The sequence below is a fragment of the Synechococcus elongatus PCC 11801 genome, from assembly GCF_003846445.2.
GTDB classification, from domain to species: domain Bacteria; phylum Cyanobacteriota; class Cyanobacteriia; order Synechococcales; family Synechococcaceae; genus Synechococcus; species Synechococcus elongatus_A.
In genome coordinates this window covers 1,833,525-1,888,716 of the sequence record NZ_CP030139.2, presented here as the reverse complement: position 1 = coordinate 1,888,716, position 55,192 = coordinate 1,833,525, and the positions used below count along the sequence as shown (strand labels likewise).

Annotated in this window: 57 protein-coding genes (2 of these 57 only partly in view); 30 read left to right on the top strand and 27 right to left on the bottom strand. The window is 55.8% G+C overall.

The window, feature by feature from the left end:
* Positions 1-911, top strand: the 3' portion of a protein-coding gene (locus tag DOP62_RS09285) for a DegT/DnrJ/EryC1/StrS family aminotransferase (protein WP_208675369.1). It extends 286 nt beyond the left edge of the window; 911 of the gene's 1,197 nt are visible here — the last part of the coding sequence; the start codon falls outside the window, past its left edge; the stop codon is at positions 909-911.
* A 1-nt stretch (position 912) separates the two neighbouring features.
* A complete protein-coding gene (locus tag DOP62_RS09280) occupies positions 913-1,473 on the top strand; it encodes an Npun_F5749 family FMN-dependent PPOX-type flavoprotein (protein WP_208675371.1) in 561 nt (186 codons plus the stop codon).
* 2 nt (positions 1,474-1,475) lie between these two features.
* Here the strand turns inward: DOP62_RS09280 and DOP62_RS09275 are convergent, their stop codons facing one another.
* A complete protein-coding gene (locus DOP62_RS09275) occupies positions 1,476-1,769 on the bottom strand; it encodes a hypothetical protein (RefSeq protein WP_208675373.1) in 294 nt (97 codons plus the stop codon).
* Between the two features lie 134 nt (positions 1,770-1,903).
* Here DOP62_RS09275 and DOP62_RS09270 point away from each other — a divergent pair, with 134 nt between their 5' ends.
* The 5 genes from DOP62_RS09270 (at position 1,904) to DOP62_RS09250 (ending at position 8,679) form a co-directional block, all read left to right on the top strand.
* Positions 1,904-2,857, top strand: coding sequence for an ABC transporter ATP-binding protein (locus DOP62_RS09270; protein WP_208675375.1), 954 nt, complete (start codon positions 1,904-1,906; stop codon positions 2,855-2,857).
* 4 nt (positions 2,858-2,861) lie between these two features.
* Complete coding sequence (locus DOP62_RS09265; protein ID WP_208675377.1) at positions 2,862-3,671, top strand: ABC transporter permease; 810 nt, start codon at positions 2,862-2,864, stop codon at positions 3,669-3,671.
* A 4-nt stretch (positions 3,672-3,675) separates the two neighbouring features.
* Positions 3,676-5,190: a GldG family protein gene (locus DOP62_RS09260; RefSeq protein WP_208675379.1), complete on the top strand. Its 1,515-nt coding sequence runs from the start codon at positions 3,676-3,678 to the stop codon at positions 5,188-5,190.
* 115 nt (positions 5,191-5,305) lie between these two features.
* Positions 5,306-5,860: a translation initiation factor IF-3 gene (gene infC, locus DOP62_RS09255; RefSeq protein ID WP_208675381.1), complete on the top strand. Its 555-nt coding sequence runs from the start codon at positions 5,306-5,308 to the stop codon at positions 5,858-5,860.
* A gap of 425 nt (positions 5,861-6,285) precedes the next feature.
* Positions 6,286-8,679 (top strand): response regulator, encoded by a 2,394-nt coding sequence (locus DOP62_RS09250; RefSeq protein WP_208675383.1) that lies wholly within the window; start codon positions 6,286-6,288, stop codon positions 8,677-8,679.
* Here the strand turns inward: DOP62_RS09250 and mraY are convergent.
* Positions 8,676-9,773, bottom strand: coding sequence for a phospho-N-acetylmuramoyl-pentapeptide-transferase (gene mraY, locus DOP62_RS09245; protein ID WP_208675385.1), 1,098 nt, complete (start codon positions 9,771-9,773; stop codon positions 8,676-8,678). The genes DOP62_RS09250 and mraY overlap by 4 nt on opposite strands.
* A 14-nt stretch (positions 9,774-9,787) precedes the next feature.
* Positions 9,788-10,027, bottom strand: a complete 240-nt coding sequence (locus DOP62_RS09240) for a DUF3134 domain-containing protein (RefSeq protein ID WP_261789973.1) — start codon at positions 10,025-10,027, stop codon at positions 9,788-9,790.
* A gap of 74 nt (positions 10,028-10,101) precedes the next feature.
* On the opposite strand from DOP62_RS09240, the gene DOP62_RS09235 reads away from it, so the two are divergent.
* Both DOP62_RS09235 and DOP62_RS09230 read left to right on the top strand, forming a co-directional pair.
* Entirely contained in the window at positions 10,102-10,719 is a 618-nt protein-coding gene (locus DOP62_RS09235) for a PAP/fibrillin family protein (protein ID WP_208675389.1), read from the top strand.
* A complete protein-coding gene (locus DOP62_RS09230; protein ID WP_208675391.1) occupies positions 10,716-10,952 on the top strand; it encodes a hypothetical protein in 237 nt (78 codons plus the stop codon). The genes DOP62_RS09235 and DOP62_RS09230 overlap by 4 nt, the downstream gene beginning before the upstream one ends.
* A 35-nt stretch (positions 10,953-10,987) precedes the next feature.
* Here the strand turns inward: DOP62_RS09230 and DOP62_RS09225 are convergent, their stop codons facing one another.
* The 4 genes from DOP62_RS09225 to DOP62_RS09210 all read right to left on the bottom strand — a co-directional run bounded on the left by DOP62_RS09225 (position 10,988) and on the right by DOP62_RS09210 (position 15,472).
* Positions 10,988-12,619, bottom strand: a complete 1,632-nt coding sequence (locus DOP62_RS09225) for an alpha-D-glucose phosphate-specific phosphoglucomutase (RefSeq protein ID WP_208675393.1) — start codon at positions 12,617-12,619, stop codon at positions 10,988-10,990.
* A 224-nt stretch (positions 12,620-12,843) separates the two neighbouring features.
* Positions 12,844-13,353 carry a hypothetical protein gene (locus DOP62_RS09220; protein WP_208675395.1) on the bottom strand — a complete coding sequence of 170 codons (510 nt, stop codon included), beginning with the start codon at positions 13,351-13,353 and terminating at the stop codon, positions 12,844-12,846.
* A gap of 482 nt (positions 13,354-13,835) precedes the next feature.
* Positions 13,836-15,011, bottom strand: a complete 1,176-nt coding sequence (gene moeB / locus DOP62_RS09215; RefSeq protein ID WP_208676844.1) for a molybdopterin-synthase adenylyltransferase MoeB — start codon at positions 15,009-15,011, stop codon at positions 13,836-13,838.
* Positions 15,012-15,037: 26 nt separating this feature from the next.
* Positions 15,038-15,472, bottom strand: a complete 435-nt coding sequence (locus tag DOP62_RS09210; protein ID WP_208675397.1) for a Mov34/MPN/PAD-1 family protein — start codon at positions 15,470-15,472, stop codon at positions 15,038-15,040.
* Positions 15,473-15,564: 92 nt separating this feature from the next.
* Between DOP62_RS09210 and era the strand changes: the two genes are divergently transcribed.
* A complete protein-coding gene (era, locus tag DOP62_RS09205; RefSeq protein WP_208675399.1) occupies positions 15,565-16,500 on the top strand; it encodes a GTPase Era in 936 nt (311 codons plus the stop codon).
* A gap of 105 nt (positions 16,501-16,605) precedes the next feature.
* Here era and aroC read toward each other — a convergent pair whose 3' ends face one another.
* The 3 genes from aroC to DOP62_RS09190 all read right to left on the bottom strand — a co-directional run bounded on the left by aroC (position 16,606) and on the right by DOP62_RS09190 (position 19,662).
* The gene (gene aroC, locus DOP62_RS09200) at positions 16,606-17,694 is read right to left on the bottom strand and encodes a chorismate synthase (RefSeq protein ID WP_208675401.1); all 1,089 of its coding nucleotides are present in this window, start codon (positions 17,692-17,694) and stop codon (positions 16,606-16,608) included.
* Between the two features lie 80 nt (positions 17,695-17,774).
* Entirely contained in the window at positions 17,775-19,250 is a 1,476-nt protein-coding gene (gene cobQ, locus DOP62_RS09195; RefSeq protein WP_208675403.1) for a cobyric acid synthase CobQ, read from the bottom strand.
* A gap of 10 nt (positions 19,251-19,260) precedes the next feature.
* Positions 19,261-19,662, bottom strand: coding sequence for an Npun_F0494 family protein (locus DOP62_RS09190; RefSeq protein ID WP_208675405.1), 402 nt, complete (start codon positions 19,660-19,662; stop codon positions 19,261-19,263).
* Between the two features lie 75 nt (positions 19,663-19,737).
* Between DOP62_RS09190 and DOP62_RS09185 the strand changes: the two genes are divergently transcribed.
* A complete protein-coding gene (locus tag DOP62_RS09185; RefSeq protein ID WP_208676846.1) occupies positions 19,738-20,337 on the top strand; it encodes a nucleoside triphosphate pyrophosphatase in 600 nt (199 codons plus the stop codon).
* A gap of 12 nt (positions 20,338-20,349) precedes the next feature.
* On the opposite strand, the gene DOP62_RS09180 is transcribed toward DOP62_RS09185, so the two are convergent.
* The 4 genes from DOP62_RS09180 to DOP62_RS09165 all read right to left on the bottom strand — a co-directional run bounded on the left by DOP62_RS09180 (position 20,350) and on the right by DOP62_RS09165 (position 25,981).
* A complete protein-coding gene (locus tag DOP62_RS09180; protein ID WP_208675407.1) occupies positions 20,350-23,121 on the bottom strand; it encodes a tetratricopeptide repeat protein in 2,772 nt (923 codons plus the stop codon).
* Positions 23,122-23,193: 72 nt separating this feature from the next.
* Positions 23,194-23,364, bottom strand: a complete 171-nt coding sequence (locus DOP62_RS09175; RefSeq protein WP_208675409.1) for a hypothetical protein — start codon at positions 23,362-23,364, stop codon at positions 23,194-23,196.
* Between the two features lie 63 nt (positions 23,365-23,427).
* Positions 23,428-24,816: a nicotinate phosphoribosyltransferase gene (locus tag DOP62_RS09170; RefSeq protein WP_208675411.1), complete on the bottom strand. Its 1,389-nt coding sequence runs from the start codon at positions 24,814-24,816 to the stop codon at positions 23,428-23,430.
* Positions 24,817-24,964: 148 nt separating this feature from the next.
* The gene (locus tag DOP62_RS09165; protein ID WP_208675413.1) at positions 24,965-25,981 is read right to left on the bottom strand and encodes a bifunctional nicotinamide-nucleotide adenylyltransferase/Nudix hydroxylase; all 1,017 of its coding nucleotides are present in this window, start codon (positions 25,979-25,981) and stop codon (positions 24,965-24,967) included.
* A 151-nt stretch (positions 25,982-26,132) separates the two neighbouring features.
* On the opposite strand from DOP62_RS09165, the gene DOP62_RS09160 reads away from it, so the two are divergent.
* The 4 genes from DOP62_RS09160 (at position 26,133) to DOP62_RS09145 (ending at position 29,607) form a co-directional block, all read left to right on the top strand.
* Entirely contained in the window at positions 26,133-26,597 is a 465-nt protein-coding gene (locus tag DOP62_RS09160; RefSeq protein ID WP_208675415.1) for a DUF3122 domain-containing protein, read from the top strand.
* A complete protein-coding gene (gene ribD / locus DOP62_RS09155) occupies positions 26,590-27,672 on the top strand; it encodes a bifunctional diaminohydroxyphosphoribosylaminopyrimidine deaminase/5-amino-6-(5-phosphoribosylamino)uracil reductase RibD (RefSeq protein WP_208675417.1) in 1,083 nt (360 codons plus the stop codon). The genes DOP62_RS09160 and ribD overlap by 8 nt, the downstream gene beginning before the upstream one ends.
* A 250-nt stretch (positions 27,673-27,922) precedes the next feature.
* Positions 27,923-29,023 carry a glycosyltransferase gene (locus DOP62_RS09150; protein ID WP_261790074.1) on the top strand — a complete coding sequence of 367 codons (1,101 nt, stop codon included), beginning with the start codon at positions 27,923-27,925 and terminating at the stop codon, positions 29,021-29,023.
* Between the two features lie 14 nt (positions 29,024-29,037).
* A complete protein-coding gene (locus DOP62_RS09145; protein ID WP_208675421.1) occupies positions 29,038-29,607 on the top strand; it encodes a methylated-DNA--[protein]-cysteine S-methyltransferase in 570 nt (189 codons plus the stop codon).
* Here DOP62_RS09145 and DOP62_RS09140 read toward each other — a convergent pair.
* Positions 29,604-31,148: a bifunctional aminoglycoside phosphotransferase/ATP-binding protein gene (locus DOP62_RS09140; RefSeq protein WP_208675423.1), complete on the bottom strand. Its 1,545-nt coding sequence runs from the start codon at positions 31,146-31,148 to the stop codon at positions 29,604-29,606. The two genes, DOP62_RS09145 and DOP62_RS09140, sit on opposite strands and share 4 nt — an antisense overlap.
* Before the next feature lie 155 nt (positions 31,149-31,303).
* On the opposite strand from DOP62_RS09140, the gene DOP62_RS09135 reads away from it, so the two are divergent.
* Positions 31,304-31,636 carry a hypothetical protein gene (locus tag DOP62_RS09135; protein ID WP_208675425.1) on the top strand — a complete coding sequence of 111 codons (333 nt, stop codon included), beginning with the start codon at positions 31,304-31,306 and terminating at the stop codon, positions 31,634-31,636.
* A gap of 36 nt (positions 31,637-31,672) precedes the next feature.
* On the opposite strand, the gene DOP62_RS09130 is transcribed toward DOP62_RS09135, so the two are convergent.
* Positions 31,673-32,428, bottom strand: coding sequence for a hypothetical protein (locus tag DOP62_RS09130; RefSeq protein ID WP_370538777.1), 756 nt, complete (start codon positions 32,426-32,428; stop codon positions 31,673-31,675).
* Positions 32,429-32,486: 58 nt separating this feature from the next.
* Here DOP62_RS09130 and DOP62_RS09125 point away from each other — a divergent pair, with 58 nt between their 5' ends.
* Positions 32,487-32,819: a DUF3082 domain-containing protein gene (locus tag DOP62_RS09125; RefSeq protein ID WP_208675427.1), complete on the top strand. Its 333-nt coding sequence runs from the start codon at positions 32,487-32,489 to the stop codon at positions 32,817-32,819.
* Here the strand turns inward: DOP62_RS09125 and DOP62_RS09120 are convergent.
* A complete protein-coding gene (locus DOP62_RS09120) occupies positions 32,816-33,268 on the bottom strand; it encodes an ABA4-like family protein (protein ID WP_208675430.1) in 453 nt (150 codons plus the stop codon). The genes DOP62_RS09125 and DOP62_RS09120 overlap by 4 nt on opposite strands.
* A gap of 288 nt (positions 33,269-33,556) precedes the next feature.
* Between DOP62_RS09120 and DOP62_RS09115 the strand changes: the two genes are divergently transcribed.
* The 5 genes from DOP62_RS09115 (at position 33,557) to DOP62_RS09095 (ending at position 38,173) form a co-directional block, all read left to right on the top strand.
* Positions 33,557-34,537 (top strand): alpha-ketoacid dehydrogenase subunit beta, encoded by a 981-nt coding sequence (locus tag DOP62_RS09115; protein WP_208675432.1) that lies wholly within the window; start codon positions 33,557-33,559, stop codon positions 34,535-34,537.
* 36 nt (positions 34,538-34,573) lie between these two features.
* Positions 34,574-35,968, top strand: coding sequence for a protein translocase subunit SecD (gene secD / locus DOP62_RS09110; protein WP_208675434.1), 1,395 nt, complete (start codon positions 34,574-34,576; stop codon positions 35,966-35,968).
* An 8-nt stretch (positions 35,969-35,976) separates the two neighbouring features.
* Entirely contained in the window at positions 35,977-36,921 is a 945-nt protein-coding gene (gene secF, locus DOP62_RS09105; protein ID WP_208675436.1) for a protein translocase subunit SecF, read from the top strand.
* Entirely contained in the window at positions 36,908-37,306 is a 399-nt protein-coding gene (locus tag DOP62_RS09100; RefSeq protein WP_208675438.1) for a hypothetical protein, read from the top strand. The genes secF and DOP62_RS09100 overlap by 14 nt, the downstream gene beginning before the upstream one ends.
* A 108-nt stretch (positions 37,307-37,414) precedes the next feature.
* On the top strand, positions 37,415-38,173 hold the full coding sequence (locus tag DOP62_RS09095; protein ID WP_208675440.1) for a hypothetical protein: 759 nt from the start codon (positions 37,415-37,417) through the stop codon (positions 38,171-38,173).
* 342 nt (positions 38,174-38,515) lie between these two features.
* On the opposite strand, the gene DOP62_RS09090 is transcribed toward DOP62_RS09095, so the two are convergent.
* Positions 38,516-38,854, bottom strand: coding sequence for a hypothetical protein (locus DOP62_RS09090; protein WP_208675442.1), 339 nt, complete (start codon positions 38,852-38,854; stop codon positions 38,516-38,518).
* Between the two features lie 338 nt (positions 38,855-39,192).
* Here DOP62_RS09090 and DOP62_RS09085 point away from each other — a divergent pair, with 338 nt between their 5' ends.
* The gene (locus tag DOP62_RS09085; RefSeq protein WP_208675444.1) at positions 39,193-39,414 is read left to right on the top strand and encodes an AbrB/MazE/SpoVT family DNA-binding domain-containing protein; all 222 of its coding nucleotides are present in this window, start codon (positions 39,193-39,195) and stop codon (positions 39,412-39,414) included.
* Positions 39,411-39,824, top strand: a complete 414-nt coding sequence (locus tag DOP62_RS09080) for a type II toxin-antitoxin system death-on-curing family toxin (protein WP_208675446.1) — start codon at positions 39,411-39,413, stop codon at positions 39,822-39,824. The genes DOP62_RS09085 and DOP62_RS09080 overlap by 4 nt, the downstream gene beginning before the upstream one ends.
* Positions 39,825-39,829: 5 nt before the next feature.
* On the opposite strand, the gene bioA is transcribed toward DOP62_RS09080, so the two are convergent.
* The 5 genes from bioA to DOP62_RS09055 are packed head-to-tail and all read right to left on the bottom strand — an operon-like array spanning position 39,830 to position 44,381.
* The gene (gene bioA, locus DOP62_RS09075) at positions 39,830-41,104 is read right to left on the bottom strand and encodes an adenosylmethionine--8-amino-7-oxononanoate transaminase (RefSeq protein ID WP_208675447.1); all 1,275 of its coding nucleotides are present in this window, start codon (positions 41,102-41,104) and stop codon (positions 39,830-39,832) included.
* On the bottom strand, positions 41,097-41,729 hold the full coding sequence (gene bioD, locus DOP62_RS09070) for a dethiobiotin synthase (protein ID WP_208675449.1): 633 nt from the start codon (positions 41,727-41,729) through the stop codon (positions 41,097-41,099). The genes bioA and bioD overlap by 8 nt, the downstream gene beginning before the upstream one ends.
* A gap of 5 nt (positions 41,730-41,734) precedes the next feature.
* On the bottom strand, positions 41,735-42,556 hold the full coding sequence (locus DOP62_RS09065; RefSeq protein WP_208675451.1) for a methyltransferase domain-containing protein: 822 nt from the start codon (positions 42,554-42,556) through the stop codon (positions 41,735-41,737).
* Positions 42,553-43,221 carry an alpha/beta hydrolase family protein gene (locus tag DOP62_RS09060; RefSeq protein ID WP_370538776.1) on the bottom strand — a complete coding sequence of 223 codons (669 nt, stop codon included), beginning with the start codon at positions 43,219-43,221 and terminating at the stop codon, positions 42,553-42,555. The genes DOP62_RS09065 and DOP62_RS09060 overlap by 4 nt, the downstream gene beginning before the upstream one ends.
* Positions 43,218-44,381 carry an aminotransferase class I/II-fold pyridoxal phosphate-dependent enzyme gene (locus DOP62_RS09055; RefSeq protein WP_208675453.1) on the bottom strand — a complete coding sequence of 388 codons (1,164 nt, stop codon included), beginning with the start codon at positions 44,379-44,381 and terminating at the stop codon, positions 43,218-43,220. The genes DOP62_RS09060 and DOP62_RS09055 overlap by 4 nt, the downstream gene beginning before the upstream one ends.
* A 127-nt stretch (positions 44,382-44,508) precedes the next feature.
* Here DOP62_RS09055 and DOP62_RS09050 point away from each other — a divergent pair, with 127 nt between their 5' ends.
* Positions 44,509-45,489: an aldo/keto reductase gene (locus tag DOP62_RS09050; protein ID WP_208675455.1), complete on the top strand. Its 981-nt coding sequence runs from the start codon at positions 44,509-44,511 to the stop codon at positions 45,487-45,489.
* Here DOP62_RS09050 and DOP62_RS09045 read toward each other — a convergent pair.
* Positions 45,446-47,092, bottom strand: a complete 1,647-nt coding sequence (locus tag DOP62_RS09045) for an alpha/beta hydrolase (protein ID WP_370538775.1) — start codon at positions 47,090-47,092, stop codon at positions 45,446-45,448. The genes DOP62_RS09050 and DOP62_RS09045 overlap by 44 nt on opposite strands.
* Before the next feature lie 108 nt (positions 47,093-47,200).
* Here DOP62_RS09045 and DOP62_RS09040 point away from each other — a divergent pair, with 108 nt between their 5' ends.
* The 4 genes from DOP62_RS09040 to DOP62_RS09025 are packed head-to-tail and all read left to right on the top strand — an operon-like array spanning position 47,201 to position 51,441.
* A complete protein-coding gene (locus DOP62_RS09040) occupies positions 47,201-48,391 on the top strand; it encodes a DUF4336 domain-containing protein (protein ID WP_208676848.1) in 1,191 nt (396 codons plus the stop codon).
* 59 nt (positions 48,392-48,450) lie between these two features.
* Positions 48,451-49,518 (top strand): calcium/proton exchanger, encoded by a 1,068-nt coding sequence (cax, locus tag DOP62_RS09035; protein ID WP_208675457.1) that lies wholly within the window; start codon positions 48,451-48,453, stop codon positions 49,516-49,518.
* 7 nt (positions 49,519-49,525) lie between these two features.
* On the top strand, positions 49,526-50,695 hold the full coding sequence (locus tag DOP62_RS09030) for a pentapeptide repeat-containing protein (protein ID WP_208675459.1): 1,170 nt from the start codon (positions 49,526-49,528) through the stop codon (positions 50,693-50,695).
* Between the two features lie 5 nt (positions 50,696-50,700).
* Positions 50,701-51,441 carry a cobalt-precorrin-6A reductase gene (locus DOP62_RS09025; protein WP_208675461.1) on the top strand — a complete coding sequence of 247 codons (741 nt, stop codon included), beginning with the start codon at positions 50,701-50,703 and terminating at the stop codon, positions 51,439-51,441.
* Between the two features lie 16 nt (positions 51,442-51,457).
* Here the strand turns inward: DOP62_RS09025 and DOP62_RS09020 are convergent, their stop codons facing one another.
* The 3 genes from DOP62_RS09020 to sir form a co-directional block, all read right to left on the bottom strand.
* A complete protein-coding gene (locus DOP62_RS09020; protein WP_208675464.1) occupies positions 51,458-52,039 on the bottom strand; it encodes a hypothetical protein in 582 nt (193 codons plus the stop codon).
* Between the two features lie 159 nt (positions 52,040-52,198).
* The gene (locus DOP62_RS09015; protein WP_208675466.1) at positions 52,199-52,801 is read right to left on the bottom strand and encodes a hypothetical protein; all 603 of its coding nucleotides are present in this window, start codon (positions 52,799-52,801) and stop codon (positions 52,199-52,201) included.
* Positions 52,802-54,676 (bottom strand): sulfite reductase, ferredoxin dependent, encoded by a 1,875-nt coding sequence (sir, locus tag DOP62_RS09010; RefSeq protein WP_208675468.1) that lies wholly within the window; start codon positions 54,674-54,676, stop codon positions 52,802-52,804. It lies immediately after the preceding gene.
* Between the two features lie 221 nt (positions 54,677-54,897).
* Here sir and glyS point away from each other — a divergent pair, with 221 nt between their 5' ends.
* Positions 54,898-55,192 carry the 5' portion of a glycine--tRNA ligase subunit beta gene (glyS, locus tag DOP62_RS09005; RefSeq protein ID WP_208675470.1) on the top strand. The gene runs 1,892 nt beyond the window's last position, so the window shows 295 of its 2,187 coding nt (coding positions 1-295); the start codon lies at positions 54,898-54,900; the stop codon falls past the right edge of the window.

The window sequence follows — 55,192 nt, the reverse complement described above, 5'->3', positions numbered from 1 at the left end:
TTGCCTCAGCCGAAGCAATCAGTTTGGTCGGGGCAACACCTATCCTCGTTGATATTGAGCCGGAGTTTTTCAACCTCGACTGTCGCCAGCTTGAAGCAGCAATTACTCCGCGCACGAAGGCAATCATTCCTGTGCATCTGTTTGGGCATCCGGCCGAGATGTCGGAAATCATGGCGATCGCCCAAGCCCACAATCTGCGGGTGATCGAAGACTGTGCTCAAGCAACAGGAGCGACGTGGCAGGGTCAGCCGGTCGGCAGCTTTGGTGACTGTGGCTGCTTTAGCTTCTATCCGACCAAAAATTTGGGTGCCTGTGGTGACGGTGGTCTCGTAACAACCAACAACCCGGAAGTGGCCGAGCGCCTGCGATCGCTGCGGCAACACGGCATGCGAGTGCGCTACTACCACGATGAAATTGGCCTGAATAGCCGCTTGGATGCGCTGCAGGCGGTGATTCTCTCGATTAAGCTGCGCTACTTAGACGAATGGAATCAACAGCGCCAAGCGATCGCACATCGCTATAGCGAGGCGATCGCCGCGATTCCCGGTCTGGTCGCCCCCAGCGTTCATCCTGATGCTGATCATGTTTGGCACCAATACACGGTGCGGGTGCGGTCCTGTGGCGATCGCCGCCGCTGTGTCAGCAATCCCTGCGATCGCCAGGGACTGTGCCGCGACTGGCTGCAGCAACAACTGCAAGCCCAAGGCGTTGGCTCAATGATTTACTACCCCGTGCCCGTGCATCTGCAGCAGGCCTACAGCCAGTTGGGCTACAAGGCTGGTGACTTCCCTGAAGCCGAGCGGGCCGCCCAAGAAGTCCTGTCGCTGCCGATGTTCCCTGAACTGACTGAAGACGATCAGGCGCAGGTCATCACGGCTCTGAAGGATCTCGCGATCGCTGTCAGTCAGTAGCATGCTGGCTCCTTGGCGATCGCCCTTAGCGCGGGCCCTGCACCGCAATCGGGCTCAGCCCCAAAGTCGCTACTTTCAGCTAGCCACCGTAACGACCGACGGCAAAGCCGCCAATCGCACCGTGGTCTTTCGAGGCTTTCTGGAGCCTAATCGCTTGCAGATGTTCACCGATGCACGATCGGCGAAGCTGACGCAATTAACAGCAGGTTGCGAAATCTGCTGGTACTTCGCCAAGACCCGCGAGCAATTCCGGATTCAGGGCGCGATCGCCACTGTGACCGCAGCAGATCTCAGCGACTTGCAAGATGCGAGGCAACAGCTTTGGCAGCGCCTTAGTCCAGCCGCCCGACAACAGCTCTATTGGCCGCAACCCGGAGCAGTCTGGGAAGAGCCAACGATCGCATCTACAGTTGACAACCAGGATCACCCCCCTGAAAACTTTGTGTTGCTGGTGATCAGCCCGATCGCCGTCGATCATCTGCAGCTAGCGCCTGACCCTCAAGAGCGCTGGTCCTATTGGCTCACTGAGACAGACTGGCAGCGGCAGCGCATCAATCCCTAGGGTTAGAGAATCTGGCGATGCTGAGCAATCAAAGTCTCGTAAGCAGCAATGCCTAAATCGGCGGGCATCCCGCAAGAGAGCGCGACTTCCCCGAGGCAATCAAGGGGCGATCGCTGCTGACTGCTGGCAAATTGTTGCAGGCGATCGCAAAACTGGTAGCCCATCTGAACGAGCCGCTGCACCTCACCACGATGCAGGATCTGCTCGACTTCTGCCCTGCTGATCTGCTGTCCCACTTGTCGCAGGCGGGCATTGAGTACCCGTTCCACGAAGCGGCATTCTTGTTCCTGAGACATGTCAACCTGCCCCCGCCAGCAATTGGCGGCGATCGGTGCGTGTTCAGCTGCCTGAGAGGGGACTTCACAGCGCTACACTGGCCAGCGTCAGGGGCTCAGTGCTGACTGGCAGACCGATCCCCAGCATCCTAGGCATGATTGAAGTCGAACAACTGACTCAGCAGTATGGTGCCCGCACTGCTATCCAAGACCTTACTTTTCGGGTCGAAGCGGGTGAAATCCTTGGTTTTTTAGGACCAAATGGCGCGGGCAAGACGACTACCCTGCGCATTTTGGCGGCAGCACAACCCGCCAGCCGAGGCACTGCACGCATTGCTGGCTGGGATGTGCATCAGCAGGCTCAGGCTGTGCGGAAACAGATTGGCTACCTGCCAGAAATTCCGCCGCTCTACCCCGAGATGACGGTGCAGGCTTACCTCAGCTTTGTGGCAAGACTCAAGGGTGTAGTGGCTGGCGATCGACCCCAGCGGTTGATAACGACGCTTCAGCGCTGCGGCCTGAGCGATCGCGCCCGAACGCCGATTCGCAAGCTCTCCAAGGGCTACCGGCAACGGGTTGGATTGGCTCAGGCGATCGTCCATGATCCGCCAGTGATTTTGCTGGATGAGCCTACGGTTGGCCTCGATCCCCGCCAGTTGCAAGAGGTGCGATCGCTGATTCGCAGCTTGGCCGGCGAAAAAACCGTGATTTTCTCTAGCCACATCCTGTCCGAGGTCAGCCAAGTCAGCGATCGCGTTGTCATCCTCGATCAGGGGCGACTGGTGACTACCATGGCAACCCAAGATTTGCTCGATCCGGGCGGCTGGCACTATCGCCTCGAAGTCAGTAGCGATCGCGATCCTCTGGCAGTTTTGCAACACCTAGCGGGGGTGCAGTCCGTACAGGTTCAAGCGCAGATCGGCGATCGCTGGGTCCTCAGTCTTGCGAGCCAGCCCGACCAAGAATTGGGCGCTAGTTTGGCACAAACCCTCCAGCAGCAAGGCTTTCAGCTCTGGGAACTGCGTCGCGATCGCCCAAGTTTGGAAGACATCTTCCTGCGCCTGACCGCCCCAGCCCAGCGGAATCAACCCGAGGAACCGGCAGAATAACAGCATGCAACGCCTTCATTTGCTGCGCGATCGCGCGGGGGTCGTTCTCTACGAACGAGAGCTGTACAGCTACTTTGGATCACCGTTTTTCTATGGCATTGCTGGTGCTTTTTGGCTGCTGGCGGGCTTTTTCTTCAATGTTCAACTGCAGAGTCTGCTTAGCCAGCTTGCTGCATTTGATCAACAGGGCGGCGCCACTATCACCCAGCCGATTGATGCCCCCTATCTGCTGATCCAGAACTTTATGGGGGTGCTGGGCTTTCTGCTGCTGTTGCTGCTGCCGATGCTGTCGATGGGGCTCTACACCGAAGAACGCAAGCGCACCACCTTGGAATTGCTGCTGACCGCGCCTGTACGGAATTGGACGGTGGCGATCGCCAAGCTTTTGGCAGTACTCACTGCCGTTGTGGGACTGTTGCTCCCGATCGCTGTCTATGAGGCGATCGCTCTTGGGTCTGCCAGCCCGCCGCTCTCACCTTGGATCTTCTTTTCCGGCTACGTCGGACTCTTGCTCCTGGCTGCTGCCGTCTTGTCCTTGGGCATGTTCCTGTCCTCGTTGACCGACAGTACGGTGCTGGCCGCCATTCTCAGCTTTCTGTTGGTGCTGGCGCTTTGGGCCTTGGATAGCTTGGGCGGCAGCGTGAGTGGCGCGATCGGGGATATCAGCCGTCATCTGTCGCTGTTGCAGCAATACAGCCAGTGGGTAGAAGGACAGGTCAGTAGCGCCAGCGTCGTACTGTTTGCTAGCGCGATTGGGTTGGGCTTGTTCCTAACAGCTCAATCCGTGGAACTGTTGCGCGTACGTCGAGGTTAACTCCATGCAACTTTGGGTTCGCCGCCTGCGGCGCTGGGGTCCGGGGTTGGGAATTGGACTGGCCTTGGCAGCTCTCGGCTTCGCTTTCATCCGCGGCGTGCAGCCCGGTGCGATCGCTCTTTTTCTGGTTGGCAGCGCGATTGCCTTGATCAGCTGGCTTCTAGGACTGAATTGGCAGCAACGCAGTCTGCGATCGGGAGCAACCGCAGCAGGCACCACGGCCTTGATCCTGCTGCTGCTCATCCTGCTCAATTGGGGGGCCGTACGTTGGGATCGTCGCCTTGATTTGACCGAAGCTCAGCTCAACAGCTTGGCGCCAGAATCCCAGCAAGTTGTCTCTAAATTGCAGCAGCCAGTAACGCTCTGGTTCTTCTCAGCACAACCCGATCCGGGTCTTCAAAAGCTGGTCCAGCTCTATCAACGACAAAGCCCACAGCTGCGTTTCGAGCGGGTGGATTTACAGCAACGGCCCGATTTAGCAGAGCGTTTGGGCGTTAAAGATGAAGGCGATTTGATTCTGGAGCAGGGCGATCGCCGTCAGTTTCTCGTCAATCAAGCCGTTACCCCCTTGAGTGAGGCTCGGCTGACCACCGCGATCGCCAACCTCCAGCAGACAGCAGCCACACCGCTCTACTGGCTGCAAGGCCACGGGGAACCCGCACCAGAAGCCTTAGCTGCGGCCAATCAAGCCCTGAGCGATCGCGGCTACACAGTGCGTCCTCTCAATCTGGCGAGTCAACTGGCGACTGGTAACGCTGACATTCCCAACGATGCGGCAGTAGTCGCAATCGCCGCTCCCGAACGACCGCTTTTGGCTGCGGAAGTCGCCAGTCTCCAGCGCTATCTCGATCGTGGTGGACGACTGCTGGTCTTGGCGCCACCCACCACTGAGACGGGCTTAGAGCCGCTGCTGCAGCCTTGGGGGTTGAATTTAGATCGGCGGTCAGTGATCGACAGTAGCTCTGGCGCGATCGCCGGGTTTGGGCCCGAAGCACCCTTAGTCGATCGCTATGGCAATCACCCAATCACCCAAGCCTTTGGCAATGGCCTCTCTTTCTTTCCCAAAGCAGGCGCGATTTTGATTGAAGAAAAACCCGAGATCCAAGTCGATCCCCTGCTAATTAGCAACGATCGCAGTTGGGCTGAGGCGGATTTGGGCGACACGGTCGGCTTTGATCCTGCCCGCGATCTACGCGGACCGCTGGCCCTCGCGGCGGCGGCTAGTCGCAAGACGGGTGAACAAGAAGCGCGGATCGTGGTCTTTGGGAGCAGCCAGTTCCTGCAAGATGGTCTGTTCAATCAGCAGTTGAATGGCGATGTCTTCTTGAACAGTGTTGGCTGGCTGAGCGATCGCCAAGCGGACGCTTTGAGCATTCGTCCCCGCCAAAGTCGCGATCGCCGCCTGCTGCTAACCGGCTGGCGAGCCACTGTCGTCACCTGGCTGTCCCTGGTGATCATTCCCCTCGCCGGTTTTAGTGGCGCTGCTTGGTTGACCTGGCAACGCCGCAAAGCGATATGAATTCTTCCGCAATGTTCTGACGTTCCTTCCGCTCCTCGGTAGAATTGGAGAGCGTTTCTTTGCCTAACCGCAGAATCGCTCGTCGCTTTCAACAGTTCTCCTCTCTCGGTCCTGAATGGCTCTACCTCCCCAACCGAACAGCGCTCGCAACCTTCGCAATCTCCCCCAGATCAACGAACGCATTCGCTTTCCAAAGATTCGTGTCGTCGATACTGATGGGGCCCAACTGGGAATCTTGACCCCTGCAGAAGCGCTACGGATTGCCGAGGAGAAAGAACTCGATCTCGTGCTGGTCAGCGATAAGGCCGACCCACCGGTTTGCCGGATCATGGATTACGGCAAATACAAGTTTGAGCAGGAAAAACGGGCTCGCGAAGCGCGCAAGAAGCAGCACAACGTCGAAGTTAAAGAAGTGAAGATGCGCTACAAGATCGACGAGCACGACTACCAAGTGCGCGTCAGTCAGGCGCTACGCTTCCTCAAAGCGGGCGATAAGGTCAAAGCCACGATTACCTTCCGCGGTCGCGAGATTCAGCACACCGACTTGGCGCAGCAACTGCTGATGCGCTTGGCCAGCGACCTTAAGGAGATTGGCGAAGTCCAACAGGCTCCCAAGAAAGAAGGTCGCAACATGATGATGATGCTTGGGCCGAAGAAAGCAGGCAGTTAAACCTATCTTCCAGTCTGGCAATTGAGCCAAATTCTGCACGAGCAGCTAAAATAGCTGCTCATTTTTTGTGCTCGTCAACACATCCATAAAGAAGTTGGTTTCAGGAGTGAACGAGCCAGTGTTGGCTACAACTCTGCCTTAAACCATAGTTGGACGGATGTCTCGGCCATCAGAGCATTTTCACAGTATTGCCGTCATCTCAATAACCCTGATGGCAGACAGGTTATTTATTTCTTCAGAAGAATTACTTTTTTGACAAACTGATTACCACCTGTTTCGAGGCTGATAGGGTGAATGTACGCGAATAAAAGGTAGACAGGCCGTGACATAGGGAGCAATAGTTCAAAACCATTAGGTTTAGACATAGTTTTTCCAATTCAAACAGCGACTCTAAAGGCGAGTCATCTTAAGCGGAGTTTATTGATATGGTTTGTGCTTTATTAATTGAAAATAACAACCCATTGCCCGCTAATTGGCGCAAGACACTGACGACTGAAGGAATTTCACTTAAGGTTGTTTCCTCACCCGCAACTGCTATCAAAAGCCTCCAAGCTACAAGCACTGATTTCATTGTGATCAGCGGCCTGCCAGAACTTGTTGATATCCATCAATTCTGTCAACAAGTGCGCCAAGCTGAAGCCGGTCTCAAAGTGCGCAATGATCTACCGATTTTATTGGTGGCCGCACCTGAGGATTACGATGCCGCGATCGCGCTCTTAGATGCGGGAGTCGATGATGTCTGGCTACAATCCATTTCCTCGACAGAGTTTCTCAGCCGTCTGCGAGCGGTGATTCGGCGTTTACGCAGCTTGCAAGCTGATCAGTTTCGCCGCGGGGATTTCATTCTGCAGCCGCGATCGCGCCAAGCGTGGTTTGGTGGCATCAATCTCAACTTACGGGCCGAGGAATATGAGCTGCTCGAACTTTTGATCAGTTCACCCGATCGCGTATTCAGTGAGTCCATCTTGCTGCGGCTGATTTGGCCCCAGGCCGTTGCACCGAATCCGCTGCAGCTGTCTGAAATTGTGACTGAACTGAACTACAAATTGGCGGTCGCGGGCTCGCCTGAAAGTTTAGAACTGCTCTATGGGTTGGGTTGGCACTGGCGATCGCAACCTTCCGGCCCCGAGAGTAATTCTTCCAGTAGCAACGGCGACGCATCGCTGATGCCCAACCACCAATCGATTTGGGAACGCTATCGCCATGAGTACTGGCAACGCCTTGATGAGATCGCCCTGACATTAACCGGCTGGGACCAAATGCCCGCACTCAAACGCACTGAAGCCTACCGCCATGCTCAAACACTTGCGGGGGCACTCGGCAGCTTTGGGTTTGAGCAGGGATCCCAGAGCGCCCGCATCTTAGCAGTCGGATTGCACGCCCTCGAACTGGAGCCACAGGTCAACCCTGCAACCCTCACAACCATCCTCGAACAGGTGCAGCAATTGCGGGTTCTGCTCGGGGCGGCGGAGGCAATCTCTCCAGTGCAATTACCCAGTGCAATGGCTCCGGCGGTACCCCGTAAGGCTCAGCAACGCCCCTATCAAATCGAAGTCTGGAGCCGCGATCGCCGCTGGGTTGAAACCGTCGCCACCCAAGCCAATTTGCGAGGACTACGCGTCACAACCCGTATCGATCTCGACAGTGCGATCGCCGTTTTCGAGCCTCAGGGCGTCGATCTACTGATTCTGGATGTCGAGCCTCAGCAACTCACAGATTTGCAACTGGTTAACTGGCTGCAAATTCAGCCAAGTCTCTCCATCTTGCTCATCTCGGATGACAGCCTCAATAATCGCGTGCAAGCGGCTCGGATGGGCAGTCAGCGCTTTTTCCCAAAACCGATCAGCGCCGAAGTGCTCATCGATCAGGCAGTTACCGTGCTCGAGGCTCAAGCTACGCCTGCAACAGTGCTGATTGCGGATGACGATCCGGCCGTGCTGGCCTACCTGCAACAGCTGTTTCATCCTTGGGGCTGGCAGTTGACGGTCTGTCAGCGGGGCGAACAATTTTGGGAGGCTCTGACCAGCAGCCAGCCCGATCTCATTCTTCTGGATGCCACCCTGCCCGACTACAACGGCTTAGATCTCTGTCGCGTTCTGCGCAGCGATCGCTACTGGCTGAATCAACCCATTCTGATTTTGGCTGAGCGCCATGATGCTGACCTCGTTCAGCAGGCTTTTCGCTATGGTGCTGATGATGTCATTACGAAACCGATCGTCGGCGCTGAGCTGGTCGCTCGAATTCATAATCGCCTCGACAAATACCGTCAACTGCAGCGTTTGACAGCCACCGATCATTTGACAGGTCTCGTCAATCAACGGCGGGGCCGCGAGGTGCTATCGCTGTTAGCGGGGCTAGCCCAGCGCTATCGCCAACCCTTGACACTGATCTTGCTGCAAATCACCCCCACTACAGAGCCTGAAGCGCTCGCCTCAGCCGTCCAAATGGAACAGATGATTGAACTGGCAAATCGGCTACAACGCTGCTGCCGTCGCGAAGACGTCGTGGCTCGCTGGACTGATCAACAGTTTGTCTTGGGGTTTTATGGCATGGATTGCGACTTCGCGATCCAACGCCTAGAACAGGTGCGATCGCTATTACAGGAAGGGGATGCCTCAGCCAAGCGATCTCGACCCTTACCGATTCAGATCAGCGTCGGCATTGCTGAATTTCCGCTGCATGGCACCGATTTATCAAGCTTGATCGAAGCAGCCAGCCACTCGCTCAGACAGGCGATCGCACTGGGGGGCGATCGCATTAGGGTGGCTGAATCCCGAACCGCGTTGCGCAACACCCCAAGCTTCGATCCCTTGGCCTAGCTCAGCAGCCAGCAGAGAGCAATCAACAATAGGGTCAGACCATAAAAACTGGCGACCACTTGGGTCTCACTCCAGCCACCTAGCTCCAAGTGATGATGCCAAGGCGCCATGCGGAAGAGACGCTTGCCTTTACCGTCCGGCCCTTTGGTGGCTTTGTAGTAGCTGACTTGCAGGATGACCGAGAGGGATTCCAGCACAAATAGGCCACCCATCACCAAGAGCACCCAGAGACAGTTGCCCACGATCGCGATCGCCGCGATCGCACCACCCAACGCCAGCGAGCCGGTGTCCCCCATAAAGACTCGGGCCGGGTTGTGATTGTGAAGCAGGAAGCCCAGGAAGCCACCAGCCAGACTACAGCAAACAGTCGCGAGAGCGGGATCTTGGGGAGCTAGCCACAGGCCCAGCCCCGTCAGGACGGCAGCCCCAGTTCCGCCCGCCAAACCATCCAAACCATCCGTAAGGTTGGTGGCATTACTCTCGGAGACTAAGGTGAAGACCGCTAAAGGCCAAAACAGCACACTGAGCGCTAAACCCCAGCCAAACGGCAGGGCAATCGTCGTCACGGCTCCTTGCCACCCCTGCTGACTGATCAGCCAGAGACAGAAGAGCAGGGCGACGCCAAACTGCAAGGTCAGCTTGAGCTTGGGTGAAATGCCTTTGTTGTTGCGGTGACGCAAAATTTGCCAGTCATCCAGCCAGCCAATGGCTGCATAGGCCACCGTCACGAGAGTGACGGCCCAAACACTGGGCGATCGCCCCGCCAAAATTAGAGCGGGCAACAGACCGGCAGGGATGGCAAAAATGCCCCCCATGGTCGGTGTTCCGGCTTTTTGTAAGTGCGACTGCGGACCATCTTCCCGGATGAACTGACCCGCTTTAATCCGTCGCAGCAGCGGGACAGCCCAGTAGCCCACGATCGCGGACAGAGCAAAACCAAGCCCCAAAGCCAGCAATTGACTCTGGGGGTTGAGCAGCGCTACTTCCAACTGGCGATCGCGGCCCCAAGCAGCAATTGCCAGCAGTGTCGTCAGTCCGAGAAATAACTGACGGCCCGTGGGCTTAACCTGACGAAGCACCTGTCCCCAAGACACAGGAGCGACTCCGCCTAGTCTTCGTCGTAGGAATCGTCTTCTTCGTAGTCGTCGTAGGACGAATCTTCAACACCCATAAGTGCCGAAATTTCTTCTTCCTCAGCCGTGAGGAACTCAGGTTCCGCCGCAGTGTCTCGGGCAATGAGACGGCCACTATTTTCGAGCCAAGTCAACAAATCAGGCTCATCAGAGGCTGGCAGCAACGGCGCAGGCTGCTGACGAGGATACTGTTTGAGAGAAGGATTTTTGAGCATAGTGGCAGCAACGCAAGCTAGGGCACGATCAATGACTCGCACCGATCTTTTATCCTAACGTAGGGATTGCAGCCATGACGGCTCACGGCTCTGAGCAAAAGCAGGCTCTGTTGGCAGCGATTGCAACCTGTCAACAACCTTGGCAGCCCCAACCCCAAGAGGCAGACCGCATTTTGCAGGCGATCGCTGCCCTCGAGGCGGTCAACCCCACCCCTGCACCCACAACCGCAACCGATCTATTAGAAGGCGATTGGAAGCTGCTATTCACCACAAGCTTGGAACTGTTGGGGATCGATCGCTTACCCCTCTTGGCACTCGGTGAAATTTGGCAATGCCTGCGCACCAGCGATCGGCGCGTCGTCAACCTCGCTGAGGTACAAAGCTTGCTGGGGACGGGCTTGGTCAGTGTTGCAGCAACCTTTGAGATCGTCTCCGACCGCCGACTGGAGGTCAGCTTCCAGCGCCTCGTCTTGGGATTGGAACGGTTCCTGGGTTATCGGGATGTCGCCACTTGGGTCGATCGCTTGGGGCAGGATCAACGGATTTGGACAGGCATTGACTTTCCAATTCAGCCGGGCAATCGACGGGGCTGGATTGAGCTGACTTACCTCGATCAGGACTTGCGGATCAATCGCGGCAATGAGGGAAGCGTCTTTGTCTTGCAACGACCCACCACTGGCAGAGCGCAATGAAATCCGGACTCCTGCTACTCCAACTGTTGGGACTGTCGATCGCGATTTCCTGGGCCATTCGGAACCTCGGGCCACGCTTCCCTTTACCGGCCACTGATGCTGTGGCACTGTCGCTGGTGTTGCTCCCCCCTTTGTTGCTGGGGATAGCTTTGGCATGGCGTTGGCGATCGCTAGCGATCGCAGCAAATTCCGATAAAGCGAACCCTCAACCTGCTGATCAGGCCGAGGGCTGATGGTTCAACAATTGAAAGCCGTTGTAAAACAGTGATCAGGTAATCACTGTTGGTTTGTCGAAGCCAGTCAGGGATTTGATCTGAGCGACCTCATCGGCGATCGCAATCAAATCGGCCAAGGCAACTTGGGGATCCAGACCTTGCTTGCCGGCATCACCTTCAAACCGTTCTAGGTAGACCCGCAGCGTGGCACCCGCTGTGCCCGTGCCGGAGAGGCGGAAGACAATCCGCGAGCCATCTTCAAAGCCAATGCGAATGCCTTGTTGTTCGCTGATGCTGCCATCGACCGGATCTTCGTAACGGAAGTCATCGGCGTAGGCCACGTGGTAAGCACCGAGCTTGTGCCCCGTCAGCGTGGGCAACTGCGATCGCAGTTTCTCTACCAGCGTATTGGCGCGATCGCTCTCGACACCTTCGTAGTCGTGGCGCGAGTAGTAGTTGCGGCCATAGGTGCGCCAGTGATCTTGGACAATCTCGGCGACAGACTGCTCTTTGACGGCCAGGATGTTGAGCCAGAACAGCACCGCCCAGAGGCCGTCTTTCTCACGGACGTGGTTGGAACCGGTGCCAAAGCTTTCTTCCCCGCAGAGCGTGACGCGATCGGCATCGAGGAGATTCCCGAAAAATTTCCAACCCGTTGGGGTTTCGTAGCAGGGCAGGTTGAGGGCTTGGGCAACGCGATCGGCTGCAGCACTAGTGGGCATCGATCGCGCAATCCCCGAGAGTCCCGCGCGATAGGCCGGCACTAAGGTGGCGTTGGCGGCGAGGATCGCCAAACTATCGCTGGGCGTCACGAAAAAGTGGTTGCCCAAAATCATGTTGCGATCGCCATCGCCATCTGAAGCAGCACCAAAGTCAGGCGCGCGATCGCCAAACAGCAGTTCAACCAGATCGTGAGCGTAGACCAAGTTGGGATCGGGGTGACCACCACCAAAGTCCTCGAGCGGGATGCCGTTGAAAACGGTTCCTGCTGCTGCTCCCAGTTCCTTCTCAAAAATCGTGGTGGCGTAGGGCCCTGTGACGGCATGCATAGAGTCAATCGCGATCCGCAGCCCCCCCTTCAGGCGATCGCGAATGCGATCGAAGTCAAACAGGGATTGCATCAACCGGCTGTAATCCGCAACCGAGTCGATCACTTCAACCGTCATCTCGCCCAGTTTCTGGCTACCGAGGTGATCGAGGTCGATGTCTCCCGCTTCAAGAATGCGGTAGGCCTCGATTTTGAGAGTGCGGGCATAGATGGCATCGGTGACTTTTTCAGGAGCAGGGCCGCCGTTACCAATGTTGTATTTGATGCCAAAGTCCCCCTCGGGGCCGCCGGGATTATGGCTAGCGGAGAGGATAATGCCACCAAAGGCGCCCTGCTGGCGAATCAGATTAGAAACTGCAGGTGTTGAGAGAACGCCACCCTGCCCAACTAGCACACGCCCCCAGCCATTGGCCGCCGCCATTTTGAGGATGATTTGGATGGCAGTGCGGTTGTAGTAGCGACCGTCGCCCCCCAGCACCAAGGTTTGACCTTGATAGCCCTCAAGGCTATCGAAGATCGACTGCACAAAATTCTCGAGGTAATGCCGTTTTTGAAAAACGGGAACTTGCTTACGTAGGCCGGAGGTACCGGGCTTTTGGTCGCTAAAGGGTTGCGTCGCGACGGTGTGGATATTCATAGGCTCGGGGTTCGCGGCAGACTTCTAGCCCAGCTTCTAGAAGCAGAGAGCTCAGAAGTTGTGGCCATCTTCGCAGAAATGAGCCCCGACTGGCAGTTTCTGGGGCGACTGCCCGCCAATTTTCTCTGGCTAGAACATTTTCAAGCGGCGAGCCTGATTAGACAGTCCTAACCGCAACGCTGTCAGCGTTGGCAAGCCAGCGTTCAAACCTAGTGACGCTGCAATCAGCGGAAGCGCGGTAGCTGTACAGCCGCAAGGCTCTTGCGAGGGCTGGGGGCTGCACTGGGACTTGCGATCGCAGGCTCTGGACTGGGCGACAGAAACTCCGCAGGCGCAGGCACCGGAGCGATCGAAGCCGGAGAGGCATTTGCCTCAGAGGGTGTTTGCAGGGTCGCCAAAAGATCCGATGGGACTCGGCCTTCAAGGCTCGACTCCAAGGCCCGTTTTAGCTGGCAGATGTAACGCTGCTGGCGATCCAAGCGATCGCGGAGCTCTTGGTTTTCCGTCCGGAGCCGCTGGACTTGGGCATCGGTTGCTGCAGCCGGCACCGCGATCGGTTGCAACATGGGATCAACCACCGTTGCTTCCAGTTGCGCAACCCAGTCGAGTAATGCCTCATGCTGTTGGCGCAGCGCTTCGTAGAGTTCCCACGGAATACTGTCAATGACAGGGTCACAGGTCTCAACGCGACGCCGCCGAGGCCGATGGAGCTTGGGAGATCTGCGTTTCGTCATAACCGCACTCTCACACCACCTAGATCAAGACATAGGGTATTACGCCTATTTGGATCTGGGTCTTAAGAAAAACTTACTGTTCCATTTCAGACTGTGATGGATCAGCCCAAAGCTGTCTGTATCGCAGTCCACTAAATCATGAAAATCCTGACGGGAGAAGCACTGCAGCAACTAGGTTAGTACGACTATCTTCAGTGTCAGCCGTCGCGTATGACTTCACAATTTGTGAGGCTGCGAGAGCCCGATCTCAGTCAGGTCAGCGAGCAGTCCACTGCGAGGAATAACAGCTGTTGGTGTACAAACTTTAGTGCCAGCGGACATCGGCAATCACGGCTATTCAGCAACTGATTTCTATCCGTTATTCGTGGCATCAACCAGCCGCCACGATCGCATCTGCAGCAAAAAACCCGATCGCATGACCCCGAGCTGGGATTTCAGGACACTGTGCGATCGGGCTGGGGATTATCTGGGGCTGGCAGCAACTAGTACTGCGGCACACTGGGATCGACGTCTTGACTCCAAGCGTTGATCCCACCCGCAACGTTAGTGCCGTTGATCCCCGCTTCTTTGAGAATGCCGAGGGCTTTCGCCGATCGCCCACCCATTTTGCAGTGAACAATCAGCTGGCGCTTGCCATTGAGCAGTTCGCGCACTGTCTCAACGCCAGCACCCGCTTCGATATCCGGCAGCGGCACCAAGACTGCTCCCGGAATCGTGGCGATTTCTGCCTCGTGGGGATTCCGTACGTCGATCAATAAGACATCAGGATCTTGGCGATCGAGAATGGTTTTCAGCTCAGTAACGCTGATCTCAGGAATCGAGTCCGTGGCAGCAGCTTCGGCAGCTTTTGCTTGGGGAATGCCGCAGAACTCTTGGTAATCGATCAGGCGATCGATCACGGGACGTTCTGGATTGGGCCGCAGCTTCAGCTCACGGAATTTCATATCCAGCGCGTTATAGAGCAGGAGGCGACCGCTCAGGGTTTGGCCTTGGCCAAGAATAATTTTGACGGTCTCAGTCGCTTGGATCACACCGATGATCCCGGGCAAAATGCCAAGGACACCACCCTCAGCACAGGAAGGCACCATGCCGGGTGGCGGCGGCTCTGGATAGAGATCGCGATAGTTGGGGCCATCTTCGTAATTGAAGACAGTTGCTTGACCTTCAAAGCGGAAGATTGAACCGTAGACGTTCGGTTTGCCCAGCAGCACGCAGGCATCGTTGACGAGGTATCGCGTTGGGAAGTTGTCGGTCCCGTCGACAATCACGTCGTAGGGTTCGAGAATCGACAGCGCATTTTCCGAGCTCAGCGCGGTTTCATAGAGGTCAACTTGGCAATAGGGGTTGATCTCGTGGATGCGGTTTTTCGCCGATTCAATTTTGGGCTTGCCAACCCAGGAAGTGCCGTGGATAACCTGCCGCTGCAGGTTGGAGTGATCGACGATGTCGAAATCGACAATCCCAATACGACCAATACCTGCTGCAGCCAAATAGAGCAGCAAGGGTGAGCCCAAACCACCAGTGCCAATGCAGAGCACCTTGGCCGCTTTGAGACGCTTTTGACCCTCTAAACCCACTTCCGGCAGAATCAAATGCCGAGAGTAGCGGGCGTAGTCGTCTTGGGTGAGTTGAATGGAGTCCGTGTCGAGGTTGAGCATTGATTGAATCAGGGTCCTCAGCCTGCTCAGGTCGGCTCGGCGATCGCGATCGCCTGGAACTGTTGCCGGTCGTTCAGTTGCCAGCAACGGCAGTCTTTAATCTTACCCTGCGTGACTGAGGCAATGAGGTAGACATACTCAGGCCAAGCCTGCAGGCGATCGCACTCTGAAGGCAGGGCAGGGTGATCGGGATGGGAGTGATAGATGCCGAGAATTTGCCACTGGCGATCGCGGCAATATCGTTGGGCTTGCAATAGTGTTTGAGGATCAACTTGATAGCGATCGCGGCGATCGTGGTTCTCCTCCACCGTGGAAGGCTGCCAAACATTTGCTGCCGGCCATACCTGCTCGACTCGTCTATCCTTGCCCAGCAACAGACCACAACCTTCTTGGGGATAGCACTGCTGCAGATGAGCGGCGATCGCCTGACGACAGGCGACAGGTAAGAGCAGGTCTGACATCGGAACAGCCGATCAGGAGTTCCTGCCATGCTAGGCAGGGCGGTTCGCTTACCGCTAGGGTTGAGGTCTATCGACTTGCCCTTGAGAGCCTCATGTCCGACCTCTTCACCACCATTCCTGTCGCACCAGAGGGCTTTCGCTCGGGCTTTGTGGCACTGATTGGGCGGCCCAATGTTGGCAAGTCCACTCTCATGAATCATTTGGTCGGTCAAAAAATTGCGATTACTTCGCCGGTGGCGCAGACCACGCGCAATCGGTTGCGGGGTGTGCTGACTACGGATCAAGTTCAAATCGTTTTCGTAGACACGCCCGGCATTCACAAGCCTCAGCACCAGCTCGGCAGCGTCTTGGTTCAAAACGCCAGCAGTGCCATTCGCATCGTCGATCTCGTGCTGTTTGTTGTCGATGGCAGCGTGCCTGCCGGTCGGGGGGATGCCTTTATTGCCGACCTCATCCAGCGGGCAGGTGTCCCCACAGTCTTGGGATTGAACAAGGTCGATCGCCAGTTGCCGGAGGATACCGAGGCGATCGCTGCCAGCTATGCCCAACTAGCAGGCGATCGCGACTGGCCGCTACAAACTTTCTCAGCAACGACAGGTGAAGGCACAGCAGCTCTGCTAGAATGGCTGACTAGCGCCTTGGAACCCGGCCCCTACTACTATCCACCCGACCTGATCACCGATCAGCCCGAGCGATTCATTATGGCGGAGCTGATTCGTGAGCAGATTTTGCTCCAGACCCGCGAAGAGGTGCCCCACTCAGTTGCCGTGGTAATTGAACGAGTCGAAGAAGATCCCAACATCACTCGCATTCTGGCGATGATCTGCGTCGAGCGACCCTCGCAAAAAGCCATCTTGATCGGTCGCGGCGGCTCCATGATGAAAGCGATCGGCAGCGAGGCTCGCCAGCAAATGCAAAAGCTGATCGACGGAAAGATCTACCTAGAACTGTTCGTCAAAGTGCAACCCAAATGGCGACAGTCGCGCAGTCAGCTCGAGGAGTTAGGCTATCGTCCCGAGACTGAGTGATGATGCTCAGCGCCTCAGGGTGCGATAGCCTCCGCTTGATAGCCACAAGCCAAGGGTCAACCTGAAGGCTAACTCACAGCAACTCGCAGTTTTGCAGCGCGATTGCTACCACCAGCTGCACTGGGCTTGCTGACGCAGTAGGTGATCGCAGAGCACGAGGGCAACCATCGCTTCCACCATCGGCACGGCACGGGGCAAGACGCAGGGATCGTGGCGACCGCGAGCAGCCAGAGTTGTCGCTTCGCCGGCGTTGGTAACGGTCTCTTGTTCTTTGCGAATCGTCGCGGTTGGTTTAAAAGCCACTCGAATCACAATGTTCTCGCCGTTGCTGATCCCACCTTGGGTACCGCCACTACGGTTAGTGCGGGTGCGGAGTTGGCCTTGCTCATCGGTGTAGAAAGCATCGTTGTGTTCGCTCCCCGTCATTTCCGTGCCAGCAAAGCCCGAACCGATTTCAAAGCCTTTGGTGGCGGGCAACGACATGCAAGCCTTGGCTAAGTCCGCTTCCAATTTGTCGAAAACGGGTTCACCCAAGCCCCGTGGAACTCGTCGGGCAACACATTCGACCACGCCGCCGAGGGAATCTCCTTCCCGACCGATCGCTTCAATCAGGTCAATCATCTGTGGCGCGATCGCTTCATCGGGACAGCGGACGATGTTGCTCTCAACTTGCTCCAGCGTCACGGTTTCGGGATCAACCTGTCCCTCCAAGTTTTTGATCCGTTTGACGTAGCCAACAATTTCGACGCCCGCAATTTCTCGCAGCAGCTTTTTGGCGATCGCGCCAGCCGCTACGCGACCGATTGTTTCCCGTGCAGAGGAGCGTCCCCCACCGGCAACCGCTCGAATGCCGTATTTCGCGTCGTAGGTCGCGTCGGCATGGGAAGGCCGATAGGCGACCTGCATTTCACTGTAGTCCTGCGATCGCTGGTCTTTGTTGCGCACCACGATCGCGATCGGCGTACCGAGAGTCTTGCCATCGACCACGCCCGAAAGGATTTCGCACTGATCCGCTTCTTTGCGGGGTGTCGTGATCTTGCTTTGACCCGGACGGCGACGATCGAGCTCAAATTGGATCTCAGCTTCGGAAATTTCGAGTCGAGGTGGACAGCCATCGATGACAACGCCGACCCCTCCCCCGTGGGATTCGCCGAAGGTGCTGATGCGAAAGAGATGGCCGAAGCTGCTGCCCATACTGCCGTGCTGGTTCCAGCCTTCGATCTTATCGGCAGATGGGACGGGAAAGCCCGATTCTTGGGGCAGGCTGGAATCCGCTAGTCTGCTTCCAGCAACGGCGACAGATTGAGATGGGGTTCCACCGCATCCGCCAAAGCATCGATCAGATCATCCCGTTGGACTTGATAGTGCCCGATGCTGGTTGGTAGCGCTTTCAGACCACGACGGTGGCGCAGACTATTCAGCCATGCTCGTCGCCACGCTCCGTTGTCGAACACGCCATGCAGATAGGTGCCCCAGAGGTTGCCACTGCGATCGCACAACCCCAGCTTGGGATCATCAAAAATCGGCAGGAACTCCTCACTCTCACTGCTGAGGTGCGTCTGGCCTTGGTGGATTTCATAGCCCGTGATCGGTAGACCTGCTTGGGGTGATCGCGCTGTGGTTTGCCGCTGCCGCAAGGTTTTTTCAGCGGTGAACCAAGTCTGGGTTGGGAATAGCTGCAGTCCCTCAAATTGGCCTGCTGTTCCCTCATTACCCTCTGTGTCAATAATCTGCTGGCCCATCATCTGGAAGCCGCCACAGATACCCAGCACGGTTCCGCCCGCAGCTGCATAGTCTTGGATCGCTTGGGCTAAGCCCGATCGCTGCAAGTCCAGCAGGTCACTGATCGTCGTTTTGGAGCCCGGCAGAATCACGGCATCGGGATAGCCCAGCTCATCGTGGAGCCCCACATAGCGCACCTGCACCGATGGCTCGCTTTCTAGGGGATCAAAGTCGGTGAAGTTCGCGATGCGCGGCAGCCGAATTACCGCGATCGTCACTTCCGCCTGGGTTTTGCGGCGTCGCCGTTCCATTAAATCCAGCGAGTCTTCAGACGGAAAGGCGCGATCGATCCAAGGAATTACACCAAGAACGGGAATACCTGTGCGTTCCTCTAGCCAGTCCAGCCCCGACTGCAACAGCTCACGCCGCCCCCGGAATTTATTGAAGACGAAGCCCCGAATCAGCGATCGCTCGTCAGGATCGAGCAGTTCTAAGGTGCCGATCAGGTGAGCAAAGGAGCCGCCGCGATCGATATCGACCAGCAACAGTGTTGGTGCTTGCAGATGTTTGGCCACCCGGAGGTTGGTCAGGTCGCGGTGCTTGAGGTTAATCTCAGCGGGGCTACCGGCTCCCTCACAGACAATCCAGTCGTACTCGGCTTGTAGGCTCTCCAGCGCTTCACAAATTGCCTCCCAGCCCACCTCAAAGTAGTCCTGATAGTAATGCTCGGCAGTAGTGCGACCGACAGCCCGCCCGTTGAGAACAACCTGCGAGGTCATATCCCCTTGGGGCTTGAGCAAGATCGGGTTCATTTCGATCGTTGGCTCGACCCCCGCCGCCCAGGCTTGAAAGGCTTGGGCATAGCCAATCTCACCGCCGCTGGCAGTCACGTAGGCATTGAGCGCCATGTTCTGCCCCTTGAAAGGAGCAACACGCCAGCCCTGCCGCCGCAACAAGCGGCAGATCGCTGCTGTGATCAGTGATTTGCCTGCGTGGGAGGTACAGCCCACGACCATCAGAGCCGGCATGAGTCTCCCCCTAGAACGGCAACCGCAACCAGCGGCACACCGCATTGTAAAAGCGATCGCGCAGACCCGCAGGTGGTAGGCGATCGCCCTGCTGTTGCCAAATCAGCACTAACTGCTGTCCCAAAGGCGTGAGCCGAAAGCGGTTGGTCAGCCCTTGGCCATCGACTTCGCGGCGCAGCAGTCCCACCTGCATCAGCCACATCAGCTCGTTTTCAGCAATCAGTTCATTGAGATTGCGCCGACTGTAGCCATGGGCAATGCCCGCAGTGCCTGCAATGTCTTGGAGCGGCACGGCGGTCTGTCGCAGTGCGAGGAACAGGCCCAGGCGAAAGGGTGAGCAGGCTGCTGCTCGGGTCGCCCGACGCAGTGTTTTGGCTGGGAAGTTCAATCCCCCCGACAGGGCAGCAGACATGGCCACAGCGTTAGAAGTTGACTCTTGGATCATAGGATTGGGGCAACGACTCCCGTCCTGTTGGTTTTGGTGGCTATGCCTGCTCCGCGCCTGATTTTGGCTTCGGCTTCGCCTGCACGTCGTCGTCTGCTGGCGACGGTGGGTCTATCAGTAGAGGTGCAGCCCAGTCACTTTGATGAAAGCTTGGTGCAACTGACGGATCCGCCCGCTTTGGTTCAGGAACTGGCCTTTCGTAAGGCTGCAAGTGTGGCGCGATCGCAGACAGAACCGGCGCTGGTGTTGGGCTGCGACTCAGTCCTGGCGATCAACGGCGAAATTTGTGGCAAGCCTGCCAGTCCTGCAGAGGCGATCGCCCGCTGGCAACAGATGCGGGGGCAGTGGGGTGAACTGCATACTGGCCACGCTTTGATTGATTCCGCCAGTCAGCGCCGCTGGCTAGCTTGTGGCACAACGCGGGTGCGCTTCGCAGAAGTGGAGGATGCCGAGATTGAAGCCTACGTGGCAACCGGCGAACCTTTGGCTTGTGCGGGGGCTTTTGCGCTTGAAGGTAAGGGTGGGCTGTTCATTGCTGAAATTCAGGGCTGCCACACCAATGTGATTGGCCTGAGCTTGCCCTTGCTGCGCAATTTGCTGCGAGCAGCGGACTATCCCTGGTTGCAGGCGTGGCAGGACTAAGAAACGGTTGAACTAGGTCACGAGGCAGTTACGATCGCGGCTGAGCTGCTGTAGATCCTGCTGAATCTGGGCGATCGCGCTGCTCCAATCACCGCGTTGGATCTGACGATAAAGCCGCATGCTGGGATACCACGGCGTCGTTTCGCCGCTTAGCCCCCAGCGCCAATTGGCCGGCTCTGGCAGTAGGGTCCACACGGGCAGCGCCATCATTCCCGCCAGATTTGCCACCGCCGTATCAACGGAAATCAGCAAGTCCATCTCCGCTAGCCAATCGGCCGTATCTTGAAAATCCTGAAGCTGCTCACTCAGGTCAAACAGGCGATCGCTCTGTTCCAGCCAGGGTTGCAGTTCAGTCACGTCAGCCCCAACTTGAAAGCTGTAGTAGTCAACCTCTGGAACCGCCAGCAATGCTGGCAGGAGTTCGCTGAGAGGACAGCTCTTTTCGCGGTAGAGACGAGCGGTTTCTGGGGAGGAGCGCTTGCCTGAGGCCCAAACAAAGCCGACTTGCAGCGCTTCAGCACAGCGGAGGGGCGGTGTACTGCTCTGGAAATAGGCCCACTGCCAAGGCACCGTTGCGGGTGTGGTTTGCGCGATCGCAGGCAGAGACATCAGCGCCACTTGGCGATCGCAGGCTGGGAGCGGTTCACCCAAGCAGCAGATTTGAAGGTGATCGTCTGCCAGTTGCTGCATCAGCTGCTCTAACAGCGGATCGGTGACGAAGACGAGCTGGGCTTGGGGATGCTGCTGGCGTAGTTCCAGCAACCAACGACAGAACAGCAGATGATCCCCCAGTCCTTGTTCGCCCCAAATCAATAGAGTCTGATTCCCGAGCGATTCACCCTGCCAAGCCGGAGCCAGTTGGCGGTACTGAAATGGATCGAGTTCGGGTTGATAGTCGAAGCGCACTTCTAAATCGGGCCAGCCCTGCTGCCAATTGCCCCAGTGCAGTTGTAAAAAGCCGCGATTGCAGCGCAGCAACGGACTCTCAGGCGCGATCGCAGCTGCAGCTTCGTAGTCTGCTAAGGATTCGGAGAATTGCCCGAGGCGATAGTGGAGGACGCCCCGACTGATCAGGGTGTCAGCGGTCGCTCCTTGCAACGCGATCGCCTGATTCAGGCTGGCCAGCGCAGCAGTTAGCTGATTGTCGTAGTACTCCAGACCTGATCGCTCTTGCCAGAACTCGGCTTGCGAGGGGGCTTGTTCACAGGCGATCGCGAGGGCTTGGGCTGCACCGGCATAGTCCCCTTGCTGCTTAAGGCTGCGACCCAAAGCGCGGTGCAAGGTGGGCTCCTGAGGAGCGATCGCCAACGCCTGCCGAATCAACCATTCAGCCCTAGGCCAGTTCTGCGCGGTAAAGGCGCGATCGGCAGCTTCAATCCAATCCGCTATGGATAGCTCGCCGCGATAGTTCCACGACAGAGGTGTGGGCTGGAACTCCGTCAGTGCCGTTTGCAGTGCTGCGATCGCCCCTGACCAATCGCCGGGGCTGGGCTGCCGGAATAGTCTCAGGCTGGGATACCAAGGTGTGGTGGAGCCGGAGAGTTCCCAACGCCAATCCGGCACAGCTGGCAGCAGCACCCAAGTCGGTAGCCCGATCATGCCGCCGAGATGCGCGATCGCGGTATCGACGGTGATCAGTAAGTCCAGATGGGCGAGGCGATCAACCGTGTCCTGAAAATCACTAATCTCGCTGCCCAAATCCAGTGGTGGATCTGCGATCGTCTGCCAATCTTGCCGAGCTTCATCCACTTGTAGCGAGACGACTCCCCAGCCAGATTCCGACAGAGCAGACCAGAGCAGTGACAGCGGACAGCTTTTGTTAGCAGCGAATTCCGCTGACTGAGCTGGATTGCGGCCAGCACTCCAGACTAGGCCTAGCCTGGGGCGATTGCGATCGGGCAGCAAAGCTCCCTGCCGAGGAAAGAAATAGGGGCCATGCCAGGGTAGATGGTCACGATCGCTTTGAAAAATCAGCATCAGCGACAGCAAAGGCACCTGCCAATTGCAAACTGGCAACTCAGCGCCTTCCGCGATGACGGTGAGCTGATCATCAGCCCAGGTTTGAAACAGGCGTACCAGACTCGGGCTGGTCTGCCAAACGATGCGGGCTTGGGGATAGCGCTGGCGCAGCAGGGGAACCCAACGCGCCCCCATCAGGCGATCGCCAAATCCCTGTTCTCCCCAGACCAAGAGCGTTTGTTGACCCAAGTCTCGCCCTTGCCAACGCAGCAGTTTCAGCGAGGCTTCGATTTCGGGAAAGTGTTGAAGTTGTTGGCAGCGAGCTTCGTAGGCGGGTAGACCAAAGTCCCAGTCCCCGATCGCGAGGGCTGCGTGGGCACTGTTGTAGCGAATTTCAGTATTGTCTGGATCCGTCTCCAAAAGCTGTTGATAATCCCGCAGCGCAGTCGTTGGATCTCCCAGTTTTTGCAGCGTGATGGCGCGATTGAAACGAGCTGCTGCATGGGTTGGGGCGATCGCTAGCGACTGATTTAGATGCTCCAACGCCTCCGTGAGCTGCCCCATTTGCTGGAGCAGGTTCCCGAGATTGTTGAGGTGGTGTGGCTCGGTGGGATCAAGGGCGATCGCTTGGCGCAGCAGTGCAATTCCAGTCTCTTTCTGGTCGCAGCGGTAGTAGCACAAGCCTTGCAAGCCGATCGCATCTGCCCAGTCGGGAAACTCGCTGAGCAGCCGATCGAGCTGGGCGATCGCCGACTCAAACTCGCCTGCTTCATAGGCCGCGATCGCCTGTTGGTAGTCGTGCTGCGCTGCTGCCGTAATCTGCACGATCCGAGATTCCGATGCTTCGGGGCTATCATCCCCGATCTGTTGCCGCTCTGTTTTGAAGTTGCCAGGAACCTAACGATCGCGAGGCGGCGTGTTGGGTTCAGTCGGATAAGGACGAAAGTCTAAACAGCGATCGCCGACCGGAGCTGTTCGTCGTGCCAAGCAAGGCTGCATCGGATGGTCGCTGGCAAATAAGCAGCGATTGCAATCTTCAATGCGACGAAAAGCGCGGGGCTTGATCATGGCCTTACTGTAGCGAGTCTTTCACTCCAGATCAGGCGATCGCGATTTGATTCACGTCAGTGTCTAGGTGGTCTCAGACCTCGCCCGATCGCGAATCTCCTGCAAGCTTTGCCGCTGAGTAATCGCACCATTTTCAAACACCGTTTGCAGACAGGATTGCGGATCGAGTGCCGAGGTCAGGAGTGACACTGTTCGGTATTCGCCCTTGTGATCGCGGATTAAATCCAATCGTCCTGCTTTGCTGGCTTTGCTGAGATCTGTTGCTGGCTGCTTACGAATCGGGATGACTTGCCCCGATCGCTCGATCCAGCTGCACTTGTAGGCAAAGCGCTGGGTATCACGGTTGACCTGCTGCAACAGCCCACCCCCCATGCCGAAGGCTACATTGCTGGCACTAAAGCCTGCTGCCATAACTGCTTGCAGAATTTTGGGCAGACTTTCCGCTGTGACGCCATCACCTTGAATCACTCGCACCGATCGCAGGACTTGATAGCCTTTCTGATTGCGATCGCAGCCGAACTTAGCGGCCAAACGACGCAGTAACTCTGGCACAATCTGCTCTGGATTGCCTGAGTCAGGCCGAATCACCACTGTTGCGCCCGATTGCAGAATGCGATCGCGTAAATCCTCACTCCAAAGATGATCGACGGCGTTCCAGAGATCATAGGAATCCGAAACAACAGCAACCACAGATCCCGGCTTTGCAAAGCGATCGAGCATATTACGGTAAGCATCTAACTCACCTGCTTGCCCCCAAGCTGTAATCGTCGAGTGCTCCGCTGCCGGAATCGAAAAGCCTGCGATCGCGCAATCGTAATAGCGCTGTCCTGCCAGTAAAGCAGCGATCGTATCGGTGCCCTGAAAGTTGACTAAATGGGCTAGCCCTCCGATTGCAGCACTCTCTTGGCTTGAGACCCCCCGCGAACCAAAGTCATGCAACTTGAAGTCAATTTCAGCGGCTGGATTGTCGGCTGACTGCTCCAGCGCTTGCTGAATGATTTGCCGAAGCTGCCAACTGCGCGTTGCCACAGTCGTCGGATACCAAACCCGCAACAGTAGCGTCTCAACCCAAGTCACCAACCAAGCCAATTCAGGATCGGTCGATTCCACTGTCAGCAAGACATGGCCGGTGGGAACCAGGCTGCCTTCGGGTACGGCACGAATTCGCAACGGTAAATAACCGCCATGGCGATCGCAAACTTGTTGCCAGCCTGCTTGATTGAAGGGCAAGCCATGTGCTCGAAATAGCGCGGCAGCTTCTTGAATGTCGGTGCTAGTGATTGGCTTTGAGAAATAACGCAACAGTAGATATTGCAGGCCAAAAAAGAGCGTGTGCGAGCAATCTCCACCCCGGCTCTCTAAATAAGCTCCGATCGCAGTGGTATCAGCTGGATATTGCAGCCAGTGACTCACTTTGTATGAGTCGGTATCGAACAGAAGATTGAGGTCCATAATCAGTTGCGCTCCGCAACGATGAGGTCAAGGACAACTCACCCGGTCTCTCCAGACTGAGCTGTCAGAACAAAATGACTACCAAAACAAGAGGCTAAAACTCTTGATTTCCAGCTATGCGATTACCTAATGACTGATCGATTCAGCACTAAGTTCGACTGACAAAATGCTGAATAATTTGGAAGTGATCTTCGAAGAATTGCTCTTCGTGAGCATAGAGATCCGCGAGGGACATCCACCAAGCTTTTTCGGCATCATCGCCGCCGCGCACGGATGGTAAAGGCCCAGGTTTAAGGTGAATGCAAAAGGCGTGGGTAATGATGCGTCCCCGTTGCGATCGCTGCGGTGCATCAAAGACGCGATTTTCGACAATCGATCCTTGTAGAACTGGCTTCGGAACTTTCAATCCTGTTTCTTCGCGCAGTTCCCGCAGCATTCCTTCCAGCACGGTTTCATCTTGCTGGATATAGCCTCCTGGCAGTGCAATCAAGCCTTTGCCTGGACGTGCCTTGCGACGAACGACCAGCACATGCCCCGACTGAATCACGATCGCATCGGTGGTCACAAACGTCGGTGCGTAGGGCGCGACAGCCCAAGCTCGCCGATAGCCTTTGATGTAATCGGCCTCATCGCGCAGCCATTGATAGCGACCCGTTTGCTGATACGCCGTCAGATAGTCTGCAACACCTGCAGGTAAAGCAGCGGCATAGTTTGACTCTTCAGAACCGCTGAAATAGGCATCGCGAACAGCAGTGGAGTGAACTGCTTCCAGTCGCGGCACTTCCAAAAAATCCCACTGGGGAAAGAGATCGAGGTAATAGCTACTGCGATCCTTGCGGTGACCGACTAAAACAATGCGGGCTTCCTCGCCAGCTTCTTCGAGGACTTTTTGCTGAATTTCCGTCAGCCAAAGATTGTCGCTGTAGAGGTGATCCCGAATGGGGATAAAGCTGACTCGTTTTTGCCAATTGGCAGGCAACGCTGCCCGAATCATTTCCTCGCGTTCTTCAGAACTCCAAGGATTGCGCGTATCGGGTGACGCGAGATGGCTACCAGTCAGAATCAGGAGATGTTGCGCGACCTCAAGCGATCGCTGCACCACTGACAGATGACCATTGTGAAAAGGTTGAAAACGGCCGATATAAACGGCAACGTCGTATTTCATTGATTGACCTCAGAATCCCTGAAGTGAAAGCCTGCTTCGATTAGCGTGGCTTGCTTTGAAGGTAGCACTGAATTTTGAAAGCTGACAAGGCGATCGCAGCGTCAGCCTATGCACACAATGAAACAGTGAACGGCACAGCTGGATTAGAGCGATGCGTTGGCTGATATGGGGATGGTGCTTGCTTCTCCTGTTGGGAAGTCCGAGCCTGCCTGCGATCGCGGCAATTCATCACTATCCCGAAGGGGGCGATCGCGAAATGATTCGCTCCTTGCAAAGTCTGCGCGATGCAAGGGATCAATCTTGGCAGGTGATTTTCTATGAACGTCGCCAAGGCAGCGATCGCATTGCTTCCCGACTGCGCTTGGTAGGTTTTCCAGCCGTGCGCCTCTCGCGGCAGACGCCCTTGATCGTGGAGCAAACGGGTCGGCAACTGTCCTTGCCCAACGTGACGGATCAAGATACTCAGCTCAGCGCCAATGTGGCAGAGTTCGACAGCGAGACGCTGTTGCCACTCCTCGATCGCATCACCCCTCTGCGGCTACAGCTAGACAATGAAGTGATGTTGACGGTACCGCCGTTTATGGTCAAAGAATGGGCTGCGATCGGGCATGAGTGATCGCGATCGTCAGTACATGCAGCGCTGTTTAGAGTTAGCTGCACAAGCGGCTGGGCAAACAGCACCGAATCCCATGGTCGGCTGCGTCATTGCCCAAGGCGAAGAAGTCGTGGGTGAAGGCTTCCATCCGGCCGCTGGGCAGCCCCATGCGGAAGTGTTTGCTCTGCGGCAAGCCGGCGATCGCGCCCGTGGAGCCACCCTTTACGTCAACCTTGAGCCCTGTAATCACTATGGCCGGACGCCGCCCTGTAGCGAAGCGGTGGTGGCGGCTGGTCTAAAGCGGGTCGTAGTCGGCATGGTCGACCCTGATCCCCGAGTCGCTGGGGGTGGCATTGCCCGACTTCAACAAGCGGGAATCGACGTGACGGTTGGTGTTGAACAAGCCGCCTGTGAGCAACTGAACGAAGCGTTTGTTTGGCGGGTGACTCAGCGTCGTCCCTTTGGCATTCTCAAGTACGCCATGACCCTCGACGGTCGAATTGCGGCTAGCAGCGGCCATAGCGCTTGGGTCAGCAGTCCTGAATCGCGTCGCCAAGTGCATCAACTGCGATCGCAAGTGGATGCGGTCATTGTGGGTGGCAACACAGTGCGGCTGGACAACCCTCGTCTGACTTGTCATGACGTCAGCGATCGCCATCCCCTGCGAGTAGTGATGAGTCGCCACTTAGATTTGCCGCTGGAGGCCAATCTTTGGCAGACCGATATTGCGCCCACGCTTGTTTTTACCGAAGAGACGGCCGATCGCGATCGCCGGAAGAAACTCGAAACTCAAGGGGTAGAAGTCATTGCACGATCGCCGTTAACTCCTACGGCTGTGAGTGCTGAATTATTCGATCGCGGCCTTTCGACTCTGCTCTGGGAATGTGGCGGCACTTTAGCTGCGGCTGCTCTCCGCGAAGGTCAAATTCAGAAGCTTCTAGCGTTCATTGCTCCCAAGTTGATTGGTGGCCCACCCGGTTACAGCCCAGTCGGTGATTTGGGTTTATTGCGGATGGATCAAGCCCTCAAAGTTGAGCGATCGCAGTGGCAAGCGATCGGCCCCGATCTTTGCTGGACGGCTTATATCCAGTCGTAAATTCATGCCTCTGGTTCCAATCAAGAATGGTAACTTTCCGGACTTTTAGTTGAGAATTCGCACGATCACGGGAGTTCAATCGCGCTGGCCATCATGAGCTTCAATCGACAACCGTTTCAGGACTGAGATTCAACTTCCCGAGGACTGTAGGGACGAGACAAGAGAGCAGTCACCCAAGGTTGATTTGTCTGGAAGGGCGATCGCCTCGTATGCTGAGCAGCAGTTTGCGTCGGAGCCCAAGTGATTGGCAGTGCTTTCTCTCTCCTTGGTCATCCCGACCTTCAATGAAGCTGAGAATATCCAGCCGCTGCTGCTACAGCTGAGTTCATTGCTCGACCACGCCCTGCCCGATCGCTACGAGCTGATTGTGGTCGATGATGATAGCCCCGATCACACTTGGGCGTTAGCGGCAGAACTCCAACCGAAGCTGCCAATGTTGACGGTATTGCGGCGGCAGAGCGATCGCGGCCTAGCAACAGCCGTCGTCTATGGCTGGCAACAGGCTCAAGGCGAAATTTTGGGCGTGATTGACGGTGACCTGCAGCATCCACCGGAAACACTCTTGGCTTTGCTCGAGACGATGCAAGCAGGAACTGACTTAGCAGTCGCCAGCCGTAATGTGACCGGCGGCGGCGTCAGTGACTGGAGTCTATGGCGTCGCTTTGGTTCACGGGGCGCTCAGTTGCTTGGTCTTTTAGTACTGCCAGAAGTCCTCGGTCGCGTCAGCGATCCGATGAGCGGTTACTTCATGGTGCGGCGATCGGCACTCGACCTCAATCGCCTCCAGCCTCGCGGCTACAAAATCCTTTTAGAAGTGATTGCCAAAGGACGCATCCGGCACATTCAGGAAGTCGGCTTTGTCTTCCGTGAGCGCAGCCAAGGCGAAAGCAAGGTGACGTCCCGAGAGTATTGGGATTACCTACGGCACTTGCTACAGTTACGACTCCAGCGCTGGGAAAGTTCGCGCTTTTTGAAATTTATCGGCGTGGGCGCAACTGGCGTTATCGTTGATAGCCTCGTACTCTATCTTCTACATGATTCCAGTCAATTAGGATTGCCGTTACTACTCAGCAAATTTATTGCAGCTGAGGTCGCTATTTTTAATAACTTTATGCTGAATGATGCTTGGACTTTTCGTGATTTAGCAAAGGGATCTCAAAAGCGCTACTGGTCTCGTCGATTCCTCAAGTTTAATTTGATTTGTTCCTTGGGAATTTTCTTAAATCTCCTGATTTTAAGCCTCTTAGTTGAAGGTCTTAAATTACACTATTTACCATCGAACTGGGTAGCGATCGCGGTTGTTACTCTCTGGAATTTCTGGCTGAATCGCAAACTTACTTGGGTTGGTTAGTGAGTGAGTTTGCAATGCAACTAACAGATTCGATGATTCACTGGAGTCCTACATCGCGATCGCTAGTTAGTTCATCTGGGGTCAGCCAACTGATCTACGGATTACACAGCACTCCTTTTGGAGATTGTTTGATTGCAAAGACGGCGATCGGCATCTGTCAGCTTGAGTTTTTTGATTCTTTAAGCCCTGCGGAAGCTGAGCCATGGTTGCAAGCGGCTTGGCCTGACGCAGCAATTCACTATCAGCCGACTGAAACGACCATGATTGCTCAGCAGCTCTTTCGTTATGAAACTGCTGACCCCAGCCTGTTCCGGCTGCACGTGCACGGCACACCCTTTCAACAGCAAGTCTGGCGATCGCTGCTTCAAATTCCTAGAGGGGTAACGACCACTTATCAAGCCTTAGCGATCGCGATCGGACGCCCCAATGCTGCCCGTGCAGTAGGCAATTCGGTTGGCAAAAATCCGATCGCATACCTCATTCCTTGCCATCGCGTTATACAACAGTCCGGCGAATTGGGTGGCTATCGTTGGGGACGCGATCGCAAACAGAAACTCTTGAATTGGGAAGCGAAAGTCTGTTAAAGACCAATCACGTCTAATTGTTCTGCTAGAGGCTCTTCAGTCGCGATCGCTTGCACAGAGGTTTGCTCTTCGGCACTAAAGTCTTGCCAAGCTGCGAGTTGCTGACTGACCAAATCCGCAGTCGCATCAGCAATATCCCCTTGACGGGCTTGCAATCGCTGCCGCAGCGTCGATTCCGAGGCTTGGCAATGCAAAATTCGGATCGGGATCTCTTGGGATTGAGCTGCAGTGATCGCAGCATTTCGATAGGCTTGACGGTCATATTTCGCATCCAGAATGACGCGGTAGCCGGCACGAGCTAAGCAAAGACCCAATTGTAAGAGGCGATTGTAGGTGCGATCGTTCATCTCAGCACTATAGAGTTCTGGGCCACCCCGTTCGAACAAGGGCACACCTGCTAGGTGTTTGCGAACCGCATCTGATCGCAAAATGATGGCCCGTTGCCGTTCCGCGATCGTGCGTCCTAGAGTTGATTTACCCGAGCCGGAAAGACCGCTGAGTAACAGCAATTCGCCCTGTTGAGCTGGTTGGGCATAGGCATGGGCCAGCCGGTAGTAAGCAGCTGCCTGATCAAAAGCCTGCTGACGGCGATCGCTATCAATGGCTGGATCGTCTAATAAAAATGAGGTGACTTTAGCGCGGACATACGCTTGTCGACTCAGATACAGCGGCAGAACTTGTAGTCCTTCCCAATCGCCACTTATCTCAGCATAGGCGTTGAGAAAAGCCGTTCCTAGATCCTGACGGCCGCGTGCATCGAGGTCCATGACCAAGAACGCAATGTCATACATCGTATCGACAAAGCGGAAGGGCTCATTGAACTCAATGCAGTCAAACAAAAAGAGTTGATCATCCCATCGGCAAAGGTTTCCGAGATGAAGATCGCCATGGCATTCACGGATTTTATCTGCAGCAGTCCGAGCTGCGAATAGATCAGACTGAGTGTCAAAGAAGCGATCGCTAAAGGCTTTGGTTTCCTCAAACTGTATTTGAGTCTGTGGGCCCCCAACATAGCTCAGCGTTTGTTGATAGTTTTCATCAAAGGCTTTACGGATTTGTGCCACTTGCCCATAGCTACGAACGTGGTCATCTACCCAAGTTCGAGCATGAAAATCCGCGACAACTCCAGCCAGTTGGCGCATGACCTCAGCATCAAGATGGCCCGCTTCAAACTGCTCAGAGAAGAGACAACCCTTGGGAAACTGCTTCATTTGCAGAGCATATTCTTCAGCGGGTTCGCCTTCAGAGAACTGATAGCGATCGCCCGTTTTTGAAATAGCAAGAACCTGTTGATAGAGGGGTGCTGCTGTCCGTTGGTTGAGGCGCAATTCTTCTTGCAGAAAATGCTGGCGTTTTTCCAATGTTGAGTAGTCTAAAAAGCCAAAGTTAACCGGCTTTTTGAGCTTGTAGGCATAGGGCCCTGTCAGCAGGACATAGGAGCAGTGCGTTTGATAGAGCTGCACAGGTGTTTCAACGGCATGCGGATAAAACTCAGGCTGCAACATCTGCTGAATGAGAAGCGGCAGGGCAGCATCCGTCATCGTTTTGGCCTAAAACACTGCTTCTACCGTGGCACGCTCGCCAAACCTTGATCAAGCTCGATCGTCTAAGTCAGCAAGATCAGAGGGATGTTCCTAGCCTCCGTTGCGGGAATCTTAAGAACCATTCCATCCCATTTTTTTGGGAGAGGTCGACCATGAAACATCCCTCATCACCCACCAGTGATCAACAGATTTATCAACTGTCGTTTCTCTGGAATGGGGCCTACTGGACAGATGCTGAAGGGATCTCCCACTTTGACCAGCTCTTGAAAGCGCTGACACCAACCGATCATCAGCCCCAAGCTGCGACAATTTGTCTTTCGGCAGAACGCCAGCCCAGCGGTGACAACCCCTTGGATTTGATTCGGGTGGACACCTACACTGATACCTACACGCTGCCTGCTTTTCCTGATCTGCCGTTAATCCCGCTGACCAGCAACCGGATTCCCAAGCTCCCAGTGTGGTGGCTGGATGTGCTGTTTGACTGACGGACTAAACGTGCTGACCGGCCGCGATCGCACTGCTTAGGCAGATGGCGGGGCCGCTGTGGGAAGTGCTGGCGTCGCAAAGCAGTAGTAAAGAGTGTTGTTATCCACAACTTCAGGATTGGCTTCCAGCAGGCTAGCTTCTGCTTCCAAAAAAGCCCGTAAGTCAGCAGTGGGCCAAGGCACAAGAGTACTGGCTTGGGTTACCCAATCGACTAAGCTAACCCGACCTTGCTGTTGCTGAATAAGGTCGTGCAATAAGCGGCGTAGTTGCTGCTGTTGATCTTGCCGTTGCGGATCGAAGGGAAAGCGATAGCGAATATTCCCCAACTCATCCGAGCTGACTTCAGCATTGAGCAGTAGCGCTTCCGTTTTCAAAAAAGACTTCAGTTCCTCGGTGGGCCAAGGTACCCGATCGCTGGCGCGGGTGACCCACTCGATCATGCCCAAGCTCCCTTGCGACTCGCGAATCAAACCATGCAGAAACCGCTGTAGGCGTTGTTTTTGCCGCTGGCGCCGCTGCTGACGAAAGTTGAGTTCTAGCAAGCTACCCGCAGCGGTTGCCACCAAACCACCGCCCCCAAACAGGATGATGCTGGCCTCCTGCTGTTCGCGGCTATAGCCCCAAGCAGTGGGGTTGGTTGAGGCTAGACCGATCCCCAAGACCATGCTAGGCACACCGCCTAGAAGGAGGGTGACAGCGAGGAGCCGCTGTAGGAACAGATCCACCATGTGCCAAGTTCGGTCTCTTACCGTTGAGTATGGCGCGGCGATCGCCCCTGCTGTAGCCTGCATCGTTGCCGCCTCTTTTCAGCGAGACTAGAGCAAGCATTGTTTGGCGATCGCCCGATCCATGAGTGACGAACAGCAGACCAAGCAGACCCAACCGACTGAAACTACCGCTGGCAATCCACCGCCAACCTTACCGAGCTGTTGGAGTGGTTCCGCTGTCTCAGGAGCGATCGCGGTAGGCGGCTACTTTCTGACGCTGTCAATCGCCAGTAGCTTTGCGGCTAAACCGCTGCCGACTGGCAACGCCTTCGCTCAAAACATTGCGGTTGCAGTGCGGACGCTGGTAGTTGGCATGGGTGCGCTTGCCACAGGCATTTTTGGCATTGTGGCCTTGGGCCTGTTTCTACTCGGGATTCAAGTGGGGCTACAAAGCTTGCGCAAAGCCCAAAGCTAGGCCGTTGTAGTTGAGGTGGCTTGTCGTTGTTGCCACCACTGCCAAATTGCTTGGGTAATCAGGTGGCTGAGCAGTCCAAGCGGGCCTGCAAATAAGCAGAGAACTAATGAGTGGCGCACGGGAAGTCCCGGTTTCTCGACGGCGGTTTGAGCTACCCAGCGCCCCACAAAGAGATCCAGCACTACGAAATGAAGCCAGCCAGCAGCCGTGACCCCAGGATCAGCAAAGGCTTTGGCAATATCCGCCAACTTGGGGCTGGCAAGCGCAGCAGCCGATTCGGGCGATACGGACGTAACCAGCAGTATCAAATAGGCGATCGCCAGTACCGCAAAAGGATAAGGCGAGCCGACAATCCGCTGTGTCCATTCCCAGCGCGGACGGCCAATCAGCAATAACCAAAAGGGCAAGACGGCCAGATTGGCACCGTTAAAAAAGAGCTCAGCCAGCATTGGGAAACCAGGTAAGGCAACGCCACAACGTCTCAAATGTAACGATTGGCAGCCAGCAGCAGTGGGGATCGCTAGTCTGAAAGCAAACGACGGAAATCCTTGCACCATGACTGCTTTGACCTATAGCGACCTCGGCTTGTTGATTCTCTTCCTATCGCCAGGGCTGCTGCTCTCAGTCTTGATTCTTGGCACCTTTGCCAAGGGCGGCTAGGGCGATCGCTATCCGAGCCCAAGGGCAAGCGGCTATTATCTGAAGATTGCGCAGTTTTTGCCGCCTTCGAGGAACCCATGGCCGAAACCTTCATGTTCAACGCCCTACGGGCTGCAATCGATGAAGAAATGGCACGTGACCCCAATGTTTTTGTCCTCGGCGAGGACGTGGGGCATTACGGCGGCTCCTACAAAGTCACCAAGGATCTCTACAAAAAATACGGTGACTTCCGGCTGCTCGACACCCCGATCGCCGAGAACGGCTTCACAGGGATGGCCGTCGGCGCCGCCATGACCGGTTTGCGGCCGATTGTCGAAGGCATGAATATGGGCTTTTTGCTCCTAGCCTTCAACCAGATCGCCAACAACGCGATGCTGCGCTACACTTCCGGCGGTAACTTCACCATTCCGATCGTCTTCCGCGGTCCTGGGGGTGTCGGTCGCCAGCTTGGGGCTGAACACTCCCAACGACTGGAAGCCTACTTCCATGCCGTGCCCGGGCTCAAAATCGTGGCTTGCTCAACGCCCTACAACGCCAAGGGTCTGCTGAAAGCAGCAATCCGCGACAACAACCCTGTCCTCTTCTTTGAGCACGTGCTGCTCTACAACCTCAAAGAAGACCTGCCCGACGAGGAGTACATCTGCCCGTTGGATAAGGCAGAACTGGTTCGTCCCGGCAAGGATGTCACAATCCTCACCTACTCGCGCATGCGCTACCACTGCTTGCAGGCAGTGAAGACGCTGGAGAAAGAAGGGTTTGATCCCGAAGTGATCGACCTGATTTCGCTCAAGCCCTTCGATTTTGAAGCGATCGAAGCCTCAATTCGCAAGACCCACCGCGTCATCATCGTTGAAGAGTGCATGAAAACGGGCGGGATTGCTGCTGAACTGTCCGCAGCGATTATGGAACGCTGCTTCGATGAACTCGATGCACCGGTCGTGCGTCTGTCTTCCCAAGATATTCCGACGCCCTACAACGGCAAGCTGGAAAATCTGACGATCGTTCAACCCGAACAAATTGCGGCCGCTGTCAAAGATCTGTTGACTGCCAAGGTCTAGGTCAGCGATCGCCGATCTGCCGTATTCAGAAACATCATGGGAAAACAGCAGAGTCCGCTGATCTTAATTCTGGCCTTGGTGGCCGCTGCCATCTTTGTCTTGGTGCAGCTCCCCATCCGCCTTGGCCTTGATCTCCAAGGGGGCTCGCAGTTGACCATCTTGGTCAAGCCCACCACCGAGATTCCCTCGGTAGGCGATCGCGAACTGGAAGCGGTGCAGCGTGTCATTGAGAACCGGGTTAATGGCTTGGGTGTCTCTGAAGCGGTGATTCAAACTGCTGGCAGCGACAAGATTTTGGTGCAGTTGCCCGGCGTCAGTGACCCCGAACAAGCCGAGCGGGTGTTAGGAGGCACAGCTCAGCTAGAGTTTCGGGAACAGAATCCTGGCACTGAAGCTGCTGTGACCCAGCTACAGCAAGTGGTTTCCCAAGCGCGGGGGGCGATAGAGATTGAGCGCCGCAATGGTGACCCTGCCAAAGTGACTGAGTTAGAGCAGACACTCGAAAAAGCTCAGACAGAACTAGGTAAGTTTTTTGGTCCCGCCCAAATTACTGGTAAATCGCTGAAGGATGCTCTTGCCCAGCCAACCCAATCAGGCAATAGCTGGGAAGTGGCCCTGCGCTTTGATACGGAAGGCGGTGACCAATTTGCAGCCCTCACCAAAAGTTTGGCGGGCACAGGGCGCAGCATTGGCATTTTCCTCGATGGCGTTCTGATCAGTGCGCCGGTGGTGGGGCCTGAGTTTGCCCAGACTGGGATCACAGGGGGCAGTGCGGTCATCACGGGCCGCTTCAGTACGGAGCAAGCCGATGACCTGGCGATTCAGCTGCGCGGTGGTGCCCTACCGCTACCGGTGGAAATTGTTGAAAACCGCACCGTGGGCGCGACACTTGGTCGAGACAGCATCCAGCGCAGCATCTATGCGGGCGTTGGCGGTTTGCTCCTCGTCCTTGTTTTCATGGTGGTTTACTACCAGCTGCCCGGCTTGATCGCTGACATTTCCCTAGCGATTTACGCCATCCTCTCGTTGGCAGCCTTTAATCTGCTGGGTGTGACCTTGACCCTGCCCGGAATTGCTGGCTTTTTGCTCAGCATCGGTATGGCCGTGGATGCCAACGTCCTAATTTTTGAGCGAACGCGAGAGGAACTACGAGCAGGCAAATCGCTCTATCGCTCCGTTGAATCCGGCTTCTATCGAGCTTTCAGCAGCATCTTGGACAGTAACGTCACGACGCTGATTGCCTGTGGTGCTCTGTTCTGGCTAAGCAGCGGTCTGGTCAAGGGCTTTGCTTTAACACTGGCGATCGGGGTGATGGTCAGCATGTTTACGGCGATCACCTGTAGCCGCACGCTGATGTTCTTGGCGATCACGAATCCAGCCCTGCGCAAGCCGCAACTGTTCGATCGCACTCTGACTGCAACCAAATCCTGAGGGTGACCATGACGTTACAACTCACGGCTCAGCGTCGGCGTTGGTGGTGGATCTCTTCCATCTTGGTCTTGCTCAGCATTGTGGGCATGGCGATTTCTTGGGTGCAGTTTGGGGGGCCGGTACGACCGGGTCTGGACTTCATTGGGGGTACTCGTCTGCAGCTCGAGCGAGACTGTACCAAAGCACAGTGCGATCGCCCGCTGGAAGCTGGTGCCATTCGTGAGGTCTTGACCTCCGAGGGCTTGGAGCGCAGCAATGTTCAAGTGGTGGGGCAGGAACAGCAGGGATTTGTAATCAGCACTGGCGATCTGAGCCCTGAAGCGCGTGTTCAGCTGCAAATCAAACTGAGTGAAGCGTTTGGTCCCTTTGATCCGCAGCAGACGCAAATCGACACGGTGGGTCCGGTACTAGGGCAGCAATTGCTCAGCTCTGGCTTGTTGGCGCTGCTGGTCTCCTTTGCTGGGATTCTGGTCTATCTCAATTTCCGATTCCAGCGGGACTATGCCTTGCTAGCCATTCTGGCTCTGCTCCACGATGTGTTTATTACGGCGGGCGTTTTTGCTTGGCTGGGGATCTTGGCGGGCTATGAGGCAGACAGCCTGTTTATTGTGGCGCTGCTAACGATCACGGGTTTCTCGGTCAATGACACGGTGGTCATCTACGATCGCATCCGAGAAACGATCGCCCTGTTCCCCGACGACGATATTGATGAAATCGTCGATCTTTCGGTCAACCAGACGCTAGGCCGTTCGATCAACACTACCCTGACAACGCTGTTACCCCTCGTAGCGATTTACATCTTCGGGGGCGCCACCCTGCAGAACTTTGCTTTGACCTTAATTGTCGGGTTTGTTTTGGGTGCTTATTCCAGCATTTTTGTCGCGAGTACCCTGCTAGGTTGGTGGCGTAAACGCACGCCGCGATCGCCGCAACCGATCAATGCTGAAACCTGATCTGACAGAAGTGACGCAGCGCGATCGCCAACTGCAGCTGCTGCAGGCTTGGCATTACCGCCGACAACAGCCCAGACTGTGGCTGGCCAGCTTGGGACTGGTTTGGAGCCTTTGGGATCTTCGGGCTGAATGGGCCTTGATGGCAGAGCAGTTCACTTGGGCAGCGCTGCGCTATGCCATGCTCTACCATCTCTTGACGTGGCTAGTGCTGATCGTCTGTTCGATGAGTTTGGCTGGAGTGTTGATCGATCGCTGCTGGCCGCAACGCCGCGATCGCCGACTACAACGCCAGCTCGATCGCATTTTAGCCACGGGAACTCGCCATCCACTCTGGAAACGCTTGCAGACTCTCAGTCCTGATAGCACCCATGCCAGCAGTCTCTAAATCGACTGTTTGTAGACTGCAGCTCAGCCCATGGCAGTCATTGTCTGTCCAGCGTCTTGATCTCTGGAGCCAAGGCTCACAGCGATTGCAAAGATCAGAATCAATGCAATGCGGCTCAATCGACTGATTGCGACAATTCCCATCCTGCTATTAGCGGCTTGTCAACCAGATAGTCGCCTCAGCGAAACGCCACCGGTAGATGAGCTGGCAACAGTGATTTCCGTGACGATGGGACCCTATCACTTGCACCTCCCTTTGGTGGCAATCACTTGGGCGGGCAGCTCTAAAGTGTCGAGTCCTTGTGCGGGAGAAGAGTCACAGCGATTGTGCTCGGTGCCAGTGGCAACCCTTGTGCAATCTGCCAACCAAGGAACTGCGATCGCAGCAAGCAGTCTTGAGATTCTGCTGGATGACTACAGCACTTTTAAGAACACAGAGCTCGATCGCTGGTTTGACATTCCGCAACTCTGTGAACAACTCACTCAGCGCTGGGCGCGTCAGCAATGCACTGGCCCTTCTTTGTTTCAGGACAACCTGCGAAGGTTCACTCTCATTGAAGCGGAGTCGCTAACAAGGGTTAACAGTCTGGGCTTAATTGGGGGACAGAAGGAACCTATTCAAGAGGTGGTGCAGCGGATGCAGTTGGTGAAGACTGAGCCGACTGCTGATTGTGCGGCGGATGGTCAGGGACTCTGCACTGTGGCGATGCACCTTGAAGGCGATGTGCTAGCTGTTTGGATTGTTGCGATCGCGGACGTGGGTTCGATTCAAAGACAAGCGATCGCGATTCAAGCTTTTTTGAAGTATGCAGCAGGGAAGGAGGAGAACTACGAGGCACTGACTGAGGCTTTGGCAACAGGGACTTGAGAGAGGTCAGCGACTGTCTGAGAGTAAAAAGGTGGTCTTGAACAATAACGAGTTCCTGTTCGAGAGTAGCGAGTTATTGTCTAAGAGGTTCTAGGTATAGTTTTTGATAGGTCAGTTATGGAAAAACAGTCGTGATTTGCAGTTAAACTATGACGATCTTATCTTTTACTATTAGTAGCTATGCTTCAAGATGAATTCGTTAGTGTCAAACTGCCACCAGTTACCGAGAGACTATACCTAGAGAGTGCGATTTAGTTGGTGCGATCACAGGTAGAGCCAAGAATCATTACAGTAATAAAGGAACTGATAATTCAGTTTAATAGAGGAATTTTAAAGTCTTATCTAAATATTTAAATCGCGATCGAGAAGCAATGCTTTTTCAATTTTTTCTTTGATCTTATTTTCATACATACTTGAGTACGGATAGATCGCTAGACAGACAACCGCGCAAGCAGCTCCTAAAACGGCTGAAAAACTCCAAATATCAGAGTTTGAAGATAGAGTATCAGATTGCAAAATAAAGAAAGGTAGTACAGCGCAGATACAGATAGTTATCCAGATTAAGACATTAGCAAGTAGCCTTAAAAGCCAGAATAAAGAAGCGAAAACAACTAGAACAAGGAGCGCAGCTCCAATGCCTAATAAATAATTACTAGATTGCCACAAATCAACTTCAGACATCCTGATTCCTAAGCCTTCTAGGGAGAACCACTAAAGAACAAAGCAGAAACATTAAAGCATGTACTGCATTTTTTGTAGATTAAAGTTTAAATAACTATTAATTTAGATTTTTTAGATCTTCTTTAGAAATCAGAAGTTTTTATGAAGTTAGCACTGAGGATCTAAGTCTGATCTAAAAGACGGCGATCGCAGTATAAATCTCTTGTGGCTCAGCAGCTTCCAGACAATAGAGTGGGAGCAGATGGAGAACAATCTCCAGAAGGGCAGTTGCACGTAGCAACATTTGTAGTAACATTCAGTTGGAGCCATCCACCAAGAGTCTACTTAGAGGATTTCTTATGAAGCTAAGCGTTAAAAAACGAGGAAATTCACTCAGTGTGATCATTCCTAAAGAAATGGCAATAAGCATGAATGTTGAAGATGGAGATATTCTGTTCGCAACAAAAACACCTTCAGGCTATGAGATTTCAGCCTGCGATCCTAATTTTGTAAAAAAAATTGAGGCGGCGCGACGAGGTATGAAAAAGTATCGAAATGCTCTCATTGAGCTAGCCAAGTGATAGAGCCTTATTGGCTAGATACTCATGACATTTGTGCAATTCATGGTGAAATTATTGCAGAATCTGGAGGCGCATCAGGATTACTCAGTGAGGACGCTCTTGAGTCAACCTTGAGCAAGCCCATTAATCTCTATCTATATGGCAATGATATCACTCTATATCAGTTAGCGGCAGCCTATGGTTACGGACTCACCAAAAATCATTGCTTTGTAGATGGAAATAAACGCATTGCCTTAATTGCTGTTTACACTTTCTTATTCATTAACGGAATTGAGCTTACCGCCTCAGAGGTTGATGCAGTAAATATGTTCTTAGATTTGGCAGCCAGTCTCGAAACCCAAGAACAATGCATGGAGAGGCTGGAAAACTGGTTAATGAACAATAGCGAAATTATTAATAACAATGAATAATCGACTTAAATTTCATCTAAAAGATCAGCGATCGCAGCATAAATTTCTTGAATTTCAGCAGGTTCCAGACAATAGGGCGGGAGCAGATAGAGAACATTCCCGAGTGGACGCAGGAGCAACCCACGGGCGATCGCAGCTTGACGAACGCGCAAGCCAATTGGGTCAAGATAGCCGCCGCGATCGCTGACTAAGTCACAAGCTGCAACATCGCCAGTCAAGCGGGGCTTCGTCACCTTTGGATGCTGCGCTAACAACTCCAACCCAGGTCGATGCGCGGCTTCTAAGCCCTGCACGATCGCTTCTGATTTTCGCAACAGATCTAAGCTGGCGATCGCTGCAGCACAACCCAATGGATTCGCCGTATAACTGTGGCCGTGATAGAAAGTGTGGTCAGGATTGCCACTGCAAAAGGTGTCGTAAATCGCCTCAGTTGCCACCGTAATCGAGAGCGGCAAAAAGCCTCCCGTTAGTCCTTTCGACAGACAGATCAAATCCGGTTGAATGCCCGCTCGCTGACAAGCAAACCAAGCCCCTGTTCGGCCAAAACCCGTCATCACTTCATCGGCAATCAGCAGCGACCCTGCCACTTGCACCCTGGCCGCGAGTTGTTGCAAAAACTGCGGACGCGCCATCCGCATCCCACCCGCGCCTTGCACCAATGGCTCCAGGATCACCGCCGCCACATCGCCCGCCGCTAGCGCTTGCTCCACTGCCGCGATCGCCGCTGCCTCTTTCTCCGCAACGGTTTCATCACCCCACCACGTCTCGGGATAGGGCAAAAACTCGACACTGAACAGCAGCTTTTCGAATGGCGCATTGAACAGCGATCGCTCACCGACCGACATCGCCCCAAAGGTGTCGCCGTGATAAGCCCCGTCAAAGGCCAAAATGCGCGATCGCGGCTGATCTAAGTTGTGCCAATACTGCAGCGCCATCTTCAGCGCCACTTCCACCGCTGTCGAACCGTTGTCCGAGAAGAAAACCCGCGTCAGTCCTTCCGGCAGAATCTCGCAGAGTTCCATCGCCAGACGTTCAGCTGGCTCATGGCTAAAGCCCGCAAAAATCACATGCTCCAGCGTTGCCGCTTGCTGGGCGATCGCTTCCACAATCTGCGGATGGGCATGACCGTGCAGATTTACCCACCAACTGGAAATGCAGTCGATCAGCTCGCGGCCATCCGCCAGCGTCAAACGAGCCCCACGTCCCGACACCACCTTGAGCGGATCCGGCGCATCTTTCACCGACGTGAAGGGGAACCAAAGGTGCGGATGGCTAGGCATGGAAAAGCTGGTTGAAGGTGTCTTTGAGAATTTGCGGATTCAGCGCTGGTAAGGGTTCCAGCTCCGCCAAAATCGGCACTTGGCCATAGTGGGCGATCGCAGCGCAATTCTCGGGGTTGCGCGGGCCGTTGACGACCACGCCCAGAATCGGCACCTCGGCTGCCCGCAGCGCCGCAATCGAGAGCAACGTGTGATTAATCGTCCCCAGCTTGCTACGCGCCACCAACACGACCGGCAACTGAAACTGGCGAATCAAATCGAGAATCAAATCCCGCTCGTTTAAGGGCACCAGCAAACCGCCCGCCCCTTCCACAAGCAACGGACCCGAGACTTCCGGCAGTTGAAAATCTTGGAGGTTGATCTGCACCTGCTCCAGCCGCGAGGCCAAATGAGGCGACAGTGGCGCTTCGAGTCGGTAGCGATCGGGAATAACGCGATCGGGCGTCAACCCCGCCCAAGCCGCTACGCGATCGCAATCGCCGCCCAAGCCTTCCAATCCACACTGCACTGGCTTCCAGTAGCTCGCGCCCAAACCCGCTGCCAATAAGGCCGAAACCACCGTTTTGCCGACATCCGTATCGGTGCCAGTCACAAAGAAGCGATCGGGAAACGCGAACTGAGGCATGCAGCTTAGGTCAGCAGAGAACAACGGGAATCAGGGCAGCCCAACGGCGCGATCGCCGCAGGCACCGGCGTTTTTTGCCAAAGTCCCCACCAAAATTCTTGCTCAATCGGTTGCGCTTGCTGATCCCAAGCCCGACAGAGGCGGCGCAATTGAGCAGGATTGAGCGTTGGTGCCGCCGTTGCTGTTGCTCCCAGTTCTTTGAGTTGTCGGAAAAAACTACGGGCGTTGGGCAAGGGCAACGTCAGGCGATCGCAAGTCCCTTGCAGCAATTGTCCCGATCGCGACAGGACGACTTGCAGCTCTGCGGCTTCTGGCAGTGGATGGCCTGTAAAGGGAATCTGCAACTGCTCGCACAGCTGTCGCCAAATCTGAAAACTCCCTGCTGTCGGCACCGCAATGAACAACCAACCACCGGAAAGGAGAGCCGCTTGCCAACGCTGCAAACTGGCGATCGGATCCGGCAGCCATTGCAGGGCGAAGCTACTGGCGATCGCGGCATAGGTTGGTTCTGGACGAACGGTCGCCCCATCCAAAACTTGGAATTGTAGTTGGGGCGATCGCGGCAAATTCTGCTCACAAGCCGCCAACATCGCTGGCGAAATATCGGAGCAAATTAAGGGGCGATCGGGCCACGTCTGTTGCAGTTTCCGACTGAGTAATCCTGTACCGCAGCCAATTTCGAGGATCGGGCCTGCCGGCAGTTCAATCCCGCGAAAAGCTGCACTCAGGTAATCAACCGCGACTTTCTGCGCGATCGCCACCGACTCATAGGTCGCCGCTGCTGCGCCAAACTGCTGACCAATTTCTGCGGGTGTGAGCGCACTCATTCCACCACCACCGCTTGGATCCATTGCTGACAATCTGCGATCGCTGTGACCGGCAGGGCATGACCTTGGCGCGGCCAGAATTTCCAAGCCGTGGGCTGCAACTGAGCCACCAAAGCCTGTGCTCGTTCAATCGGCACAATGCGATCGCTCTCGCCATGCAGCAGCAACCGCTGCGGAATCTGCAGCAACGGTTTCACTGTCAGTTGACTGCGATCGAGCTGCTCCAAATCTGCCAACAAGCGATCGCGATCGGGGGCGATCGCTGGTAACTCAGGCGCGGTTTGCGGTCGGTAGCACTGACGATAAAAACCCTGCAATCCAGCGAGTGGATCGGCTGCGATCGCGGCTCGTAATTGCCCTAACGCATGCTGAGACTGACTTCGCGCTGGTTCTTGCTCCGGATGATAGGCCGTAAAGCCACCCCAGCAGATCAGACAGTCTGCCCGCGCTACAAGCTCTGGTGGGAGCCAATGCAGCCCCCAGGAATGGGTCAGCAACCAAAGGCGATCGCCCAACTGCGGCCACTCCCACTGCGGCGATCCCCAATAGCCGCGATCGCCCGCCCAAAAGTCTGCCCCCTGTGCAGTGAACCAGTTCTGCCAAGGCTGCCAGCTCGCCGCTGACCAGCCCCAGCCATGAAAAGCCAGCACCGACCAACGACTCATACCCAGCCCTCACTCAGTGCCGTCACAAGCTGCTGCAGATGCTCGGGTTGATGATCGCTGCGTAGCACCAGCCGTAAACGCGCTGTCCCAACGGGCACCGTTGGGGGGCGAATCGCCATCGCCAAAATGCCCGCCGCCTCCAGTCGCTGCGCTAGGGTCAAGGCTTGCTCAGACTCACCCACTAGTAGCGGCACAATCTGCGTCTCTGACGGCCCACAATCCCAGCCGCGATCGCGACAAGCCTGTCGTAATTCTGCTGCGATCGCCTGCAAATGTTGCCGTTCCGGTTCCAACTCCGGTAATAACTGCACGGCAGCCAAAGCTGCAGCTACAACTGGCGGGGCGATCGCCGTCGTATAAATCAGCCCCGGACAAGTGTTGATCCAGTAATCACAGAGCGATCGCGAGGCCACCACAAACGCCCCTGCCGATCCACAGGCTTTGCCAAAGGTGCCAACTGCCACATCCACTCGCGGGTGCCGCAGTGCCAAGCCACTGCCTTCTGGCCCCAGTACCCCTAGCGCGTGCGCATCATCCAAGTAGAGAATCGCGCCATAGCGATCGGCCAGATCAGCCAAGCGATCGACCGCCGTGCGATCGCCATCCATGCTGAACACCGTTTCGCTGACGATGCCGCGCCGGACGCCTGCCGGAGCCTGCTGGAGCAGCTGCTCCAAATGGTCGTAATCGTTGTGGCGATAGCGCCGCCACTGGGCTTTGCTGGCTTGGATGCCAAACAACAGACTGTTGTGGGCCAAGCGATCGACCAAGACAAGGGATTGGCGATCGAACAAAGTCGGCAGCAAGGTTGCATTCGCCTGATAGCCGGAACTGAATAGCAGCGCCGCTTCCCGCCGACTAAATTCCGCCAACGTTGCTTCCAGTTGCTGATGCAGCGGAAAACTACCGCAGACTAAGCGCGAAGCCATCGCTCCCGTGCCGTAGCGCCGCGTCGCTTCCGTCGCCGCCGCAATCAAGCGCGGATCCTGAGCCAAGCCCAAATAGTCATTGCTGCTGAAATCCAGCAAGGGGCGATCGCCCTGCCGCAAATACGGCCCTGCCTCCGGCGCAAACTCCCGCAGCGATCGCCGATTCGACGGCCCGCGCTTCTGGAAGGCCGCCTCCACAAACGCCCATTTCGCCACTCCGCGATCGCCCACAGCATCCCAACCGCCTCAGCTCTCCGATCCTAAAGCCGCGATCGCTTTTCCCTGCGACTGCGTCCGAGGCGACAGACAGCCTGCCGTCCCAGCCGTCTATCGTGAAAGGCAGATTCTGAGCAGCTCCATGACGATCGCAACGACTTGTCAGCTCGGTCCCGACGGACCCACGGTTTCCGCCCTCGGCATCGGCACTTGGGCCTGGGGCGACAGTCTCTACTGGACCTACGGCAAGGACTACGACGAAGCACAGTTGCAGGAAACTTTTGCAGCGGCGATCGCTACTGGAGTCAGCTTCTTCGACACCGCCGAAGTCTACGGCCTCGGTGAATCGGAGCGGATTCTGGGGCGCTGTCTGCAGCAAACGGCTCAACCCGCCCAAATTGCCACCAAGTACTTCCCGATTCCTTGGCGATTCGGGAGCCGATCGGTGCAAAAGGCACTGGATCAAAGCCTCGAACGGCTGCAGCGCCAGAGTGTCGAACTCTATCAAGTCCACTGGCCACCCGCTTTTCTGCTGGGACAGACCACGATCCTCAAAACCCTTGCAACGGCGGTCAAACGCGGTCAAATTCAGGCGATCGGCGTCAGCAACTACAACGCTCAACAACTGCGGCAGGCTCATGCCCTTCTGGCTGAGCAGGGTGTTCCCCTCGCTGTTAATCAGGTGCAGTACTCGCTGCTAGAACGCCGGATTGAAACGAATGGTAGCCTTGCTGCCGCTCGTGAACTCGGTGTGACGATCTTGGCCTACTGTCCGCTGGCACAGGGCTTGCTAACCGGCAAATATCGCTCGGAAGCAGACTTGCGCCCCACAGGTGCCCGCAAGATCAATCCACAATTCCGATCGCAATCGCTGGAAAAACTACAGCCATTACTCGATCAATTGGCTGCTCTAGCCGATCGCTACGATCGCACGATTCCGCAAGTCGCCTTGAACTGGCTGATTGCCCAAGGCAACGTCATCCCGATTCCCGGTGCGAAATCGCCTGCGCAAGCTAAAGACAATGCGGGTGCTCTTGGCTGGCAACTCAGCCCCGAAGATGTGGCGAGCCTGTCCCAGCTCAGTTCTGCTGCGCGATCGCCGCTGGCGGTAGCTGCTCGCTAAACAACAACGGCATCACTGGATTGGATAATTGCTCAGCGGCAGCAGGCGTCAAGCCGGCCTTCGCTTGGCGTTGGCCAAGCAAATAGGTCTGCAAAAACGAGAGGCTTACTTGCTTCAGAGCACGGCGCCCCAACTCGGGCGAGGGTCCAAGCAAAGCAGGTGGCAAACGTGTTGCCGGTCCTTGACTCTCGCCCAACACGGAGAAGTGAGTGGCATTGAGGGCGATCACCAGATGCTTGTTGGGGCTACCCAAGTGCTGGAAGGGCTGAATCGCCTCGGCCAAGGTCGGCACAATCAAATCGGCGCTACCGCTCCAGAGCAAGGTTGGCACCTGCACTTGGTTGAGCGCCTTGGGTTCAAACACTTGGCTGGCAAAAGGACTGATCGGCAGAATCGCCACGACGCGAGGGTCACGCAGATCATAGCGATCGCGGGGTAAGCGCCCCAGACTGCACTGCAACGACGCTGATGGCACCAGCATCAGGCGATCGACGGCGCTGCAAGCCGCACGAATTTTCTCAGGTTCAATCACTGCTCCCGCCAGCATCAACGCTGTCACGCCGCCGTAGGAATGACCGATTACCGCCACCCGACGGATATTGACCCGATTGCGCCATTGCGGCTCTAGCACCAAACGATCGAGAACAAAACGGATGTCTTGAGGGCGATCGATCGCCTCTTGCGGCCCAGGGGGATTGGCAAAGCCGGCTGCAGCCGAAGCAAATTGGCGAGAGGAACTGTTGAGATGTTCGGGCAGCACGACGACAAATCCGTGGCTGGCCAAAAACTGCGCGAGGTAGGCGAAGTTGCCGCGATCCTCGCCCAGCCCATGGGAGATGACCACCAACGGTAAGGACAGTCCTTGACGATCGGGCCAGTAAATCGTGGTGGGGACTCGGCGATCGCGATCGCGGTCCACCCAGTCCCAGCTTTGCTGGCGCACCGTGTAAGAGCCGCGTTGCGCAGGCTGGTAGTCCCCAGTGGTGACGGTAGCTTGCTGCTGCATCTGCGCCGCGATCGCCTTCAGCATTGCTCCCGTCTCTGCTTCGAGTGCCCGAATTTGCCGAAACAACCTCAGTCCTGTATCTAAGTCAATCTGGATTAATGGCCCCGGAAAGGATTGGATCAGTCCAATTAGGGTCAACCCTTGAGGCTGTTCACTAGCGGTCAGGAGTGCTTGCTTGAGTGCTGCCGCACCCGATTCGCCCGGCTCTGGCCGAATGAGGCTGCCGACTTGCTGCAGAAAAATTTCGAGGGTGTCAGTGTTAGTCAACACCGGCCGCAACACCTCTGGTGCTAGCGGTAGTCTGGCCCTGAGCGCATTGCGGGCTTCCTTCAAGGTGGTTTCGGGAACCAACACATTTAAAAAGCCAAAGCCGCGATCGAAGCGACCCGTTTTCTGGAAAGTTTCGAGGACAGAAACCGGCAAATCAAGGTTCGTGTCTGCCCAAGTCACCCGCAGGATTTCTGCTGGACGACTGGGCAAGGCGATCGCACCCCAGAGCCCCAATGCGAGTCCACCACTCCAGAGCGATCGCCTGAAACGAAAGCGAATTCTTGCTAAGGAATGTAAGCGGCAAAGAGGCTGGTGCAGTGGCTTCACAGGAATCAACCTTCAAACCAGCGGCAGAGATCAGCTTCCATTTTGTCGCTTCTGGAAGGAGCATCTGTGGCTGCTTCTACAATCGATCGGGCACCACCAAACGCTGGGATGATCACTTCGCACACTGCTGACCGGAACTGGCCGCTCTGGCCGCTGCTGCCGCTCTATCCCTATGGGCAGCGCCAGACGCTCTGTCGGGAAATTCTGCCAAGTCAGCTGTGGGTATTTGAGCAATTGCAAGGGGTGCTCTACGTCGCAGTGCCGATTCGGATGACGGTGGTGCGACTCCATCGCGGGGGTCTGCTGGTCTATGCCCCGATCGCCCCCACAACTGAATGTTGTCGGCAACTGCAAGCCTTAGAAAATCGCTACGGCGCAGTGCAGCATATTGTCCTGCCGACGAGCTCCGGACTCGAACATAAGGTCTTTGTGGGGCCGTTTGCCCGTGCCTTCCCCAGCGCCACAATTTGGGTTGCACCGGATCAATGGAGCTTTCCGCTGAGACTACCGCTGCACTGGCTAGGGGTTCCCCGCGATCGCACTCGTTTCCTCACCGATTCTCAAGGAGTGCTAGCGGAGGAGTTTGAGTGGGCGCGACTTGGCCCAATCAATCTCGGTCCTGGCCCCTTTGAAGAAATCGCGCTCTTTCACCGCCCCAGTCGCAGCTTGCTGCTCACTGACACGCTAATCGCGATTCAGCCTGAGCCGCCCGCGATCGCCCAGCTGGATCCCTGGCCCCTGCTCTTCCACAGCCGCAATCGCGTCGATCAAGCTTGGGAAGATACGCCAGAACGCCGCCGTCAGGGTTGGCAACGCACAGTATTGTTCAGTCTCTACTTCCGCCCGAGTGCCCTCGAAGTCACCTCGCTTTGGCAGAGTGTCAAAGAGGCAGGACAAGCGCCCGAGCGATCGCGCCGTGCTTACTGGGGACTGTATCCTTTCCGCTGGAACGCCGATTGGCAGCAGTCATTCCAAAAGCTACCTGCTGCCGGAACGCCCTTTGTTGCGCCAATTCTGCAGGAGCTGATTCTCAAGCAATCGCCAGATGTGACTTGGGATTGGGTTAATCGCATTTGCCAATGGCCGTTTGAGCGAATCGTGCCCTGCCACTTTGAAGCCCCGATCGCGGCGGGCCCTGAAGCCGTCCGCCAAGCCTTTGCCTTCCTCCGCGATCGCACTCAGCCCTTCCCTGAAGCCGATCTGGAATTGCTGCACAATCTCGATCGCCAGCTTCAGCAACGAGGAATCACGCCACCCCGCCCACAAGAAAGTGGGATTAAGACGGGTAGCCAGCGCTAGTCCTCTTCGCAGAAGGGACTTCTACCGTCAGAATAAGGCGCAGCTACTTGGCTTGCTCCATGTCGATTAAGTCGCTGATCTCGTTTGGTTTGTTGATCTTTGTGCCGATCTCGATCGCGGCGGAATGGCTGCACTGGGGTGAAGGCGCGATTTTTGTAACCTCGGCGCTGGCGATCGTGCCCTTGGCAATTTGGCTGAGCACTGCCACGGAAGAAATTGCAGTCGTTGTGGGGCCTTCGATCGGCGCACTATTGAATGCTGTTTTTGGCAATGCAACGGAGCTGATCATTGCGGTGGTCGCGCTACGGGCAGGTTTAGTCGATATCGTCAAAGCCAGTATTACCGGCACGATTATCAGCAACCTCCTGCTGGCGATGGGCTTGTCGATGCTGGTGGGCGGCATTGGTCGTCAAGAACAAACCTTCAAGCCGGTGGTGGCACGGGTTAATGGCTCTGCGATGACCTTGGCGGTTCTCGCCATTCTCTTGCCGACGCTGGCGATCGCGACCGGCGGTGATACACCGCCCTCTGAACTGGGATTCTCGCAGTTTGTCGCTTGGATTCTGCTGGCGGTCTATGGTCTGACACTCCTGTTCTCCCTCAAAACCCACCGCAGTCTCTACGATGTGGGCGTGACTGAACATGAGCACAGCGGCGATCGCCCCAACCTGGTGCTTTGGGTGGGTGTCCTAGCGGCTGCAACCCTTGCTGTGGCTTACGAATCAGAAATTTTTGTCGGCGTGGTTGAGTCCGTCACTGAAAAAGTCGGTCTGTCGCCCCTGTTTACCGGCGTGATTTTGCTGCCCCTGCTGGGTGGCGCAGCGGAATATGTCACCGCTGTCAGCGTGGCGCGCAAGGACAACATGGATCTGTCGGTTTCGGTGGCTCTCGGTTCAACCCTGCTGGTTGCTCTCTTCGTTGCGCCACTGTTGGTGCTGCTGGGCCCCCTATTTGGTCATCCGCTGGATCTCAGCTTCAACCTGTTTGAGCTAGTTGCCGTCGTGGTCGCTGTCGCGGTCAGTAACTTGATTAGCATTGACGGGCGATCGGACTGGTTGGAAGGTTGTCTGTTATTGGCGGCCTATCTGATTCTGGGCGCGGCCTTCTACTTCCAATCTGCTGCTTGAGCTTGCCATGACGCTACTTCCCGAGGATGCACCGCGATCGCGGCTCAAGCTCTACTGGCCGTTTGCACGACTGCCCGAACTGCTCCCGATTTGGCCGCTTTTGCTGGGTTCCGGCGCAATTCTGCTGAGCCTGCTGACGGGCTGGCGCTGGCTGCTGGCGATCGCTTCGATCACTACGGCAGCGATCGCTGGATTGCATCTGCTGCCGCCCCTGATCCAGCGTTGGAAACACCGGTTCGATCGCCCCGAAACGCGCCAAACGATCGCACTGATTGGGCTGCTCTTGGCGGTAATTGGTCTGAGTGTGGTGCTGGGGCTGTGGCAACCGTTGATCAGCGTCTACACCAGCGGTAACTGGGATGCGATCGGGGCGATCGGGGAAGGCATCATCGGCGCATTTGGCCAAATTCTGCTGGCCTTAGTGGCACTGATCATTGCTTGGCGACAGTATTCGATCGATAAACGCCTGACCACGCAACAAAACCAGATCACGCAAGCGCAAACCATCGACAGCTTTATTCAGGGCATTTCAGACCTGATTAGTGACGAGGAAGGGTTGCTGGAAGACTGGCCCCTAGAGCGGATGCTGGCAGAAGGGCGAACGGCGGCGGTCCTCAGCAGTGTTGATGGCCAAGGCAAAGCTAAAATCCTGCGCTTCCTCTCCCATGCTCGTCTGCTGACACCCCTGAAGCGAGACCATCGGCTTGGTCGCGCCATCCTCGATGGCAGTGGCGGCTATGCCGAAGATCGCATTGAGGGCATTCCAGTCATTCAGTTATTGGCGATGTTGGCAGGGAGCAACCTACAAGCCACGGATCTGCGCAGCATCGACTTTAACCGTGCTGACCTGCAGAGCGCTGATCTGCAAGAAGCCGATCTCAGTCAGGCTAATTTGGCAGGCTGCAACCTCACCGGCAGCCGCTTGAGCGAGGCCAACTTGGCGCAAACACGCTGGTTCTACGGTCATTGGGAGACGGCAACGCCAGCTCAGCCCAATCTGACACCGGATTACGAAACTGGAATAGGGACTGGCGCGATCGTCGAAGACGTGGACTTTTCAGAGGTGCAAGCACTTTCGCCTGAAGCCCGCTATTACTGCTGCTCGTGGTGTGGTTCGCGATCGCGATCGACGATTCCCGGCGGCTGCAAAGGGATTCCCAACCGTCTCGATCGCTGACGCTCATGTCCCGTCTCCTGATTCTTGGCGGAACGACTGAGGCGACTCGGTTGGCGGCGGCGCTCCAAGATTGGCCGCAGCTTGAGGTGCAAACTTCTCTAGCAGGTCGCACCCAGCAACCTGTTTTACCAGCTGGATCGGTACGAATTGGGGGGTTTGGGGGCGTTGCCGGACTGGTCGATTATCTGCAGGCTGAAAGCATTGATCTGCTGATCGATGCCACTCATCCCTTTGCGGCTCAGATCTCTCAGAATGCTGCTGAGGCTGCGCAACAAGTCGGAATTCCCAGTTTGATTTTGCAGCGACCGGCTTGGGTTCCTCAAGCTGGCGATCGCTGGATTTCTGTGCCGGACTTAGCAATGGCTGCTGAGCAGTTAGCTAATTTAGGCGATCGCATTTTTCTGACAATTGGCCGACAGGAACTGGCTGCTTTCGCCGACCTGCGCGATCGCTGGTTCCTGATGCGCATGATCGATCCACCTGCCGAGGCTGCTCCGTTACCACCTGGCGAAATCCTGTTAGAAAGAGGACCCTTCTCCCTCGAGCACGAGCGATCGCTGCTAATGCAGTATCAAATCAACGCGATCGTCAGTAAGAACAGTGGGGGTAGTGCAACGACATCCAAACTACAGGCAGCACGGGAATTGAGCCTGCCCGTTGTCATGGTTGAGCGTCCAGTTCTACCTAATATTCAACAAGCCACGACTTTAGATGCTGCTTTTCAATGGCTCAAAATACATTGTTAAGGTGCATACATTTGAATTAAAAAACCATTGGTCTCTGGCAATATTTCTGCAACAGTTGAATCACAAACTGTGGCTGATCATCGTAGCTATACGCTTCATATTCAACCTGTCGATCGCTCGGAGACTGTTGATAAAGCGGGCTTTGATCCACCCATTGCTTCGCCCTCGCATCAATGGCTAAGCCCAGTGGTCGAGAGTTCATTCCATCAATCATATTTGGGCGGCAGCTTTGAGCAACATGAATACTCTCATGGCTCAAGGTTTTGAGAAGAGATTGGGGACTCTGCAACATCCTAGGATTAACTCGGATCAGGCGTTGGTTCGGTGACCAAATGCCACCGTAGCGATCATGAACTTCGGGTTCTAGTTCCACATCCACTTTCAATCGCTGTAGCTCATTGAGCAGTCCACCCATCAATTGCTGTTGCTCAACAGTCAGCTGCCCTGGAGCCAAACGCATCTGCCAATCATCTAAGGTTTTTAGACGTTCACCGGGTGGATCAAAATCAGAAATTCCTAAGACTTGATGCCATTCATGCACCTTCCATTGATCGTGGAATTGAACAATCAAGACAGCAATTACTGAAGCAATACCCAAGCCATGCTGCCAAGATAAAAAGCGAGCAGATGGCCTGCGACGACGAGGCGGTGGATTCCGTCTTACAGGTCTAGCCCGTTTCACAGCCCAGCAAAATCAGGGTTCCAATTTACGCTAACAAGTTTTCAGATGCTCTCTGCAGTCGAATTGTGTGTATCCTCAGGACTCAGGACAGGTCTCATTGAGGATTTGCACCACCTGCTCAGGCTGCTGGGCATAGGTGTGGGCTTCATATTCCACACGGCGATCGCCCGGATAGTTTTGATAAAGCGAGCTTTGATCCACCCGCTGCCGTGCTGCAGGCGTTGTCGGCAAACCAAGGGGAACTGGACTATAGCCCCACAAAAAGTTAGACCGACAGCTCTGGGCTACATGAACACTTTCATGGCTGAGGCTGTGCAGCAAAGCCGTCGGCGATCGCAGCAAGCGCGGATTGAGCCGAATTTGACGCTGGCTAGGCAACCACAGCCCCGCATAGCGATCGTGGGGTTCGGCTTCTAGCTCCACAGCAATGCCCAGCCGCTGCAAGCGGATCAGCAAGGGCTGAAACTGTTGTTGCTGATTAGGGGTAAATCGTCGGGGTTCAAGGCGGCGCTGCCAATCTGCCAGTGTCACTAGGCGATCGCTGGGCAAGGCAGAGGCTGTGATCCCGAGCGTGTCTGCCCAGCGCTGCTGCTGCCATTGCTGCCGACCCTGCACTCCGAGCACGATGAGCAGGGCCGACAATCCTAGGCCATAGCGCCAACGACGGTTGAACCGCACCTAGCGCAGGTAGGCCGCGATCGCTTCACAGGCCAAATCAGTCAGCGAGACACCGCGTTTGTCAGCTTCAGCTTTCAAGCGGCCATGGACATCAGCCCGCAATCCGACGCGATAGCGTGGTTTGGCTGCATCGTGCTGATAGCTCTCACTGAACTGATGCAGTGCTTCGAAACCAACGCGATCGCAGAAATTGCCAAAGCTTTCGCCCGCTTGACGACTTTGTTTGAAGAAGACAAAGAGTGGCCGCAGTTGCGTTTCCACATCCCCATCCGCCAAGCGATCGATGAAGGGTCGAGCCAAGCGGGTTTGATCGGGCGATCCACCCAGCCACAGCTGATAGGTGTTGGGTGCACTGCCCACAAATGCCAGTTCTGCCATATAGGGACGAGCACAACCATTCGGGCAGCCGGTCATCCGCACCACGAAATGCTCATCGGGTAGACCCTGCTCTTCGAGTAAGCGACGGATTCGCACCAGCAGCCCTGGCAAGGCTCGCTCCGATTCCGTGATCGCCAGCCCGCAGGTCGGCAGGGCAGGGCAGGCCATCGCGTAGCGCTGCAGGGAATCGATCGCTTCAACCGTATGTACCCCGCGATCGCGGAGGAGTTTATCAATCGCGGCGCGATCGCTGGGCTGAACGTCGTAAATCAGGACATCCTGACTGCCAGTCAACAGCAGCGGCAACTGCCAACGACTGACAATCTCCCGCAACGCCGATCGCAGTTGCCAATTGCCGTCATCCTTAATCCGTCCACTGGTAATTGGTAAACCCAAGAACCACTTGCCATCGCCCTGCTCATGCCAGCCGAGATAGTCGCGATAGCGGAAGGGCGGTAGCTCGCGCACGGGGGCGATCGCTTTGCCAAACACGTCTTCGACAGCCGCTTTGAATTTGGCGATACCCCAATCGTGGATTAGGTACTTCATCCGGGCATGGCGACGGTTGCTGCGATCGCCGTAGTCCCGCTGGGTCGCCACGATCGCTTGCACAGCAGCATAGATATCCGCAGCGGGCACAAAGCCGAGGGGATCCGCTAAGCGCGCGAAGGTTTCCTCTTTGTTGTGCGTGCGGCCCATGCCGCCACCGACGTAGACGTTGAAACCCTCCAGTTCCCCGCGATCGTTGCCGATCACGACCAAACCAATGTCTTGGGTGAACAGGTCAATCGAGTTATCGCCGGGCACTGTGACCGCAATCTTGAATTTGCGCGGCAGGTAGCGATCGCTGTAGAGCGGCTCTACTGAATCGGCCACACGACCTTTGGGATTGCGCCGTGCTGCCAGCACAGCCGGATCGGGCTCACCGCTGAGGATTTTTTCGCCATCCAGCCACAGCTCATAGTAGGCACCCGACTCCGGCGTCAGCAAGTCAGCAATATTGTTGGCGTGGGTGCGCGCCCATTCATATTCCGGGCGATCGCGAAAAGGAGCAGGCGGTGCCATGACGTTGCGGTTGACATCGCCGCAAGCAGAGATCGTCGAGCCCAGGTTTTCGACAATCCGGCGGATCACCGTTTTTAGATCACGCTTGAGAATGCCGTGCAACTGAAAGGCTTGGCGCGTCGTTGCCCGCAGGGTGCCGTTGCCGTAGTCTTCAGCTAGCTGATCGAGGGTGAGATAGAGCTGTGGCGGAATGTAGCCCCCCGGACTGCGCAATCGCAGCATGAACTGGAAGTCTTTTTCCTGACCCTTAACGCGGTTATCGCGATTATCTTGCTGATAGGAACCGTGGAATTTAAGGATCTGGATCCCGTCTTCATTGAAGTGAGTCGACTCTTCTTGAAGCTGACTGAGAATCGGCTCTAGCAAGTAGTGACTGCGTGCTTTGAGATCTTCAACTTTGGAAAGCTTTTGAGGTGCAGCAGTCGGCGACATTGTTCTCTGTCCAGAAAAGAAAAGCACTGCCCCAGAAATGGCTTGGCAGTGAGACGAATCCAAGACCGGTAAGTCTCTGTGGATTTCGGTGTTTATTGTAACACTTTTCGCTGGATCCACACCCAGCGATCGCCCAAAAGTCTTTAGGAAATAGAGTCGGAGGTGGGGGAAAGGGCGCGCGGTAGACTGATGAGGTTGTCTGTTCGCGCTATTGCTGCTTTATGCCGGCCTTTCTACTGGAAGTCGGAACCGAAGAACTCCCTGCTTCTTTTGTAGCCGCTGCGATCGCGCAATGGCAGAACTGGCTGCCGACTCGCTTGGCAGAAGCCCAGCTGACGGCCACCCAAATTTCAGTCTACGGAACCCCGCGCCGTCTAGCGGTGCTGATCGAGGGGTTGCCCGATCGCCAGCCCGATCGCGAAGAAGAAGTGAAAGGGCCACCAGCCAGCGCTGCCTTTAAAGATGGCGAACCGACACCAGCCGCGATCGGGTTTGCTCGCAAGCAAGGGGTCGATG

Coding starts and splice junctions, on each gene's coding strand:
- DOP62_RS09280 (WP_208675371.1), top strand. CDS start 913: ATGCTGGCTCCTTGGCGATCGCCCTTAGCGCGGGCCCTGCACCGCAAT.
- DOP62_RS09275 (WP_208675373.1), bottom strand. CDS start 1,769: ATGTCTCAGGAACAAGAATGCCGCTTCGTGGAACGGGTACTCAATGCC.
- DOP62_RS09270 (WP_208675375.1), top strand. CDS start 1,904: ATGATTGAAGTCGAACAACTGACTCAGCAGTATGGTGCCCGCACTGCT.
- DOP62_RS09265 (WP_208675377.1), top strand. CDS start 2,862: ATGCAACGCCTTCATTTGCTGCGCGATCGCGCGGGGGTCGTTCTCTAC.
- DOP62_RS09260 (WP_208675379.1), top strand. CDS start 3,676: ATGCAACTTTGGGTTCGCCGCCTGCGGCGCTGGGGTCCGGGGTTGGGA.
- infC (WP_208675381.1), top strand. CDS start 5,306: ATGGCTCTACCTCCCCAACCGAACAGCGCTCGCAACCTTCGCAATCTC.
- DOP62_RS09250 (WP_208675383.1), top strand. CDS start 6,286: ATGGTTTGTGCTTTATTAATTGAAAATAACAACCCATTGCCCGCTAAT.
- DOP62_RS09240 (WP_261789973.1), bottom strand. CDS start 10,027: ATGCTCAAAAATCCTTCTCTCAAACAGTATCCTCGTCAGCAGCCTGCG.
- DOP62_RS09235 (WP_208675389.1), top strand. CDS start 10,102: ATGACGGCTCACGGCTCTGAGCAAAAGCAGGCTCTGTTGGCAGCGATT.
- DOP62_RS09230 (WP_208675391.1), top strand. CDS start 10,716: ATGAAATCCGGACTCCTGCTACTCCAACTGTTGGGACTGTCGATCGCG.
- DOP62_RS09225 (WP_208675393.1), bottom strand. CDS start 12,619: ATGAATATCCACACCGTCGCGACGCAACCCTTTAGCGACCAAAAGCCC.
- DOP62_RS09220 (WP_208675395.1), bottom strand. CDS start 13,353: ATGACGAAACGCAGATCTCCCAAGCTCCATCGGCCTCGGCGGCGTCGC.
- moeB (WP_208676844.1), bottom strand. CDS start 15,011: ATGCTCAACCTCGACACGGACTCCATTCAACTCACCCAAGACGACTAC.
- DOP62_RS09210 (WP_208675397.1), bottom strand. CDS start 15,472: ATGTCAGACCTGCTCTTACCTGTCGCCTGTCGTCAGGCGATCGCCGCT.
- era (WP_208675399.1), top strand. CDS start 15,565: ATGTCCGACCTCTTCACCACCATTCCTGTCGCACCAGAGGGCTTTCGC.
- aroC (WP_208675401.1), bottom strand. CDS start 17,694: ATGGGCAGCAGCTTCGGCCATCTCTTTCGCATCAGCACCTTCGGCGAA.
- cobQ (WP_208675403.1), bottom strand. CDS start 19,250: ATGCCGGCTCTGATGGTCGTGGGCTGTACCTCCCACGCAGGCAAATCA.
- DOP62_RS09190 (WP_208675405.1), bottom strand. CDS start 19,662: ATGTCTGCTGCCCTGTCGGGGGGATTGAACTTCCCAGCCAAAACACTG.
- DOP62_RS09185 (WP_208676846.1), top strand. CDS start 19,738: ATGCCTGCTCCGCGCCTGATTTTGGCTTCGGCTTCGCCTGCACGTCGT.
- DOP62_RS09175 (WP_208675409.1), bottom strand. CDS start 23,364: ATGATCAAGCCCCGCGCTTTTCGTCGCATTGAAGATTGCAATCGCTGC.
- DOP62_RS09170 (WP_208675411.1), bottom strand. CDS start 24,816: ATGGACCTCAATCTTCTGTTCGATACCGACTCATACAAAGTGAGTCAC.
- DOP62_RS09165 (WP_208675413.1), bottom strand. CDS start 25,981: ATGAAATACGACGTTGCCGTTTATATCGGCCGTTTTCAACCTTTTCAC.
- DOP62_RS09160 (WP_208675415.1), top strand. CDS start 26,133: ATGCGTTGGCTGATATGGGGATGGTGCTTGCTTCTCCTGTTGGGAAGT.
- ribD (WP_208675417.1), top strand. CDS start 26,590: ATGAGTGATCGCGATCGTCAGTACATGCAGCGCTGTTTAGAGTTAGCT.
- DOP62_RS09145 (WP_208675421.1), top strand. CDS start 29,038: ATGCAACTAACAGATTCGATGATTCACTGGAGTCCTACATCGCGATCG.
- DOP62_RS09140 (WP_208675423.1), bottom strand. CDS start 31,148: ATGACGGATGCTGCCCTGCCGCTTCTCATTCAGCAGATGTTGCAGCCT.
- DOP62_RS09135 (WP_208675425.1), top strand. CDS start 31,304: ATGAAACATCCCTCATCACCCACCAGTGATCAACAGATTTATCAACTG.
- DOP62_RS09130 (WP_370538777.1), bottom strand. CDS start 32,428: ATGCAGGCTACAGCAGGGGCGATCGCCGCGCCATACTCAACGGTAAGA.
- DOP62_RS09125 (WP_208675427.1), top strand. CDS start 32,487: ATGAGTGACGAACAGCAGACCAAGCAGACCCAACCGACTGAAACTACC.
- DOP62_RS09120 (WP_208675430.1), bottom strand. CDS start 33,268: ATGCTGGCTGAGCTCTTTTTTAACGGTGCCAATCTGGCCGTCTTGCCC.
- DOP62_RS09115 (WP_208675432.1), top strand. CDS start 33,557: ATGGCCGAAACCTTCATGTTCAACGCCCTACGGGCTGCAATCGATGAA.
- secD (WP_208675434.1), top strand. CDS start 34,574: ATGGGAAAACAGCAGAGTCCGCTGATCTTAATTCTGGCCTTGGTGGCC.
- secF (WP_208675436.1), top strand. CDS start 35,977: ATGACGTTACAACTCACGGCTCAGCGTCGGCGTTGGTGGTGGATCTCT.
- DOP62_RS09100 (WP_208675438.1), top strand. CDS start 36,908: ATGCTGAAACCTGATCTGACAGAAGTGACGCAGCGCGATCGCCAACTG.
- DOP62_RS09095 (WP_208675440.1), top strand. CDS start 37,415: ATGCGGCTCAATCGACTGATTGCGACAATTCCCATCCTGCTATTAGCG.
- DOP62_RS09090 (WP_208675442.1), bottom strand. CDS start 38,854: ATGTCTGAAGTTGATTTGTGGCAATCTAGTAATTATTTATTAGGCATT.
- DOP62_RS09085 (WP_208675444.1), top strand. CDS start 39,193: ATGAAGCTAAGCGTTAAAAAACGAGGAAATTCACTCAGTGTGATCATT.
- bioA (WP_208675447.1), bottom strand. CDS start 41,104: ATGCCTAGCCATCCGCACCTTTGGTTCCCCTTCACGTCGGTGAAAGAT.
- bioD (WP_208675449.1), bottom strand. CDS start 41,729: ATGCCTCAGTTCGCGTTTCCCGATCGCTTCTTTGTGACTGGCACCGAT.
- DOP62_RS09065 (WP_208675451.1), bottom strand. CDS start 42,556: ATGAGTGCGCTCACACCCGCAGAAATTGGTCAGCAGTTTGGCGCAGCA.
- DOP62_RS09060 (WP_370538776.1), bottom strand. CDS start 43,221: ATGAGTCGTTGGTCGGTGCTGGCTTTTCATGGCTGGGGCTGGTCAGCG.
- DOP62_RS09050 (WP_208675455.1), top strand. CDS start 44,509: ATGACGATCGCAACGACTTGTCAGCTCGGTCCCGACGGACCCACGGTT.
- DOP62_RS09040 (WP_208676848.1), top strand. CDS start 47,201: ATGATCACTTCGCACACTGCTGACCGGAACTGGCCGCTCTGGCCGCTG.
- cax (WP_208675457.1), top strand. CDS start 48,451: ATGTCGATTAAGTCGCTGATCTCGTTTGGTTTGTTGATCTTTGTGCCG.
- DOP62_RS09030 (WP_208675459.1), top strand. CDS start 49,526: ATGACGCTACTTCCCGAGGATGCACCGCGATCGCGGCTCAAGCTCTAC.
- DOP62_RS09025 (WP_208675461.1), top strand. CDS start 50,701: ATGTCCCGTCTCCTGATTCTTGGCGGAACGACTGAGGCGACTCGGTTG.
- sir (WP_208675468.1), bottom strand. CDS start 54,676: ATGTCGCCGACTGCTGCACCTCAAAAGCTTTCCAAAGTTGAAGATCTC.